40 protein-coding genes and 1 tRNA gene are annotated in these 54,006 nt (G+C 69.7%); 25 read left to right on the top strand and 16 right to left on the bottom strand.

Annotation, left to right across the window (positions count from 1 at the left end):
- Positions 1–62 precede the first annotated feature (62 nt).
- Positions 63–2,864: a pyruvate dehydrogenase (acetyl-transferring), homodimeric type gene (aceE, locus tag ABZZ22_RS17880; protein ID WP_354933732.1), complete on the bottom strand. Its 2,802-nt coding sequence runs from the start codon at positions 2,862–2,864 to the stop codon at positions 63–65.
- A 124-nt stretch (positions 2,865–2,988) separates the two neighbouring features.
- Between aceE and ABZZ22_RS17875 the strand changes: the two genes are divergently transcribed.
- Positions 2,989–3,879, top strand: a complete 891-nt coding sequence (locus ABZZ22_RS17875; RefSeq protein WP_354933730.1) for a carbohydrate kinase — start codon at positions 2,989–2,991, stop codon at positions 3,877–3,879.
- Here ABZZ22_RS17875 and ABZZ22_RS17870 read toward each other — a convergent pair.
- Entirely contained in the window at positions 3,876–4,850 is a 975-nt protein-coding gene (locus ABZZ22_RS17870) for an FAD-dependent oxidoreductase (RefSeq protein WP_354933728.1), read from the bottom strand. The genes ABZZ22_RS17875 and ABZZ22_RS17870 overlap by 4 nt on opposite strands.
- Positions 4,847–5,941: a glutamate-cysteine ligase family protein gene (locus tag ABZZ22_RS17865; protein WP_354933726.1), complete on the bottom strand. Its 1,095-nt coding sequence runs from the start codon at positions 5,939–5,941 to the stop codon at positions 4,847–4,849. Before ABZZ22_RS17865 ends, ABZZ22_RS17870 begins: the two co-directional genes overlap by 4 nt.
- Before the next feature lie 67 nt (positions 5,942–6,008).
- On the opposite strand from ABZZ22_RS17865, the gene ABZZ22_RS17860 reads away from it, so the two are divergent.
- Entirely contained in the window at positions 6,009–6,785 is a 777-nt protein-coding gene (locus ABZZ22_RS17860; protein WP_354933724.1) for a siderophore-interacting protein, read from the top strand.
- 2 nt (positions 6,786–6,787) lie between these two features.
- On the opposite strand, the gene ABZZ22_RS17855 is transcribed toward ABZZ22_RS17860, so the two are convergent.
- Both ABZZ22_RS17855 and ABZZ22_RS17850 read right to left on the bottom strand, forming a co-directional pair.
- A complete protein-coding gene (locus tag ABZZ22_RS17855; RefSeq protein ID WP_354933722.1) occupies positions 6,788–7,975 on the bottom strand; it encodes a glycosyl hydrolase in 1,188 nt (395 codons plus the stop codon).
- Between the two features lie 36 nt (positions 7,976–8,011).
- Positions 8,012–9,034: a LacI family DNA-binding transcriptional regulator gene (locus ABZZ22_RS17850; RefSeq protein WP_354933720.1), complete on the bottom strand. Its 1,023-nt coding sequence runs from the start codon at positions 9,032–9,034 to the stop codon at positions 8,012–8,014.
- A gap of 138 nt (positions 9,035–9,172) precedes the next feature.
- Here ABZZ22_RS17850 and ABZZ22_RS17845 point away from each other — a divergent pair, with 138 nt between their 5' ends.
- Genes ABZZ22_RS17845 through ABZZ22_RS17815 form a run of 7 tightly spaced genes read left to right on the top strand, consistent with a single transcriptional unit; the run spans position 9,173 to position 20,407 of the window.
- Complete coding sequence (locus ABZZ22_RS17845) at positions 9,173–10,444, top strand: sugar ABC transporter substrate-binding protein (RefSeq protein ID WP_354933718.1); 1,272 nt, start codon at positions 9,173–9,175, stop codon at positions 10,442–10,444.
- Entirely contained in the window at positions 10,441–11,358 is a 918-nt protein-coding gene (locus ABZZ22_RS17840; RefSeq protein ID WP_354933716.1) for a sugar ABC transporter permease, read from the top strand. Before ABZZ22_RS17845 ends, ABZZ22_RS17840 begins: the two co-directional genes overlap by 4 nt.
- Positions 11,359–11,362: 4 nt before the next feature.
- Entirely contained in the window at positions 11,363–12,226 is an 864-nt protein-coding gene (locus ABZZ22_RS17835) for a carbohydrate ABC transporter permease (RefSeq protein WP_354933714.1), read from the top strand.
- Entirely contained in the window at positions 12,223–13,464 is a 1,242-nt protein-coding gene (locus tag ABZZ22_RS17830) for an AGE family epimerase/isomerase (protein WP_354933712.1), read from the top strand. The genes ABZZ22_RS17835 and ABZZ22_RS17830 overlap by 4 nt, the downstream gene beginning before the upstream one ends.
- Positions 13,461–16,496, top strand: coding sequence for a GH92 family glycosyl hydrolase (locus tag ABZZ22_RS17825; RefSeq protein WP_354933710.1), 3,036 nt, complete (start codon positions 13,461–13,463; stop codon positions 16,494–16,496). Before ABZZ22_RS17830 ends, ABZZ22_RS17825 begins: the two co-directional genes overlap by 4 nt.
- Complete coding sequence (locus tag ABZZ22_RS17820; RefSeq protein WP_354933708.1) at positions 16,496–19,471, top strand: glycoside hydrolase family 38 C-terminal domain-containing protein; 2,976 nt, start codon at positions 16,496–16,498, stop codon at positions 19,469–19,471. Before ABZZ22_RS17825 ends, ABZZ22_RS17820 begins: the two co-directional genes overlap by 1 nt.
- 27 nt (positions 19,472–19,498) lie before the next feature.
- Complete coding sequence (locus tag ABZZ22_RS17815) at positions 19,499–20,407, top strand: endo-beta-N-acetylglucosaminidase H (RefSeq protein WP_354933706.1); 909 nt, start codon at positions 19,499–19,501, stop codon at positions 20,405–20,407.
- 126 nt (positions 20,408–20,533) lie between these two features.
- On the opposite strand, the gene ABZZ22_RS17810 is transcribed toward ABZZ22_RS17815, so the two are convergent.
- The 6 genes from ABZZ22_RS17810 to ABZZ22_RS17785 form a co-directional block, all read right to left on the bottom strand.
- Positions 20,534–24,160 carry a LamG-like jellyroll fold domain-containing protein gene (locus ABZZ22_RS17810; protein ID WP_354933704.1) on the bottom strand — a complete coding sequence of 1,209 codons (3,627 nt, stop codon included), beginning with the start codon at positions 24,158–24,160 and terminating at the stop codon, positions 20,534–20,536.
- Positions 24,161–24,183: 23 nt separating this feature from the next.
- Positions 24,184–25,902: a hypothetical protein gene (locus ABZZ22_RS17805; RefSeq protein WP_354933702.1), complete on the bottom strand. Its 1,719-nt coding sequence runs from the start codon at positions 25,900–25,902 to the stop codon at positions 24,184–24,186.
- Positions 25,903–25,914: 12 nt separating this feature from the next.
- Positions 25,915–26,751, bottom strand: a complete 837-nt coding sequence (locus tag ABZZ22_RS17800; protein ID WP_354933700.1) for a carbohydrate ABC transporter permease — start codon at positions 26,749–26,751, stop codon at positions 25,915–25,917.
- A gap of 1 nt (position 26,752) precedes the next feature.
- Positions 26,753–27,721: a sugar ABC transporter permease gene (locus ABZZ22_RS17795; RefSeq protein WP_354933698.1), complete on the bottom strand. Its 969-nt coding sequence runs from the start codon at positions 27,719–27,721 to the stop codon at positions 26,753–26,755.
- 32 nt (positions 27,722–27,753) lie between these two features.
- Positions 27,754–29,013, bottom strand: coding sequence for an extracellular solute-binding protein (locus ABZZ22_RS17790; RefSeq protein ID WP_354933696.1), 1,260 nt, complete (start codon positions 29,011–29,013; stop codon positions 27,754–27,756).
- 87 nt (positions 29,014–29,100) lie between these two features.
- Complete coding sequence (locus ABZZ22_RS17785) at positions 29,101–30,105, bottom strand: LacI family DNA-binding transcriptional regulator (protein ID WP_354933694.1); 1,005 nt, start codon at positions 30,103–30,105, stop codon at positions 29,101–29,103.
- Between the two features lie 213 nt (positions 30,106–30,318).
- Between ABZZ22_RS17785 and ABZZ22_RS17780 the strand changes: the two genes are divergently transcribed.
- The 5 genes from ABZZ22_RS17780 to ABZZ22_RS17760 all read left to right on the top strand — a co-directional run bounded on the left by ABZZ22_RS17780 (position 30,319) and on the right by ABZZ22_RS17760 (position 35,062).
- Positions 30,319–31,878 carry a TIGR03767 family metallophosphoesterase gene (locus tag ABZZ22_RS17780; protein ID WP_354933692.1) on the top strand — a complete coding sequence of 520 codons (1,560 nt, stop codon included), beginning with the start codon at positions 30,319–30,321 and terminating at the stop codon, positions 31,876–31,878.
- A gap of 132 nt (positions 31,879–32,010) precedes the next feature.
- Positions 32,011–32,424 carry a DUF3052 domain-containing protein gene (locus ABZZ22_RS17775; RefSeq protein WP_179658858.1) on the top strand — a complete coding sequence of 138 codons (414 nt, stop codon included), beginning with the start codon at positions 32,011–32,013 and terminating at the stop codon, positions 32,422–32,424.
- 151 nt (positions 32,425–32,575) lie between these two features.
- Positions 32,576–34,327, top strand: a complete 1,752-nt coding sequence (locus tag ABZZ22_RS17770; protein WP_354933690.1) for an AMP-binding protein — start codon at positions 32,576–32,578, stop codon at positions 34,325–34,327.
- Entirely contained in the window at positions 34,324–34,788 is a 465-nt protein-coding gene (locus ABZZ22_RS17765) for a peroxiredoxin (RefSeq protein ID WP_292648159.1), read from the top strand. The genes ABZZ22_RS17770 and ABZZ22_RS17765 overlap by 4 nt, the downstream gene beginning before the upstream one ends.
- A gap of 198 nt (positions 34,789–34,986) precedes the next feature.
- Positions 34,987–35,062: transfer RNA gene (locus ABZZ22_RS17760), tRNA-Val, on the top strand.
- A 65-nt stretch (positions 35,063–35,127) separates the two neighbouring features.
- Here the strand turns inward: ABZZ22_RS17760 and ABZZ22_RS17755 are convergent.
- Positions 35,128–36,168 (bottom strand): helix-turn-helix domain-containing protein, encoded by a 1,041-nt coding sequence (locus tag ABZZ22_RS17755; RefSeq protein ID WP_354933687.1) that lies wholly within the window; start codon positions 36,166–36,168, stop codon positions 35,128–35,130.
- A gap of 108 nt (positions 36,169–36,276) precedes the next feature.
- Here ABZZ22_RS17755 and ABZZ22_RS17750 point away from each other — a divergent pair, with 108 nt between their 5' ends.
- From ABZZ22_RS17750 to ABZZ22_RS17730, 5 genes are all read left to right on the top strand, one after another.
- On the top strand, positions 36,277–36,912 hold the full coding sequence (locus ABZZ22_RS17750; protein WP_354933685.1) for an isochorismatase family protein: 636 nt from the start codon (positions 36,277–36,279) through the stop codon (positions 36,910–36,912).
- A gap of 180 nt (positions 36,913–37,092) precedes the next feature.
- Positions 37,093–37,878, top strand: a complete 786-nt coding sequence (locus ABZZ22_RS17745) for an endonuclease/exonuclease/phosphatase family protein (RefSeq protein ID WP_354933683.1) — start codon at positions 37,093–37,095, stop codon at positions 37,876–37,878.
- An 85-nt stretch (positions 37,879–37,963) separates the two neighbouring features.
- Positions 37,964–40,039: an MMPL family transporter gene (locus ABZZ22_RS17740; RefSeq protein ID WP_354933681.1), complete on the top strand. Its 2,076-nt coding sequence runs from the start codon at positions 37,964–37,966 to the stop codon at positions 40,037–40,039.
- Positions 40,036–41,283: a sensor histidine kinase gene (locus tag ABZZ22_RS17735; RefSeq protein ID WP_354933679.1), complete on the top strand. Its 1,248-nt coding sequence runs from the start codon at positions 40,036–40,038 to the stop codon at positions 41,281–41,283. The genes ABZZ22_RS17740 and ABZZ22_RS17735 overlap by 4 nt, the downstream gene beginning before the upstream one ends.
- Complete coding sequence (locus ABZZ22_RS17730) at positions 41,280–41,900, top strand: response regulator transcription factor (protein ID WP_354933676.1); 621 nt, start codon at positions 41,280–41,282, stop codon at positions 41,898–41,900. Before ABZZ22_RS17735 ends, ABZZ22_RS17730 begins: the two co-directional genes overlap by 4 nt.
- 25 nt (positions 41,901–41,925) lie before the next feature.
- Here ABZZ22_RS17730 and ABZZ22_RS17725 read toward each other — a convergent pair whose 3' ends face one another.
- Together ABZZ22_RS17725 and ABZZ22_RS17720 are read right to left on the bottom strand one after the other, a co-directional pair.
- On the bottom strand, positions 41,926–42,585 hold the full coding sequence (locus ABZZ22_RS17725; RefSeq protein WP_354933674.1) for a response regulator transcription factor: 660 nt from the start codon (positions 42,583–42,585) through the stop codon (positions 41,926–41,928).
- Positions 42,582–43,832 carry a histidine kinase gene (locus ABZZ22_RS17720; RefSeq protein WP_354933672.1) on the bottom strand — a complete coding sequence of 417 codons (1,251 nt, stop codon included), beginning with the start codon at positions 43,830–43,832 and terminating at the stop codon, positions 42,582–42,584. The genes ABZZ22_RS17725 and ABZZ22_RS17720 overlap by 4 nt, the downstream gene beginning before the upstream one ends.
- A gap of 174 nt (positions 43,833–44,006) precedes the next feature.
- On the opposite strand from ABZZ22_RS17720, the gene ABZZ22_RS17715 reads away from it, so the two are divergent.
- Positions 44,007–44,879: a CPBP family intramembrane glutamic endopeptidase gene (locus ABZZ22_RS17715; protein WP_354933670.1), complete on the top strand. Its 873-nt coding sequence runs from the start codon at positions 44,007–44,009 to the stop codon at positions 44,877–44,879.
- On the opposite strand, the gene ABZZ22_RS17710 is transcribed toward ABZZ22_RS17715, so the two are convergent.
- Positions 44,876–46,129: an MFS transporter gene (locus ABZZ22_RS17710; protein ID WP_354933668.1), complete on the bottom strand. Its 1,254-nt coding sequence runs from the start codon at positions 46,127–46,129 to the stop codon at positions 44,876–44,878. The two genes, ABZZ22_RS17715 and ABZZ22_RS17710, sit on opposite strands and share 4 nt — an antisense overlap.
- A 104-nt stretch (positions 46,130–46,233) precedes the next feature.
- Here ABZZ22_RS17710 and ABZZ22_RS17705 point away from each other — a divergent pair, with 104 nt between their 5' ends.
- Genes ABZZ22_RS17705 through ABZZ22_RS17685 form a run of 5 tightly spaced genes read left to right on the top strand, consistent with a single transcriptional unit; the run spans position 46,234 to position 53,795 of the window.
- Positions 46,234–47,685, top strand: a complete 1,452-nt coding sequence (locus tag ABZZ22_RS17705; RefSeq protein WP_354933666.1) for an aspartate aminotransferase family protein — start codon at positions 46,234–46,236, stop codon at positions 47,683–47,685.
- Entirely contained in the window at positions 47,682–49,061 is a 1,380-nt protein-coding gene (locus tag ABZZ22_RS17700; RefSeq protein WP_354933664.1) for a SidA/IucD/PvdA family monooxygenase, read from the top strand. The genes ABZZ22_RS17705 and ABZZ22_RS17700 overlap by 4 nt, the downstream gene beginning before the upstream one ends.
- Positions 49,058–51,310 carry a GNAT family N-acetyltransferase gene (locus tag ABZZ22_RS17695; RefSeq protein WP_354933662.1) on the top strand — a complete coding sequence of 751 codons (2,253 nt, stop codon included), beginning with the start codon at positions 49,058–49,060 and terminating at the stop codon, positions 51,308–51,310. Before ABZZ22_RS17700 ends, ABZZ22_RS17695 begins: the two co-directional genes overlap by 4 nt.
- Positions 51,307–53,292: a penicillin acylase family protein gene (locus ABZZ22_RS17690; protein WP_354933660.1), complete on the top strand. Its 1,986-nt coding sequence runs from the start codon at positions 51,307–51,309 to the stop codon at positions 53,290–53,292. The genes ABZZ22_RS17695 and ABZZ22_RS17690 overlap by 4 nt, the downstream gene beginning before the upstream one ends.
- Entirely contained in the window at positions 53,283–53,795 is a 513-nt protein-coding gene (locus tag ABZZ22_RS17685) for a GNAT family N-acetyltransferase (protein WP_354933658.1), read from the top strand. The genes ABZZ22_RS17690 and ABZZ22_RS17685 overlap by 10 nt, the downstream gene beginning before the upstream one ends.
- Position 53,796: 1 nt before the next feature.
- Here the strand turns inward: ABZZ22_RS17685 and ABZZ22_RS17680 are convergent.
- A partial coding sequence (locus ABZZ22_RS17680) for a DUF1048 domain-containing protein (protein WP_354933656.1) occupies positions 53,797–54,006 on the bottom strand: 210 nt, incomplete at its 5' end.

Genomic DNA, 54,006 nt, shown 5'->3' with positions numbered 1-54,006 from the left:
GCTCTTCGTTGAGCCGGCCCTCGAGGAACGCACGCGCGTAGATGCCGGGGGAGGCGTGGGGCTCAGGCGTCGCCGCCCTCCTGCATGATGCCCTTCGCGGCGGTCGGGTCGTCGATGCGGTAGGTGTCGAAGGCCTTCTTCACCAGGGAGCCGTCGATCTCGCCGGCCTCGGCCAGGGCCTGGAGGGCCTGGACGACGACGGACTGGGCGTCGATCTGGAAGAAGCGACGCGCGGCCGGGCGGGTGTCGGCGAAGCCGAACCCGTCGGCGCCGAGAACGCGGTAGTCGTCAGGCACCCAGCGGGCGATCTGCAGCGGGACGGCCCGCATGTAGTCGGAGACCGCGATGACGGGGCCGTTGGACCCGGCCAGCTTCTCGGTGACGAACGGCGTACGCGGGGTCTCGCCCGGGTGGTTGAGGCTCCACTGCTCGGCTTCGATGGCGTCGCGAGCCAGCTCGTTCCAGGAAGTGACCGACCAGGTGTCGGCCTTGACGCCCCACTCCTCCTCGAGGAGACGGGCAGCCTCCTCGATCCACGGGTAGCCGACGCCGGAGGCCAGCAGGCGGACCCGCGGGCCCTCGCCCTCGGCGGTCGAGACCTGGTGGATGCCCTTCAGGATGCCCTCGGCGTCGACGTCCTCGGGCTCCTTGGGCTGGCTGACCGGCTCGTTGTAGACGGTCAGGTAGAAGATGACGTTCTCGCCGTGCGGGTGCTCCTCGGACGTGCCGTACATCCGCTCGAGACCGCTCTGCATGATGTGCGAGACCTCGTACGCGAACGCTGGGTCGTAGTGCACGACAGCCGGGTTGGTCGCGGCCAGCAACGGGGAGTGACCGTCTGCGTGCTGGAGACCCTCACCGGTCAGCGTGGTGCGGCCGGCGGTGGCGCCGATCAGGAAGCCGCGGCCCATCATGTCGGCCATCGCCCAGATCGAGTCGCCGGTGCGCTGGAACCCGAACATCGAGTAGAAGATGTAGAACGGGATCATCGGCTCGCCGTGGGTCGCGTACGCCGTTCCGGCAGCGGTCGCGGAAGCGACCGCGCCGGCCTCGGAGATGCCCTCGTGCAGCAGCTGGCCCTGTGCGGACTCCTTGTAGGAGAGCAACAACTTCCGGTCGACCGACTCGTACTGCTGGCCGCCCGGGTTGTAGACCTTCGCACTGGGGAACATCGCGTCCATGCCGAAGGTGCGGTACTCGTCCGGTGCGATCGGGACGATGCGCTTGCCGATCTCCGGGTCCCGCATCCAGTCCTTGAGGAGCCGGACGGTGGCCATGGTGGAGGCGATCTTGTTCTTGCCGGAGCCCTGCTTGAGCTCGGAGTAGATCTTGTCGCCCGGCAGGGTGAGCGGCTTGAACTCGACCCGGCGCTCGGGGAGCGGGCCGCCGAGCTGCTTGCGGCGCTCCATCATGTACTCGATCTCGGCCGACTCCGGGCCCGGGTTGAAGAACGGCGCCGCGCCGGTCTGCTCGTAGGTCGCCTCGAGCTCCTTGTCGGAGATGGGCAGCAGCAGCCGGTCGCGGAACTTCTTCAGGTCCGCCATCGTCAGCTTCTTCATCTGGTGGGTGGCGTTCTTGCCCTCCAGAGCGTCGATCGTCCAGCCCTTGATGGTGTGGGCGAGGATCACGGTCGGCTGTCCGGCGGTCTTGGTGGCCGCATCGAAGGCGGCGTAGACCTTGCGGTAGTCGTGGCCGCCGCGGGGGAGCTTGCGGATCTGCTCGTCGCTCATCTGCTCGACCATCTTGCGCAGGCGCGGGTCGGAGCCGAAGAAGTTCTCCCGGACGTAGGAACCGGTCTCGACCGAGTAGGTCTGGAACTGTCCGTCAGGGGTGGAGTTCATCTTGTTGACCAGGACGCCGTCGACGTCCTTGGCGAGCAGCTGGTCCCACTCGCGGCCCCAGATGACCTTGATGACGTTCCAGCCGGCACCACGGAAGTTGGACTCAAGCTCCTGGATGACCTTGCCGTTGCCGGTCACCGGGCCGTCGAGCTGCTGCAGGTTGCAGTTGATCACCCAGACCAGGTTGTCGAGCTCCTCGCGGGCGGCGACCCGGATGGCGCCGAGCGACTCGGGCTCACCCATCTCGCCGTCGCCGAGGAAGGCCCACACACGCTGGTCGGAGGTGTCCTTGATGCCGCGGTTCTGCATGTAGCGGTTGAATCGTGCCTGGTAGATCGAGTTGATCCCGGTCAGGCCCATGGAGACCGTCGGGAACTCCCAGAAGTCGGGCATCAGACGCGGGTGCGGGTAGGACGAGATGCCCTGGCCGACGCCGTGCTGCACCTCCTGGCGGAAGCGGAAGAGCTGCTCTTCGTTGAGCCGGCCCTCGAGGAACGCACGCGCGTAGATGCCGGGGGAGGCGTGGCCCTGGATGAAGACCTGGTCGCCACCGCCTGGGTGGTCCTTGCCGCGGAAGAAGTGGTTGAAGCCGACCTCGTAGAGGCTCGCGGAGGACTGGTAGGTGGCGATGTGGCCGCCCACCTCGAGGCCCTTGCGGTTGGCGGAGGAGACCATGACGGCGGCGTTCCAGCGGATGAAGGCGCGGATGCGTCGCTCGATGTCCTCATCGCCCGGGAACCACGGCTCGCGGTCGGAGGGGATGGTGTTGATGTAGTCGGTGCTTCGCAGGGCAGGGACGCCGACGGACTGCTCGCGGGCACGCTCCAGAAGACGCAGCATGACGTAGCGGGCCCGATCGCGCCCGCTCGTCTCGAGCATCGCGTCGAAGGAGCCGAGCCACTCACTGGTCTCTTCGGGATCAATGTCCGGAAGCTGGGTCGGTAGACCCTCATGGATTACGGTCGGCTGGGCGGGGGTCGGGCCCTGCGGACCACCAGTCGTCTCGGTGGATTCATCGGTCACATCCTCAATGGTCGCACGCGGTCTGGAGCGGTCGCCCATCCGCGGTGGGTTACTGGACAGTAGGCGGTTTCTGCTGGTCAACCCCGGAAAATTCGTTCCTACGCCGAGTTGCTAATCTGCCGCCGTGACCAGCCTGGATCGTGACAATGCCGCTGCTGACGTGTTGGTGCTAGGAGAGGCGCTGGTCGACGTCGTCACCACGGCTGACGGCGTGACCCGGGAACATCCCGGCGGGAGCGGTGCCAACGTCGCCGTCGCGCTGGGCCGGCTCGGCCGGCCGGTGCGCTACGCCGCCTCCTACGCCGATGACGCGCGTGGGCAGTCGCTGGCCACGCACCTGGCCGAGTCCGGGGTACGGATGGCGTGCGACCCGCACGTGCTGCCCCGGACCTCGACCGCGCAGGCCACCATCGCGGACGACGGGTCCGCGGCGTACGTCTTCGACCTGGAGTGGAAGCTCGGCGAGATCGCCGTGGGCACGCCGCGGTTCGTTCACATCGGCTCCCTCGCTCCGGTGCTCTCGCCCGGCGCCGAGACGGTCTTCGCGCTCCTCGACGGCCTCCCGGACGGCGTGCGCGTCCTCTACGACATCAACATGCGGCCCACGCTGACCGGAACCGGCCAGGAGGTCGTCTCGCGGATCGAGAGGGCCGCGGCGTACGCCGATGTGGTCAAGGCGAGCGACGAGGACCTGGAGACGCTCTACCCCGGGGTCGGGCTCGACGGCGCGGCGGCTCGGCTGCTCGAGCTCGGCGCCGGTGCGGTCGCGGTGACCCGTGGTGGCGACGGCGCCAGCTGGATCACCGAGTCCGAGCGGATCGACGTCGGCGCGAAGAAGGTGACGGTCGTGGACACCATCGGTGCCGGCGACACCTTCTCCGCGGGCCTGGTCGACGCGCTCTGGGACGATTTCGAGCGCGACCGTCGCGAGGTGCTCGCCCACGGCGTCCGGGCCGCGGCGGTCACCGTCTCGCGCGCCGGTGCCAACCCGCCGACCCGCGCCGAGCTCATCTAGGCGCCCAGGCGCTCGGCCAGCGTACGTCCCAGCCAGGCGGCGGAGCGGATGGCGCTGCCGCAGTTGGCGATGAGCAGGCCGGCGGCGGGTTCGTCGACCACGAGGGTCTTCTGTGCCGTGTCGACGCCCCAGAGGATCTCGTCGACGTGGGCCTCACGGAGCCAGGGGAGGGTCTCGCCGAGCCCACGGTCGAGGATGGTCGACCAGTGGTCGACAGGTCCTGAGGTGTCGTCGTCCTCGACGATGTCCTCCTGGCCGACCAGGACCCGCAGCCGGTCGTCGACCAGCTTGAGGAAGACGTAGCCGAAGCCGTCGCCGACAGGAACGATCGTGTGGGGCATCTGCTCGCGTTCGGGCGGCACCGGGAGGTCGAGCACGAAGAGCTGGCGCTTCTCGGGGGCCGCGCTGCTCTGCGGGAACACCGAGGCGTTGGCGGCACCCATCGCACCGAGGACCCGTCCGGCGCGGACGGTGCCACGGGTGGTCTCGACCATGTGCCCGGAGCCGTCCGGCCGGACCCCGGTGACGGCGACAGCGTCGATGAACTGCGCCCCCCGCTCCTCCGCCTGGTCCCGCAGCAGCTCGACCAGCCGCGTGGCGGAGACGTTGAGCGCCGGAATGAGCTCACCGGTGTGAAGCAGGTGGTAGGTGTTCTGGAGCATCGCCAGATCCACGTGTGGTGCCGCGCCGCGGATGAACTTCTCGGTCTCGGTCGTCATCTCGCGCTTGACCGGGTCCGGCCAGGTCCAGCGGAGGCTGCCCCCGGAGTAGCGGTAGGTCGCGAGGTTCGCCGGATCGCCCGGGGGGTCGTAGTTGAGCACCACCACACGGAGGCCCGGCCGGGCCAGGTAGTAGGCCGTCGCGGCGCCGATGGGCCCGGCTCCGCAGATCACCACATCGGCCTGCGCGGGCAGTGTCACGAGCGGGTCAGTGGTCGTGTCGGCGGGCAGGTCGGCGGGCAGATCGGTCAACGAAGTCCTTCCGAGAGGTACATCAGGCCTGTGCGTGAATATGCGTCTAGAAGGCTATCGGCAGGTGTACGTCCCGCGCGCAGCAACTGGTCCAGTCGGTCGAGGTGGCCGGCCTCCGCGCCCATGGTCGACCCCGCGGCGAGGACTCGGTGGGCTGCGGCGAGCACCTCGCGGGCGCCGGCGGCGATCTCTGGATCGGCGAAGGCGGCCGTGGCGGCGCGTTGGTGCAGGTCACGGCTGGGGGTGTCGGCGAGCCCGGGGAGGTCGTCGGCGAGGCAGACCCCGAGCGTCAGGGCGGCGCCGGCGAGCAGCAGGTCGTGGGAGAGGAAGGCGTCGAAGGCCTTGAACTCGATGCGTCCCTCCTCGCGGGGGATCCGCGGCGGGTGGACCATCGTGGGCTCAGCCCCTGTCGGCGGTGAGCCTACGAAGCAGCGCGCCGCCACGCGCCGCCAGGTGCGCTCGTAGGTGCGCTTGCTGGGGCCGCGCCACGGCCGGCCGGCGTGGAAGGGAGAGCTGAAGCTGAACGGCACCATGAACGGGCTGTAGTAGGTCAGCCGCCGGGTCACCTCGACGACGTCGGCCGCGGAGAGCTCGGGGAAGGAGAGGTTGATGTCGGGGCCGTAGCTCAGGTTGGAGACCTCGGCATGGTCGTACTCACGATGCTCGGCCCGCATCCTCTGCTCCCACTCGTTGAGTGGCGGGTCGAGGACGTACGCCTCGCGGACCGGGTTGAAGCCGACGATGCCCAGGCTCAGGCCGAGGGGATCGAGACGCACGGAGAGGTCGGTCTGCAGATCGATCAGCCGGTCGGCGGCCTCGGTGGTGTTCGAGCAGATCGGGGTGCGGATCTCCACCCCCTTGACCAGCATCGACGTGAAGACCCCGTTGGGGTCGAACCGCTCGTCCCCCTCGAGGTACCAGTAGCCGTTCTTGATGCCGAGGTCACCGCGCACCAGACCTTCGTCGGTGGTGCCGGAGCCGTCGGCGAGGGCGTGTTGGAGGGCGGCGAAGTCGAGGTCCCCGAAGTCACGGAAGGCCCCCGTCTCGCTCACCAGGGCATACTCGAACTCGAACCCGGCGGAGTAGAGCACGACGACACTCTAGGCCAGTCCGCGGGCCGCGACCTGCCTTTCTCAGAATTTAGGTTAGGCTCCCCTCATGTTTCGCGCGGTCAAGCCGGAGGCAAAGCCGGATACGCGGGTCGTGGTCACCGCGACCCGCCGTCTCAGTGCCGGGATGACCCGCGTCCACTTCCGCGCCGAGGACCTCTCCGCGTTCGACGGCAGCGTCTGCACCGACCGGTTCGTGCGACTGGCGATCCCGGTCGGTGACGGCTCGACGGTCTGCCGCACCTACACCGCGCTGGACCCCTCGGTCGCCGAGGGCGCCTTCGCCATCGACTTCGTGCACCACGGCGACGAGGGCGTCGCCGGCCGCTGGGCGGCGACGGCCGGCAAAGGAGAAGTGATCACCGTGCGCGGGCCCGGCGGGACGTACGCTCCTGACCCGGCTGCCGACTGGCACCTGCTGGTCGGCGACGAGTCCGGTCTGCCCGCGATCCGGGCCGCGCTGGCGGTGCTGCCGGCCGATGCCGTGGGCTACGCCGTGATCGAGGTGCCCTCCGCGGAGCATCTCCAGCAGGTCGACGCGCCGGCCGGGGTCGAGGTGCGCTGGCTGGACGCCACGGTCGATCGTCCCCTGGAGGTCGTCGTCCGCGAGCTGCCCTGGCTGCTCGGCCGGGTGCACGCCTTCGTGCACGGCGAGGCGGAGGTCACGATGCAGCGGATCCGTCCCTATCTGCTGCGCGAGCGCGGCGTCCCGCGCGGCGACCTGTCGATCTCCGGCTACTGGCGCCGTGGGAACACCGAGGAGAGCTTCCGTACGTGGAAGCGCAGCCAGGCTGCCGACCGCCAGGTGGCGTACACAGCTCGCTGAACTCAGGCCCTCCGCGCGACGATCTCGACCGGCCCTTCGACTCGGGCGTTCACCCAGGCGCGGTGGAAGTCGCTGCCGGGGGCGACCTCGGCGCGGCGCTCGGGCTCCCGGATCAGGTCGACGGGGCACTCGAGCCGCCGGCGTGGCGTGGGGGCGGGGCGTGGGCCGCAGTGCTCGGCGATCGCCGCAGCCAGCGCCTCGGCGACGGGCTTGCGCCGGTGGTCGACAGTGAAGAGACCGAGGTCGTACTCCCGCTCGGGGAAGTCGACCAGCGATCGGTCCAGGTCGTGGGAGCACCACCAGGTGATGCCGAACAGCGCCGGGTTCTGGACGACGTGGTCGACGGTTCCGGTGACGAACTCGCGCACGCTGTCCGGGCCGATCTCCGGCAGGGGCGCCCCGATCTCTTGGAGCCAGACCGGGCGTCCCGGCTCGGCACCGTACGCAGCGGCCAGCTCGACGAGGTAGTCGGCATGCGTGAGCGTGGCCGGGCCCAGGGGCGCGTCGATCGCGCCGACGCCGTTGAAGACCCAGGAGTGCACGGTGCTGAGGTCGCCGAGCGTGGTGACGTCGGCGGGCCCGAAGGGGTGGTCGGGCGCGTAGAAGGCGTCGTCGAAGAGCGAGTGGAGGCAGAGCAGGCCGGGGGCGGCCTTGCGGGCGGTCTCGAGGAGCTCCTGGGCCCAGGACCGGGACTCGGCGATGGTGGTCGGGTTTGACGGCCACAGGTTGTTGACCTCGTTGCCGAGGGTCAGCGCGAAGACGTTGTCCCGGGCGGCGACCGCGCCGGCGAGGGTGTCGACGTAGGTGCGCAGGCCGTCGCGCACCTCCGGGTGGCTGAAGAGCGATCGCTGGTGGTGGGTGAGCACCCAGGAGGGGAGGAAGTCGAAGCTCGACAGGTGGCCCTGGACCAGGTCGACGCAGACGTCGAGACCGCGGGCGGCGGCCAGGTCGATGGTGGTGAGCACGTCGTCGACCGCCGAGGACCGGATCAGCGAGCGGTTGGGCTGGATCCACGGCCAGACCGGGAAGATGCGTACGTGGTCGAGACCGAGCCCGGCGAGGTCGTCGAAGTCGCGGGCGATCTGGTCGGCGTCGAAGTCGAGCCAGGAGTAGAACCAGCCGGATGAGGGCACGTGGTTGGCGCCGAAGCGCAGCGGGGCGGTGGCTGGGGGCGTCGGGAGAGCTGGCACCCGCGCAATATAAACCGATTAAGTAAACCGAGGCAATCAGTGTCCGGCGGGTGGAGCCGTGCTCTCCCGTGGGACGAGCACCGGGGTGCTCGACTGATGGCGGACGGTGAGGGTCGGGTCGGCGATCAGCCGGAGCAGCCCGCGGGCGGCCTCGGTGGCCCAGGCCTGGGTGTCGCGGGTCAGGGCGGTCAGCGAGGGGTGGGTCAGCCGGGCCAGCAGCGAGTCGTCGAAGGAGAGGATCGAGAGGTCCTGCGGCACCCGCACCCCCATCTCGAGGGCGACGCCCAGGCCCGCCACAGCCATCACGTCGCTGTCGTAGACGATCGCGGTCGGGCGCTCGCGCCGAGACAGGATCCGGCGGGTGATGACCGCACCTTCGGAGTCGCTGTAGTCGGTCGGGATCGAGACCACCTCGGCGAGCTCGTGGCGCGCCTTGGCCTCGGTGAGCACGTCCATCCGGCGCTTGGTGTGCAGGAACTGCGGCATGCCGGCGACGTGGACGACGTGGCGGTGGCCGAGCGCGGCGAGGTAGTCGACCGCCTCGTGCATGGCCTCGCTGTCGTCGGCCCAGGTGAAGCTCAGTGACGTGTCGGGAAGGGGGCCGCCGAGCACCATCACCGGCACCTCGAGCGCCTCGAGCGCCGCGAACCGGGGGTCGTCGATGAGTGGGTCGAGGAGTACGAAGCCGTCGACCCGCTGCTCGGCGGTCCAGGTGCGGTAGGCGGCCATCTCGGCCTCGGGGTCCTCGACCACGAGCAGCTGCAGCGCCGTTCCGTCCTCGGCCAGGCCGGCCTGCAGGCCGGAGACGATCTGGCCGAAGAACGGTTCGAGCCCGAGCGTACGTGCGGGGCGGGACAGAATCAGACCGACGGCGCCGGCGCGCGAGTTGCCGAGGGACCGGGCGGCGCGGTGAGGGCGCCAGTTCATCTCGTCGGCGACCGCGAGGATGCGATGCCGGGTCTCCTCACTGACTCCGGGCCGTCCGTTCAGCGCGAACGAGACCGCGCCCTTGGAGACGCCGGCGCGCTCTGCGATGTCGGCGATCGTGGGTCGTGCCATCGACAAGTCCTTCCTGGGACGAGGTCGGGGGCGATTGTGGCGTCCCTCACACGGATGCCTTGACGGCACACCTCGTTCGGTGAATAGTACGGCCCGAACTTAACCGCTTTATCAAAAGCTTTCAGCAAGGAGCCAGAAATGAGCGTACGCCGGTTGGTGGGGGTTGCCGCTGGGTTGGCCATGGGCCTCGCCGCGATGACGGGTTGCGGAGCCGGTGACGAGCCGTCCGCCGGTGACCTCGAGGGCAAGATCGAGGGCAAGGTCTCGATCCAGACCTGGGCGCTGAAGCCCAAGTTCACCGACTACGTCGAAGGCGTCATCGCCGACTTCGAGACGGAGAACCCGGGCGTCGAGGTCACCTGGCTCGACCAGCCCGGCGACGGCTACGACCAGAAGGTGCTCACCCAGGCGTCCTCCGGTGACCTCCCCGACGTCACCAACCTGCCGCCCGACTTCGCTCTACCGCTCGCCGAGGAGGACCAGCTCCTCGACCTCGAGGCGGCCGGCGTCGACCTGGAGGGGACCTTTGTCGAGGGCGGCCTGCAGGGCTACCAGTACGACGGCCTCGACGGCACCTACGGCTACCCGTGGTACCTCGGCACCGACGTCAATTACTGGAACAAGGACATGCTCGCCGAGAACGGGCTCGACCCGGCTGACCTGCCCACCGACCTCGACTCGCTGATCGAGCAGGCCGGGACGCTCGAGGAGAAGTCCGGCGGCAAGGTCTACCTGATGACCCGCAAGCCCGGGCTCAACGACCTGCAGCAGGCCGACGTACCGATCTTCAACGAGGACGGTACCGAGCTCACTTTCAACACCCCCGAGGCCGTCGAGCTCGTGCAGAAGTACGCCGATGCCTATGCGGACGGGCTGTTGCCGAAGGACATCCTCACCGACACCTTCCAGGGCAACGCCGAGCTCTACAACCAGGAGAAGGCCGCCTGGACGACGGGCAGCTCCAACATCTCCGGTCTCGAGGAGGCCAACCCGGCGCTCGCGAAGGGCACCGAGATCTCGCCGGCGTTCGGCGACGGACCGCTCTACGTACAGGGCCTCTCGGTCAACGCCAACAGCAAGAACCTCGCCGCCGCGAACGCTCTGGCCCAGTTCGTGACCAACCCCGACAACCAGCGCGAGTTCGCCAAGCTGGCCCCGGGTGTCTACCCGAGCACCATCGCCTCGCAGGAGGACCCGTACTTCACCGAGGACGACGGGACCGTCGCCGCCAAGGCCAAGGTCACCGGTCTGAAGACCCTGACCACCGCCATCCCGAACAACCCGAAGGTGTCACCGGCGATGTCGACCATCATCGACCAGCAGATCGGCCTCGCCATCAGCGGTGACGCGACCCCACAGGAAGCCCTCGACAAGGCCGTCGAGGAGTGCAACAAGCTGCTGACGCAGTGACGGACTCCACCGTGACCGACTCCACCCAGATGAGCGGCCGGGTGCGCGAACACAAGTGGTTCACGCCCTGGTTGCTCGTCGCGCCCGCGACCCTGTGGCTGTGCGTGTTCAACCTCTATCCGGCGTTGAACACGGTCTACATGGCCTTCACGAACAAGAAGCCGCTCGGCGGAGGAGACTTCGTCGGGCTCGCCAACTTCGAGCGGATGCTCGATGACGACCAGCTCGTCTACGCCCTGACCAACTCGGTGCTCTACATGCTGGTCTGCGTACCTCTGCTCACCATGCTGCCGCTGCTGCTGGCGGTCCTGGTGGAGAAGAAGCTGCCCGGTCTGACCTTCTTCCGGGTGGCGTTCTACACCCCGGTCGTCGCCTCGGCGGTGGTCGTCGCGCTGATCTGGAACTGGATGCTCGACGACCGCGGCGCCATCAACGCGATCCTGCAGGCGCTCAAGGTGGTCCAGGAGCCGCTGCCGTTCCTCACCGACCGCTGGCTGCTGCTCTTCAGCGCGATCAGCCTGACCGTCTGGAAGGGCTTGGGCTACTACATGATCATCTACCTCTCCGCGCTCGGGAACGTCGGCAAGGAGCTGCACGAGGCCGCCGCCGTCGACGGCGCCGGTCCGGCCCGCCGGTTCTGGAGCATCACGGTGCCCGGCGTACGCGGCACGATGCTGTTGATCACCATCCTGATCACCGTCTCCTCGTTGCGGGTCTTCTCCGAGCTCTACGTGATGACCGGCGGCACCGGCGGACCAGGAGGCCGGGTCAGCTCGGTGGTGATGCTGATCCAGATGTACTCCACCGGCTTCACCGGCCACCTCGGTTACGCGTCCGCGCTGAGCCTGCTGCTCTTCGTCCTCACGCTGGTGCCGATGGTGCTGCTGGTCCGCCTCAACAGGAAGGACGGCTGAGTCGATGGCGCGAGAGAAGAGGCGGAGGGCGTACGCCTTCCACCGGATGTCCGTGGGCGAGGTCGTGGTGCGCTACGCGCTGCTGGCGGTGGTGCTCGTGATCACGATCCTGCCGTTCCTCTGGCAGCTGTCGACGTCGCTGAAGGGGATCGACGAGAACATCTACACCGCGACACCCCGGTTCATCCCGGAGGACCCGACGTTCGCCAACTACACCACGGTCGCCGAGGTCGTTCCGGTCGTCGACTACGCGATGAACTCGATCATCGTCGCGGTCCTGGTCGTGGGCGGCAACGTCATCGGGGCAACCATGGCGGGCTATGCACTGGCGAAGCTGCGCTTCCGCGGCTCGAGGTTGGTGATGGGGGCGCTGCTGGCCACCCTGATCCTGCCGGGCGAGGCGACGATCATCGCCCAGTACGTCACCGTCCGCTCGCTCGGGCTCACCGACACCCTGCTGGGCGTCGCGCTGCCGGGCATGATCGGGATGATCAACGTCCTGCTGATGCGGGCGGCGTTCACCGCGATCCCCGACGAGCTCGAGATGGCCGCCAAGGTCGACGGTGCCAACGCGTGGCAGCGGCTGATCCACGTCAACCTCCCCGGCCTGCGCGGCATGCTCAGCGTCATCTCGATCTTCGCGTTCATCGGCGCCTGGGACGACTTCCTGTGGCCGCTGATCGTGCTCACCGACCCGGAGAACCTCACGCTGACCGTCGGTCTGCAGTATCTGTCCGGCACATTCACCAACAACCCCCGCCTGATCGCGGCAGGCACGATGATCTCGTTCGTCCCGATCGTGATCGTCTTCGCAGTGCTGCAGCGTTACTTCTTCCGCGGGGTCGAGGAAGGGGCCATCAAGGGATGACCGACCTGCAACTGACCGCCGCCGAGATCGCCCGCTTCGAGGAGGAGGCGTCGCGCCTGGTGTCGTTCGCCCGTGCCTCCCGTCACGAGGGCGGTGGCTTTGGCTGGCTCGACGAGCACGGCCGGCTCTCTCCCGACCGGCCCGTCGAGACCTGGATCACCTGCCGGATAACGCACGTCTTCGGGCTCGCGCAGCTGCGCGGTGACGCCTGGGCCGCTGCGTACGTCGACCACGGGGTCGCCGCGCTGACCGGGCTGCTCCGCGACGACGACAACGGCGGCTGGCACTCCGCGGTCTCCCCGGAGACCGGCGAGGTGACGAGCACCGTGAAGGAGGGCTATGCCCACGCCTTCGTCGTGCTCGCCGCCACCACCGCGTACGCCGCCGGCCACCCGACCGCGGAGGCTCTGCTCGACGATGCACTGAGCGTGATGGAGGAGCAGTTCTGGCGCGAGGACGACGGCATGATCCTCGACGTCTGGAGCGCCGACTGGGCGTCCTTGGACGGGTATCGCGGGGTGAACGCCAACATGCACGCGGTCGAGGCGTTCCTCGCGGTCGCCGAGGTCACCGGGCGTCGAGTCTGGCTCGAGCGTGCGCTGCGGATCCTGGAGCGGGTCGTGCACGGCTTCGCGCGCGAGCACGACTGGCGGCTGCCGGAGCACTTCTCCTCGGCTTGGACCGTGGACCTGGACTACAACGTCGACGATCCGGGGCACCCGTTCCGGCCGTACGGGGTCACCATCGGGCACCTCTTCGAGTGGGCGCGCCTGGCGCTGCACGCGCGCACCCTGCTCGGCGCGGAGGCTCCTTCGTGGCTGCTCGAGGACGCGCAGTCGCTCCTCGTCGCGGCGACCTCGCGCGGGTGGTCGGTCGACGGCGCTCCCGGCTTCGTCTACACCACCGACTTCGCCGACAAGCCCGTCGTACGTGAGCGGATGCACTGGGTCGCCGCCGAGGCGGTCGCTGCGGCCTGGACCCTCTTCCGCGACACCGGCTCCGACGCCGCGCTCTCGGACGTACGCCGCTGGTGGGCCTACTGCGAGGAGCATCTGGTCGACCGGGAGAGTGGTTCGTGGCATCACGAGCTCGATCCGTCCAACCGGCCCTCCGCGACGGTCTGGCCCGGCAAGCCGGATGCCTACCACGCTTACCAGATGGCGCTCCTGCCCCTGCTCCCCGCGAGTGCCAGCTTCGCCGGCGCAGCCCGTGCGACCAGCGGTGGGGGAGCGGCGTGAAGGGTCCTCAAGATCCCGTCGCCGCCCGGGCCGGGGTCGGCTACTCGTCGGAGGACGCCTGGCTTCTCGAGGTGGCGCCCGGAGTTGGCGATGTCGAGGCTGCGTTTCCGCTGGAGGCGGCCATCGAGGTGGCCGACGGGGATGAGCTGCGCTTCGTGGTCTTCCCGGAGTCGGCATCGGCTGACCAGCGGCGATGGGACTCGACGTACGTCTGTGTGGACGCGGTCCTCGACGACGGGCGGCGGCTCAGCGAGATCGGGCTGGTCGACCAGTACGGGCAGGCGCTGACTCCGGCTGCGCAGGGGGAGGGGAAGCGGGCGTGGGTGGACCAGTGGAACCTGCGGCGGGTGGCGCTGGCCGGGCTGGCCGGGCGACGGATCGAGCGGCTCCTGGTCGTGGTCCGCGCCGCTGAGGTGCCGCTGCGGGTGTGGGTCGACGACGTCGGCGTACTCCCCGTCCGCCCGCTCCCGGCGGCGCCTCTCGATCAGGTCGACATCCGGCGCGGGACGCATTCCAGCGACCGGTTCTCGCGCGGGAACAACGCACCACTGGTCGGCCTGCCGCACGGGGGCGTCTTCGGGCTGCCGATGACCGATGCCTCGGCGGGCAACTGGCCCTACGCCTGGCACGCGCACAACCGAGACACGGCCGGCGGACCGAATCGGCCCGCCATCGAGGCGTTCGCGACCTCGCACCTCCCGAGTCCGTGGATGGGCGATCACGGGGTCTTCGGAGTGATGCCGAGCCCGCTCGCCGAGGCCGTCGAGGACCGCCGTGCCCGGGCGCTCGGGTTCGACCATGCCGAGGAGGAAGCCGGGCCCCACCGCTACGCGGTCGCGCTCGACGGCGGCGTCACCGCCGAGCTCGTCCCCGGCGACTTCGCGCTCGGCATGCGGTTCACCGGGGCCCGCTCGCTGGTGCTCGACCACCACAGCGAGATCAAGTCGCTGACCTGCGAAGACAGTGCGGGAGAGGTGGTCGTCAGGGCGCTCCTGGGCGACCGCGAGGGCAAGCCTGCCCAGTACATCCACCTTCGGGTCGCCGGGACCTCCGACCTGCGGCTCGCCGACGGCCGACTCCGCGGCCACATCGTGCTCGGTGGGGCAGGGGAATGCGACGTACGGCTGGGGATCTCGACCGTCAGCGACGAGCAAGCGGCGGCGAACCTCGAGACCGCAGGGAGCTTCGACGAGATGGCGGCGACGGCCCGTGCCGCGTGGGAGCAGGCGATGGCGGCCGTTGAGGTCGAGGGGGCGAGCGAGGACCAGCTGGTCTCGATCCGCTCCGGGCTCTACCGGCTCTTCCTCTACCCGAACCGTTACGGCGAGGGGCCCGCGCACGCGCACACCTCGCCCTATGACCTGACCACGGTCCGGCACGCGCCGATGACGGTCACCCACGGCTTCTGGGACACCTACCGCACCGCCTGGCCGCTGCTCGCGCTGCTCGACCCGGCCGGAGCCGGCGAGCTGGCAGAGGGCTTCGTCGAGCACTTCCGCGACCGCGGCTGGACACCGCGCTGGAGCGCCCCGGCCGCTGAGGACTGCATGACCGGCACCACCTTCGACACGGTCCTCGCCGACCTGGCGCTCCGGCGCGTCCCGGGGATCGACCTGGAGACCGCCTACGCCTCGGCGCTGAAGAACGCGACCGTACCGGCCGATGACGTACGGGTCGGGCGCAAGGGGCTGCGGCGCGCGATCTTCCGTGGGTACGTCGACACCGAGACCCACGAGGGCATGTCCTGGACGCTCGACAACGCGATCAACGACTGGGGCATCTCCCGTCTGGCCGGTGTCCTGCGGGAGAACCGGGCGGATGAGGACCTGGCCGCCGAGGAGACCTACTTCGCGCGCCGGGCGCTGGGCTACCGCAGCGTCTTCGACACGTCGCGCGGCTTCTTCATCGGGCGGACCTCGGAGGGCGCATGGCGCGAGGCCTTCGAACCCGACGAGTGGGGGCACGACTACACCGAGACCAACGCCTGGGGGACCGCGTTCACCGCGCCCCACGACGGCGCCGGGCTGGCCGCCCTCCACGGTGGCGAGGACGCGCTCGGCGCCAAGCTGGACGAGCTCTTCGCGCGTCCCGAGACCGGTGCCGCGTCGCTGTCGGGTCACTACGGGTTCGCGATCCACGAGATGACCGAGGCCCGAGACGTACGCATGGGAATGCTCGGCCTCTCCAACCAGCCCGCCCACCACATCCCGTTCATGTACATGTTCGCCGGGCGCCACGACGACGCCCACCGGATCGTCCGCGAGTGCCTCGGCCGGCTCTTCGTCGGCTCCGATCTCGGCCAGGGGTATCCCGGTGACGAGGACAACGGCGAGATGTCGGCCTGGTACATCTTCGCCACCATCGGCCTCTACCCGCTGGTCCCCGGCTCTGCCTCGTATGTGATCGTGCCGCCGTCGGTGCGGCGGACCGTGCTGCGGCCACACGACGGCAAGGAGATCGTGATCGAGGCCGTCGGGAGCGGTGGCCACATCCGCTCGGTGACCCTCGACGGCGCGCCCTGGGACGAGATCTCGATCCCGCACGCCTGTCTGGTCGACGGCGCGCACCTGGTCATCGAGCTCTCCGAGGTGCCGTGCGGCTGGGCCCAGGAGTCCCGACCGCCGTCGGCCTCGCGGATCGCGCCCGGGCTGCCGGTGACCGACGCGGCGGTCGTGGTCCCCGGATCGCTGACCGACGACACCGGCGAGACCACGATCGCGCTGAGGGCGGGGGAGCAGGTGGAGGTCCCGCTCGTCGGCGAGCGGCGGCTCTCCCTCTACACCGTGACCTCGGCCGAGCCGGGCGACCTGGCCTGGGCGCTGGACTACCTCGATGCCGGCGGCGCGACGGTGGCCCGCGAGGAGCGGGCTGCGGAGGCGTACGTCTGGGCTGGTCAGACCCGGGTTTTCCGGGTCAGGCGCGGAGCCCCGGTCGTGGCGGGCGCCGTACGGTTCACCGCGTTGTCCGACTGCGTGCTCACGCAGCTGGAGCTCATCGAAGACGACCTCGAGAACAGACAGGACGAGCACTGATGCACGACGACGTACACCTCACCGAAGGCCGCGTGAGCCGGGTCCTCAAGGAGCGCCTGTGGCCGGCGGTCCACACCATTGCGGCGCCCGTGAGCGTCGAGTGGCACGAGCTCCCGGGGGAGCCGATCGCTCCCGCGGAGGGGCTGGCGCTGGCGTACGAGCCCATCGGGGTCGGCGCCGACTGGGGTCCCGCCTGGGGGACGACCTGGTTCCGGATCACCGGGACCGTGCCCGCGGAGTGGGCCGGCAGGCGGGTGGAGCTGGTCTGCGACCTCGGCTTCGACGTCAACATGCCCGGCTTCCAGTGCGAGGGGCTCGTCTACACTCCCGACGCCCTCACCGGCGAACCCAGCCCGGTCAAGAGCCTCAACCCGCGCAACCAGTGGGTGCTGGTGGCTTCGGAGGCGGTCGGTGGTGAAGAGATCGAGCTCTTCCTGGAGGCCGCGGCCAACCCGGTGCTGCTCGACTACCACCCCTTCCTGCCCACCCAGGAAGGGGACATCCGGACCTCCTCGCCCAAGAAGCTCTACACGACGCGTCGGATCGAGCTGGCCGTCTTCGAGCAGGACGTCTTCGAGCTCTGCCTCGACCTGGAGACGCTCCACGAGCTGCAGGTCGAGCTGCCCGAGGGGCCGCGCAGGTTCCGCATCCTGCAGGCCATCGACGACGCCCTCGACCGGGTCGACCTGCAGCGGATCGTTGAGACGGCGGCTTCGGCCCGCTCGGCTCTCACTGGGGTCCTCGAGGCGACCTCCCACGACTCCGCCCACCAGATCGCCGCGATCGGCCACGCCCACATCGACTCGGCCTGGCTGTGGCCGGTGCGCGAGACGATCCGCAAGGTCGCCCGCACCACCTCCTCGATGACCGAGCTGCTCGGCGAGGATCCCGACTTCCGCTACGGGATGTCATCGGCCCAGCAGTATGCGTGGCTCAAGGAGCACCGCCCCGAGGTCTACGCCAAGGTCAAGGCCGCGGTCGCCGAGGGCCGGTTCATCCCGCTCGGCGGCATGTGGGTCGAGTCCGACACCACGATGCCGTCGGGGGAGTCGCTGGTGCGGCAGTTCCTCTACGGCCAGCGCTTCTTCGAGACCGAGTTCGGGATCCGCTGCCGTGGCGTCTGGCTACCGGACTCCTTCGGCTATTCGCCGGCCCTCCCGCAGCTCATGAAGCGGGCCGGGTTCGAGTGGTTCTTCACCCAGAAGATCTCCTGGAACCAGGTCAACAAGTTCCCTCACCACACCTTCGAGTGGGAGGGCATCGACGGCTCCCGCATCCTGAGCCACTTCCCGCCGATGGACACCTACAACTCCAGGCTCTCCGGCGAGGAGGTCGCCAAGGCCTCGCGCCAGTTCCGCGAGAACCGGCTCGCCACGGGCTCGATCGCGCCGGTCGGCTGGGGCGACGGCGGTGGCGGTACGACTCGCGAGATGGCGGGCAAGGCCCGCCGCCTCGCCGACCTCGAGGGGTCGGCCCAGGTCTCCTGGCGTCATCCCGACGACTTCTTCGAGGAAGCGCGCGCCGAGCTGCCCGAGCCGCCGGTGTGGGTCGGCGAGCTCTACCTCGAGCTCCACCGCGCCACCCTGACCTCCCAGCACCTGACCAAGCAGGGCAACCGGCGCTGCGAGCACCTGCTGGTAGAGGCCGAGCTGTGGTCGGCCACCGCCGCTCTGCGAGGCCTGGCGGACTACCCCTACGACGAGCTGGACGCGCTGTGGCAGCAGATCCTGCTGCAGCAGTTCCACGACATCCTGCCCGGGACCTCCATCGCCTGGGTCCACCGTGAGGCAGCCGCCCAGTACGCCCGGGTCGCCGAGGCCGCGACGGCGCTCATCGACCGGGCCCTGGCCGCGCTCGCCGGCGAGGGCACGGTCGTGCTGCGTGCCGACGGGCGCTCGGGCGCGGTCACTGCGGCCGAGCCTGTGGCGGCGGTCTCCGTGGTCGAGCAGGACGGGACGTACGTGTTGGGCAACGGCGTCGTCGAGGTCACCGTCTCCGCCGAGGGCCTGATCACCTCGGCGCTCGATCTGGCGACCGGGCGCGACGCGGTTCCGGCCGGTGCGGAGGCCAACCTGCTGCAGATCCACCAGGACTTCCCGAACATGTGGGACGCCTGGGACGTGGACCGGTTCTACCGCAACCGGGTCACGGACCTGCGTGAGGTCACCTCGATCTCGGTGACGTCCGATGGGCTGGTCATCGAGCGGCCCATCTCGGCCGACTCGTCGACCACGCAGGTGCTCTCGCTCGCGCCCGGCTCACGGGTGCTCGACATCTCCCAGAGCACCGAGTGGCACGAGACCGAGAAGTTCCTCAAGGTCGCATTCCCGCTCGACGTCAAGGCCGAGCAGACGCTCGCCGAGACCCAGTTCGGCTACCACCGCCGTCCGACCCACACCAACACTTCCTGGGAGGCGGCGAAGTTCGAGACCTCGATGCACCGCTGGGTGCTGGCCGAGGAGCCCGGCTTCGGGGTCGCGCTGGTCAACGACTCGACCTACGGCTTCGACGTCACCCGCCCCACGGCGATGACCACCGAGGTGCGGCTCTCGCTGCTGCGGGCGCCTCGTTTCCCCGACCCGGAGACCGACCAGGGCGTGCAGACCCACCGTTACGGCCTGGTCATCGGCGCTGACGTCGCGGCCGCGACCGAGGCCGGTGCGGTCCTCAACACACCGCCGCGCCAGATCACCGGCGCCCAGGCGGTTGAGCCGCTGGTGACCGTCTCGGGTGAGGGTCTGGTGGTCTCGAGCGTGAAGCTCGCCGCCGACCGCTCCGGCGACCTGGTCGTGCGGGTCTATGAGTCCAATGGCGCGCGTACGCAGGGGGAGCTGCGCCTCGGAGAGAGGTTCGAGCGGGTCGACGAGGTCTCGCTCGTGGAGGACCCGATCGCCGAGGTGAGTGCGGACGACGGCGTCGTCGCGCTCAGCCTCGGCGCCTTCGAGGTCCGCACCCTGAGGTTCCACTGCAACTGAAGGCCCAACCAAAGGAGATCAGTCACCATGTCAGTTCCCCACATCTCACGTAGACGCATCCTGCTCGGTGCCGGCGCGGCCGCCATCGGTGCGACGACCGGCCTTGGCCTGGCCACCTCCGCGAACGCGGCTCGGCCGTCGAGATCCCGGACGCTGATGACCGGATATGTCGAGGTCAACAACCACAGCATCGGCAACGTCGCCAAGTACGAGCTGGCCGGAGGCGGCAACGTCTTCGACATCGGCCTGATCTTCGCGGCCAACATCAACTACGACGGCCAGCAGGCCTACCTCTACAACAACCCGCAGGTGCAGGCGCAGCTCGACGCCGCCGACTTGCACATCCGTCCGGCTCAGGCCAAGGGCATCAAGATCCTGCTCTCGGTGCTCGGCAATCACCAGGGGGCGGGCTTCGCCAACTTCCCCGACCGAGCCGCGGCAGAGGCGTTCGCCGACCAGCTCGCCGACGTGGTGACCCGCTACGGCCTGGACGGGATCGACTTCGATGACGAGTGGTCGAACTACGGAGCCAACGGCACCGGCCAGCCCAACGACTTCTCCTTCGTATACCTGGTCCAGGCGCTGCGCGAGCGGCTTCCCGACAAGCTGATCACGCTCTACTTCATCGGCCCGACCTCCGAGCGGCTCTCCTACGGCGGCGTCAACGCCGGAGACCTGCTCGACTACGCCTGGAACCCCTACTACGGCACCTGGGGCGTCCCCGACGTCCCCGGTCTCGGCAAAGCCGAGCTCGCCCCCGCCGCGATCGACATGCAGGCGACCTCGTCCTCCACCGCGGCCAACCTCGCCTCCCGCACCGTGGCCCAGGGCTACGGCGTCTTCAACACCTACAACCTGGGTGACGCCGACGCGAGCGCCTATCTCTCCGTCGTCACCCAAAACCTGCGCGGCAAGGCGACCGCCTACACCGGCTGACCAGCGGCCGGGCGCAGGGCCTGCGGCTGCCCACGGTGGGCAGCCGCAGGGCCCGCCTCTAGACGATCGATGCACCGGCTGGCCTGCTACGCGACGGTCGCGACAGCCACCCCGCGCATCAATCGTCTAGCCAGCGGCCAGCGGCGTCACCGTCATCCGGTCGAGGTTCGGGGCCCACGGCGACCGAAGGCCCAGCTCCGGATGGCGGTCGGAGACGTAGGTCTCACCGTTCCAGTCCGGCAGCTCCTCGGAGCGGAAGGACAGCGTGTTCTCGCCTGCCTTCAGCTCTGCGTAGAACGTCAACGTCCAGAAGCCGTTGTCGTGGAAGCTGTGCGGGAACCAGATCTGACGGGCCTCGTCGCCGTTGACACTGACGTCGGCGTGCCGGGCCAGCGGGTCCGGGTTGTAGTGCGAGGCGGGTGACTGCTCGCCGTTGGAGTAGCGCACCGTGATCGCGTACGTCCCGGCTCGAGGTGCCGTCGTGGCCAGCGTCAGCGCGTTGCCGTTGCCCGGGTCGCCACCGACACCGGTGACCGCCTTGCCGCCGTCGGCGAGCGGGTAGGACGCGATCTTCGCCGAGCCCGCGAGCGCCCCGTCCTCGGCCTGGGTGGTCACGGACTTCAGCGCGCCCGCCGACGGACCGACACGGAGCCGGTCGACCATCAGCCTGCCCTGCTCCGCGGTCAGGGTGATCTTGTTGATACCGCCGGAGAGGAACAGGTCACGCGACACCGACCGAGCGACGACCCCGAGGTTCTGACCGTTCAGCGCCAGCCGGATGCGCCCGGACCCGAGGGTGTCGAACCGGACGCGGTGCTCACCGTCGTCGGGGGAGTAGACCCAGAACGTCGCGGTACCCCGAGCGAGGTCTGCGGCGCCGGAGCCGGACACCCCGGTCTTCGAGTAGTCGGCCCGCGCTCCGTCGCTGAGCGTCGCGTCCTCACCTTCGTAGGTGCGTTGCGTGGCGGCCGGGTTCGACAAGGAGAGGTCGATCTTGTCGATGATCGCGTCCCCTCGGGTGCGTTCGCTGCCGTCGAGGCTCCGGGCCGCGATCGAGATCGTGTGCTTCCCGGCGGTCAGATCGACCGTCGTGTCGGCGTGGTCCCACACCACCCACTTGTAGCCGAGCGGCAGGTGAATCTCCTGCTCCTGCTTGCCGTCGACCGTGATGAAGGCGTTGGTCGGACCCTGTTCCTTGACCAGGTTGTAGGTGTTCAGAGAGTTCGCGAACACGCTCAGGTCGTAGGTCCCGTCCTTCGGCACGTCCACGGCGAAGTCGAGCTTCACGTTCGAGTCGGTGCGGATGCCGCCGACGTTGTAGGAGCCGGAGGTGTAGAAGCCGCCCAGGTTGGAGGGGCTTCCCTCGGGGCCGTTGCGGGAGTAACCCGAGCCCGAGTGCGCGGCGTCCTCGGCCTCGTATGTCGCCCGCCACTGCTGCGGCGGCGCGGCCTCCGCGGTCGCGTTGGCGCCGGGGGTCACGATGATCTGGTAGGCGGACTCCGCCGAGAGGGCGGGGATGCTGTCCTTACCGAACCAGAACCCGACACCGCCGTCACGAACCGGGAGGTTCATCTCGGCGACCTCGGCCGGTCCGCTGTTGTCGCCGAGCTGGCCGGACCAGCCGATCTCCTTGACGGCGACGTGCACACTCGACCCGAACGTCGCGGGGTCGACACCGGAGAAATCGACGTACGACTCTCCGCCGGCACCCCCGATGATCGCCTCCGCCCGTCGTCGATCGCGATCGAGGGCCGCGACTCCCTGCAGCGTGTAGCTCTCGTTGGGCCGGGGCGGGGTGAGCTTGACCGTCTGGCCGGTCATCTGGCTGTAGGCGTTCAGCAGCCACCACTGCCCGTTGGCCTTGTTCGCCTCGACGGCAGAGTCGGACAGGTTGCCGTCGATGTTCCAGTAGGCGATGTCGCCGTCGACCTTGCTGTCCTCGAGCGCCGAGACCCACTGGATCATCTGACCCGGGACGGAGGTGTGGTAGTTGAACGCGTACTCGTTGATGTTGATCGGCAGATGCTTGCCTGCGTACGGGGTGCCCTGGTAGATCGTGTCCTCCCAGCCGCGGAACCTGGCCACGTTCGTCCGGATCGAGGCCGGGTTGCTCAGCTCGTGCCAGGTGATCACGTCGGGCATCGTGTCGTTGGCCAGCGCGTGCTTCATGAAGCCCTGCACCTGGTCGTAGAGGATGCTCGTGTTCGGGCCGGCGATCCGGGCGTCGGGGAGCTCGCTCCTGATGAGGGCGTGGACCTCGTCCCAGGCCTTGAAGTAGTGCTGCGGGTCGTTGAGCCAGCTGACCTTGTTGTAGCTCCACTCGCCGGTGCCGAACATGTTGCCCTCGGGCTCGTTGAACGGCACGAAGACGACGTGGCTGCGGTACTTCTCCGGCAGTGCCTTGACCTGCTCGACCTGGGTCCTGATCTTGGCCTTGAAGTCGTCCAGCTTGGCCTGTGGGGTGTCACCCGGCCACTGGTAGGGGAAACCGCGGTAGATGTCGGTCATGTAGATGTAGACGTCGCCGCCGGAGCTGTCCACCAGCGGCTCGAGCACCTCGAGGGCGTCCGCACCCGGGTGCTGCGGACCGTCCTGGGCCTTGGTCGACACCGTACGCAGGTTGATCCCGTCGATCAGGTTGCTCGAGGGGAGGTCCTTGCCGTAGACCCCGTAGAGCGTCCCGGACGCGCCTCCCATGACGTCGCCGGTGGGCGTGGCCAGGTCGATGTCGACCTGGTTCTCGTAGCGGACGGTCACCTCGGCCGAGACCGGCCTCCCGGCGGCGGTCCCGGTCACCGTGAACCTGCCACGGTCCGCGTACTTCGCCGGATCCACCTCGTCCCAGGTGATCGGTACGTCGCGGTCGTAGCCGTCGCTGAACGTGGCCCGTACCGAGGCCGGCAGGTCCGGCTCGGTTCCGACGGCGGTGTGGACGTCGAAGGAGCTCCTCGTCGGCTCGACGACCGTGGGAGGGGTGGCTCCGGTGGCCTGGACGAGCTGCTCCGGGGTGAGCGCGGCGCCGTAGACCGTCACGTCATCGAGCGAGCCGCCGAACAGGTTGTCGGCGGGGAACATCGACCTGCCGAGGAATCCGCTCGTGGACGCGCCCTCGACGAGGTCGGAGGCGGTGATCTTCGTGGTTGCGGCCGCGACGGCAGCGCCGTCGAGGTAGGTGGTGAGCCGGTCCGACTCGGTGTCCAGGGTGACCGCGACGGTGTGCCAGGACTTCTCCGGGAGCGGGGCATAGCCCGAGTTGGTCGCCTCGGCGCTGTTCCCCGTCCGGGTCGCCGTCCGCAGCACCGATCCGTTCGACGGCGTGAGGAACAGGTAGCGGCTGGTGTCCTTGCCCAGGTCGAGGATCCGTTGCCAGGAGCCGCCACCGCCGTCCCAGCTCACCCGCGCGGTGACGGTGAGGTCGGTGCGTCCCTCCAGGACGCCCTTGGGGAGAGTGACGTAGGCGCCGCTCGACGAGGACGGACCGCCGGGCAGGTGCAGCGCCTGGCTGCCGCCGGCTCCGGGGACGGTGTCGGCGGTGCCGCCGTTCACCAAGGAGCCGTGGAGGCCGTTGCCGGAGTCGTCGGTGACCTTTCCGGTGACCGGGTCGTCGTCGAAGGCGTAGTGGACGACCGGGTCGGGGACGGTGACCTCGGCGGCACCGGCGCGTGGGACCGCCCCGGGTGCTGCCAGCGCGACCGCGGCGACCGCGGCGGCAACGGCCGTCCTGGTGGGTGGGGATGTGAAGGGTGATCTCATCAGTAGCTCCTTCTGTTGTGGGGTCAAGACCGCCGAACGTGATCGGCGGCGAAGAGGAGGTAGACCGCGGCGGTCCAGGTGTAGGCGCGGTCGCGCAGCCCGGTGCCGGTGCGGGCGTCGAAGTTCTCGGCGAATCCGGACTTCTCGCACAGCGCCCGGAACCGCTCGCTGACGACGTCGGCGACGGCCGTGAAGCCACTTCGGCGCAGGCCGTCCTCGATGAGCGCGGTCGACGGCGCCCAGATCGGGCCCCGCCAGTAGCCGTCGTCCTGGTAATGGGGCGAGGAGACCGGCTCGGTGGCCGGCCCGTAGTCGGTCAGGTGATCGCTGAGCCGGTCGGCCATCGCCGCACGGATGTCGGGCGGCAGCCGGTCGCCGAGCACCAGCGGCAGCAGGTTCAGCAGGCTGGTTCCGGTGCTCCGGCGACCTGAGAGGGCGCCGACGGCGACGAACTCCGTGCCGGTCCAGAGCTGGTCGACCAGCGTACGGAGGAGCTCGTCGCCGACCTTGCGCCATCCCGCCGAAGGGTGGCCGAGCTCGTCGGCCAGGTCGGCGAGGACGTCGAGCTGGACCGCGAGGAAGGCGGCGAGGTCGGGCGACTCGATGACCCGGTCGAGGTCGAAGGTGGTGGCGTTGTCCCACCCGCTGTCGTTGCCGTGCTGGTAGTACGGCAGGACGTGGCCGGGCCGACGCCTGGAGTCGAGCCAGAACCGGCTCCAACGGGCCAGACCGTCATGGATGCGCTCGAGCTCGGCGGCGCCGAGGGCGCGGGCGGAGGTGGCGCGCAGCCGGTGCAGCGCCCACCCATGGATCGGCGGCTTCACGTAGTTGTAGAGGACCTCGGTGTGCGTCACCGAGTCGGGTAGGGCGCCACGGTCGTCCTGGTGGTCGAACGGGGCGAGGAGCTGGTCGATGGCCGCATCCGGACGTCCAGGCGCCAGCGCCATCGCGTTGAAGCAGTGGTCCCAGCTCCACAGCTTGTCCATCCAGTGCTTCGACATCAGCACCGACTCGCGGCCCAGCAGGCCGCTCGGCGCGACGGTGGCCGACCACAGGACGTACGCAGCCAGCGCAGCGGCCGGGGTGCGCTCGTCACGCCACGGGGCGAGGTCGTCGAGATAGCTCCCGAAGTCTTCTGCCGAGTCCGCCACGACGTCCTCGAAGGTGGCTGTGGCCGGGGACGCCGACTGCTGCGAGGTCGCCTCGCGGACCTCGGCCTCCCAGTCTCCGCCGTCGCTGCCGAGCAGGATCGATCTCGTCGCCTCGCCGAGCGCCTCGGAGCCCTCGACCGAGTGCTCCCCGCGGAGCATGGTGACGCGGTAGCGGTGGCCCGTCTCGTAGCTGGTGAAGACGACGGCGCCGTCGCTCGGGTCCGTGAACAGGTAGGTCCCGGTGAACGGGGTGAGCCCGGCAGCGGCGTCGCCGAGCCGCAGGGCGAGGCCGGAGCCGCGGAAGCGGACGGCGTCCGGGCCGGCGAAGGCGGCCTCGACCCGGCCACGCTCCGCGGTCCAGGTCAGGACTGCGGGACCGGCGGACCAGACCGTCTCGACCGGGCGGCCGTCGTCCTCGGGCCGCAGCGTGAGCACGCCGTGGAATCCGTTGCGGTGGGAGACGAGGTGGATCGTGTCGGTGCGGGTGTGCAGGGCGATCACGGGGGAGAGGTCGAGCCAGGAGCCGCGCCGGGAGAACGGGATCTCCCGGACGTCGAAGGCGGCCTCGGTCGAGGTGTCGTGCAGCGGCATGCGTGGTGTCCTTCAGTCCTTGACGGCGCCCGCCGTCACACCGGCGGCGACGTACCGCTGGGCGACGACGAGCAGGATGGCGGTGGGGATCGAGGCGACGACGGCGGTCGCCATCAGCGGGCCCCACTCCTGGTTCTGGGAGCCGATGTAGTCGTAGAGCCCCATCGTGATCGGGCGCAGCGCGCCACCCTCACGGTTGAGGGTGGAGGCGAAGATGAAGTCCGACCACGCCCACAGGAAGGCGAACAGCGAGACGGTCACCGCCGAGTTGCGCGAGATCGGCAGGACGACCTGCGTGAAGGTCTTCCACGGCGTCGCCCCGTCGATGGCCGCGGCATGGAGGAGGTCGCGCGGGATGCTCGCCATGAACGCGGAGAACAGCATGACGCCGAACGGGATCGCGATCGTGGAGTCGGCGACGATCAGGCCGGGGATGGTGTTCAGGATCCCGAGGTCGGTGTAGACGGTGTAGAAGCCCAGTGCCATGACGACGCCCGGGACCATCTGCGCCACGATGAGGCAGAAGTTGAGCACCCGTCGGCCAGGGACGAAGAGCGACGACATCGCATATCCGGCCGGTGCCGAGACGAGCAACGTGAGCGCGACGGTCCCGATCCCGATGACCAGGCTCGTCCCGAGATAGGGGAGCTGGTCCTGCAGCACCACCCGGTAGTGGTCGAGGGTGAACGCCGTCGGGAACAGGCCGCCGCTGCGGATGGCGTCGCGCTGGGTCAGCGAGACGTTGACCATCCAGTAGAGCGGGAACAGCATCAGTGCGGTGAGGACGAGACCGATGCCGGTCCTCGCCCAGGCCGAGGCGCTCCGTGCGGTACGAGTCGAGGTGTGCATGTCAGGCCTCCTGCTCCTTGCGCTGGACGGCGAGATAGACGAATCCCATGAGCAGGGCGACGAGCAGCAGGATCGTCCCGACGACAGACGCCTGGGAGTACTCGATGACTGCCGAGGTGCCCTTGCCGAAGGCCATCCCGTACGCCCAGGTCGCCAGCGTCTGCGAAGAGCCCGCGCCGGCGGTCATGATCCAGATGACGTCGACGACCTTGAGGGTGTAGACGAAGCCGAGCAGCAGCGTGATCGCGCTGACGGGACGCAGCAGCGGGAAGGTGATCGACCAGAACCGCCGCCACGGGCCGGCGCCGTCGAGCGCAGCCGCCTCGTAGAGCTCCGTCGAGATGTTCTGCAGCCCTGAGTACAGGATGACCAGGTTGAACGGGACCCCGAGCCAGATGTTCGCGATCATCACGGCCCACAGCGAGTTGTCGGCGCTCAGCCACCAGACCGCATCGATGCCGAGCACGCCGAGGAATCGGTTCACGATCCCCGAGTCCGCGTCCATCATCCACTGCCACGTCGTCGCCGAGACGATGATCGGGAGCAGCCACGGGACCAGGAAGAGCCCGCGCAGGACCACCGACAACGGGAAGTGGCGGTGGAAGTACGTCGCGAGCGCCAGCCCGATCACGTACTGGAAGAAGAGCGAGCCGACCACGAAGATCGCGGTCTGCTGCACGATCGGCCAGAACTGCGGTGACGCGAGCACGTCGCGGTAGATGTCGGCCCCGGCGAAGGGTGCCTCGCCGGTGACGTACGTCGCCCGCGTGAACCGGTGCAGGCTCATCGACACGTTCTCGACGAGCGGATAGGCGTAGAAGACGACGAGGTACGTCACCAGCGGCGCGACGAAAGCCACGCCGGCCCAACGACGGCGGTGATGCCGGCGCCGGGGCCGGGACGCCGCGGGCGGCACCGTCTCCGGTGCCGTCCGGGGCTCCAGCGTCGAGACTGCGGGATTCCTGCTCACTGTTCCATCCGTTCCGTCGGGCCGGGCGCGGGTCAGTTGCCCGTGGCTTCCTGCGCAGCGGTCTCGAACGCTTCCTTGACCTGATCGGCGTCGCCGGCGGCGTTGAGCGCGGCCTGCTCGGCCTTCGACAGCGCGGCCGAGGCCGCGAGGTAGTCGGTGCCGAGGTCGGTGGTGCGGCCCTGCGCACTGGAGATGGCATCCGCCCACGGCTGGTAGTGCTCCGTGGAGGCGATCTGCTGCTCGCGGGTGGACTCGGAAGCGGTGAAGTAGCCGAGCATGTCGTCGGTCTCGACCTGCTTCTTCGAGCCGAGCAGGCAGTCGAGCACCTCCTTGGCAGCGGCGTAGTGGGCGTCGCTGTTCTCCTTGTGCAGCGGCACCACGCCGAACTCGCCGCCGGTCGGGACCGGAGCCGCGCCGCCGTCCTGGCTCGGGATCGGCATCATCTTGATGGGGAACTTCTGCTCGGTCGCCGCCTGGGCGAACCACGAGCCGTTCTCGGCGAACGCGTAGTCGCCGGTGAGGAACAGGTCCCAGGAGGCGGACTGGTTGTCGGTGACGGCCGACTTGGGGGCGTACCCGTTGCCGATCCAGTCCGAGACGAGCTGGCCCGCCTCGACGGCATCGGCCGAGCCGAGGTCGGACAGGTCGGCGCCGGATCCCCAGAACCAGGGCAGGAACTGGAAGGTGCCCTCCTCGCCGGGGACACCCGCGAACGTGATGCCCTGGTGGCCGGCTCCGGTCACCTTCTTCAGGGCGGCGTTCAGGCTCGCCCAGTCGGTGATGCTCGCCGGGTCGACACCGGCGTCGGTGAGGACCTGCTCGTTGTAGTAGAGGCCGAGGGTGTTGGCGCCGACGGGGACCCCGTACGTCTCGCCGTCGACGGTCCCCGGGCCGGCGATGTTGGCGTCGGCGTCGGTCGCCTCGAGGCCGACCTCGTCGATGGGGACGAGCAGGCCGGAGGCGGAGGCCTCGGGCATCGCCGGGTTGTCGAGGAACACCACGTTGGGTGCGTTGTCCTCGCGGACGGCCGTGGTGAGGTTGTTGATCAGGTCGGTGTTCGGGGCAGCGGTGCGCTTGATGGTGGTGCCCTCCGGCGCGCAGGACTGGACGTACTTGGCCCAGTCCGAGCTGTCGTCGTACTGGGGGTAGGGGTCCCAGAACCCGATCTCGGTGACCTCGCCCGACTCGCCTGAGGAGGAGCCGCAGGCCGCCAGAGACACGGTCAGCGCGGCCGCGGTGAGGAGGGCGAACGTACGACCGTGGGGGCGGCCTGGGGTGGGGATGCTGTTCATCTCGGGTCCTTTCACATCATTGTGTGGGGTTGTTGAACCGGTTCGACAGTGGGCCTGACGAGGCTCTCCGTACGACCCGGCGGTGGTTCAGCTGGTGCTGCCGCGGTCGCGGAGCACCGGGGTGACGAACCGGACGATCGGTGGTCCGGCCTCGACCGGCGTGGTGATCCGGCTGATCAGCCGCGACACCGCCTGCCGTCCGAGCTCGTCCGCGGCCGAGTCCACGGCGGTATAGGGAAGGGAGAACTCCTCGCCGAAGTCGCGCGAGTAGAGGCTGACCACGCTGAGGTCCTCAGGGACCCGCACGCCGCGCTCCCTCAGGATCGATGGCAGCGCCGCGACCGTCGCGTCGTTGTGGACGATCAGGCCGGTGGCGGTCGGGTGTGTGTCGAGGATCCGGTTGACGGACTCTGCGATCGCGGGCTGGCGGGACTCGCCGTGGTAGCAGTGGATCTGGATCCCGTACCGCGCTGACCGCTCGACGGCCGCGTCCCGGAAGCGCCAGGCGTACGTTCCGCCGCGCTCGACCACATGCTGTGGGGGAGCGATCAGGACCAGCTCACGGTGACCACGTTCGTGGAGATGGTCGACGAGCATCCTGGCCGCCTCGCCGAAGTCGAGGTCGACGAAGTCCAGGCCGGCGGTGTCGCTGGCCAGGCCGAGCAGCACGCCGGGCTTTCCGACCGACCGCAGCGAATCGAGCCGCGGGTCCTCGGCGGTGACGTCGAGGAGGACGATCCCGTCGACCATGTGGGAGTCGGCGATGCGGTGGATCGCCGAGGGGCCGTCGGGGTCGGTCACCATCAGGATGTCGTAGCCGAGCTCGCGGGCTCTCATCGAGATCGGCAGGACGTACTGCAGCATCGCCGGTGCGAACTCGTCCTCGTGGAACTGCAGCAGCAGCCCGAGCACCATCGTCTGCGACGTGGCCAGCGCACGTGCGCCGGCGTTGGGCGTGAAGCCGAGCTCACGGATGGCTCGCTCGATCCGCTCCCGCGTCTCGGTCGAGATCGTGCGCTTCCCGGAGAGGGCGTAGGAGACGGTGCTGCGCGAGACGCCCGCGTGGCGCGCCACGTCCTGGATGGTGGTCAACTGGCTACCTTGCTTTCGAACCGGTTCGACATGGCAAGAGTGTGATGAGAGTCACTGCTGGTTGTCAAGGGGTGCGCATCCATCAGCCGCCGCGCGCAGCAGGCCCGGAGCCCGTGATCCGTGCGCCGAGGTTCCGCCCAAGAGGTGTGGGCGAGGGGAGTAGGGTTCGCGCACCGGACGGTGTTGGCCGGGCATCAGGAGAGGGCGGCGTAGATGGGTGTCACGAGCGAGAGCGGTCGGATCGTCGCGGGTGGCCGGAAGGGCCCCTACGTACGTCTGGCCGAAGGCCCGCAGGAGCGCCACGTCTCGCGCACCGACCTCACCCGGCGCCCCGAGAACCTCGGTGATCCCGTGCTCACTGTCGCGCACCTGTCCGACATGCACATCTGCGACCACCAGTCGCCGGCCCGGGTCGAGGTCCTGGACCGGCTCATGGATCCCGACAGCACGACCTGCGACCTGATCGACCAGGTCGGGACCTACCGGGCGCAGGAGCTGCTGACCGCCCACGTCGGCGCCGCGATGGTCGAGGCGGTCAACGAGATCACCGAAGGCCCCGTCGGCGGCGGCCCGCTCGACCTCGCGATCGCGACCGGCGACAACACCGACAACGGGCAGTTCAACGAGCTCGACTGGTATCTGACGCTGCTCGACGGAGGCCGGCTGACGCCCGACTCCGGCGACATGTTGCACTACGAGGGCGTCGCCAACCTGCCCGACAAGCGCTTCTGGCATCCGCAGGGCGAGACGTACGACATGCGCCGTGGTGACCATGGCTTCCCGCTCGTCCCCGGGCTGCTCAAGGCCGTGCGCAAGGCGATCGACTCGCCCGGGCTGGAGGTGCCGTGGCTGGCCGTCAACGGCAACCATGACGGGCTCCTCCAGGGGACCGTGCCGGGCACCGCCGCCATCGGCGAGGTCGCGGTCGGCGATCTGAAGGCGATCGCGATGCCCGAGCACTGGACCGACGAGGCCAAGGCGAAACTCATCTCCGGCCTGGTCTCCGGTGACCCGGTGGCATTCGGCATGCTGGCCGAGCTGGAGCCCTACGAGGTGACCGCCGACCGGCGCCGCCGGCAGACCACGCTGCAGGAGTTCGTCGACTCCCACGTGCACGACGAGGCGCAGCCGCCCGGACACGGGTTCAAGGCCGGAGGCGAGCCCTACTACCGCTACGACGTCAACGACCAGGTCACCTTCGTCGTCCTCGACACGGTCAACCCGGCCGGCGGCTTCCAGGGGTCGATCGACGCCGAGCAGCTGGACTGGCTCGATGCCGTGCTCGCGTCCACCGACTACGACGAGCGGCTCACGGTGATCGCCAGCCACCACGACGTGGCCTCGCTGCACAACGACATGAGTGCTCCCGACGGCAAGCGGCGGGTGCTCGGCGACGAGATCGTGCAGACCGTCTCGAAGCATGAGAGCGCGGTCCTCTGGCTCAACGGGCACACCCACCGTGCGTCGGTGAAGCCTCACGGGTCCTGGTGGGAGGTCACCGCGCCGTCGCTGATCGACTGGCCGCAGCAGGGCCGGGTCGTCGAGCTCATCTCCGACGGAGACGTGCTCACCATCGCCACCACGATGCTCGACCACGCCGGCCCCGCCCGGTGGAGCGGTTCGATCGAGGAGGTCGGCCACCTCGCCTCGCTCTCCCGCGAGCTGTCCGCGAACGACTGGCAGGGGCCGCGGGTGCGCCTCGCCGAGCACCCTTCGGCCGGGACGGCGCAGGACCGCAACGTACTGCTGCACCTGCTCGATCCGAGGGCATGAAAGGCTTGCGACACGCCGTTAACTAGCGCCTGACAGGCGGTTGGGGTTGCATGGACTCGCGTTCTCCGCTGGACTACCACCAACCAAGTCCATGCAAGCGGCGTGGACAACAAGCTTTGGAGGAAACGACACGTGAGCTCGACCGCAGCCACAGGGCCTGCGGACCGGCTGGGCCTCAAGTCCGGCATGGTCATCCAGGAACTGGGCTGGGACAACGACACTGATGACGAGCTTCGGGTCGCCATCGAAGACTCCGTCGACGCAGATCTGGTCGACGGCGACTACGGGAACGTGGTCGACGCCGTGCTGCTGTGGTGGCGCGTCGATGACGGCGACCTCGTCGACGGACTCGTCGACGCGCTGACCGACCTCGTCGGCGGCGGTGTCATCTGGCTGCTGACGCCGAAGGTTGGCCGCCCTGGTGCGGTCGACGCGGCCGACATCGCCGAGGCGGCACCCATCGCCGGACTGTCCCAGACCACCACCGCATCTGTGAGCAAGGACTGGGCCGCGACGCGTCTGCTGGCGCCGAAGACCCCTGCGTGATGTCCGCGATTCTCGGGATCGCCGGACACCCGCCAGAGGCCTCGCGTGAGTGAGCGCGGACGGGCGATCCGCTGGGTTACTGCGACGCCGTGTCCGTATTGTGGTTCGATTTCCACGGAGGCGACGCCACGAGGTGGCTAGACTCCCGACGGTGTTCTCGACTACGGCTGCCAAGGCACGCACCGCCGGATCCGCGGCGAAGATCCTGGCCGGCTCCGGCATCGTCCGGCCGGTCAACCCGATCGGGCTCGCCCAGACCGGTCTGGCGCTGGCGCGCTGGGGCACCGGCCCGGCCGGTGGGTTCATCGGTCTCGCTCGTCGTTATCCACGCCGCACCGCTCTCATCGACGAGCTCGGGTCGCTGACCTACGCCGACCTCGACCGTCGCTCCAACGCCATCGCCCGGGCCCTGGCTGCCCGGGGGGTCGGGGAGGGTGACGGGGTCGCGATCATGTGTCGCAACCACCGTGGGTTCGTCGACGCCACCTTGGCGGTCGCGAAGCTGGGCGCCGACGCGCTCTACCTCAACACCGCCTTCGCGGGCCCGCAGCTCGTCGGGGTGCTGGAGCGGGACAAGCCCGCCCTGATCATCCACGACGAGGAGTTCACCGGGCTGCTGTCCGCGGCGAGCTCGGCTCAGCGGCTGGTTGCGTGGGTGGACTCCGAGGACCCCGAGGAGACGACCGGAGCGAGGTCGAGCGGCGAGCTTGCTCGTCCGCTCGCGCCGAGCGAGGGAGTAACCGCGCGAAGCGCGGAGACGCTCGAGTCGCTGGTCTCCGGTGACGCGCGGCCGGTGCCGCCGCCGAAGCGGCACGGACGGATCGTGATCCTGACCTCCGGCACGACCGGGGCGCCCAAGTCGGCGCCGCGTCAGGAGGCGGGGATCGACGCGGCCGTCGCGCTGATGTCGCGGATGCCGATGAAGGACGGGTGGCGCTGCTTCATCGCCGCCCCGCTCTTCCACACCTGGGGGATCGCCCACCTGCTCTTCGCCGAGCTGCTCGGCACCACCATGATCCTGCGCCGCCGGTTCGACCCGGAGGACGCGTTGGCGACCCTCGCGGCGAGCGAAGCCGACTCGTTCGTGGTCATCCCGGTCATGATGCAGCGGATCCTGTCGCTGCCGGAGGAGAAGCTGGCTGCGCACGACCTGGAGGCGATCGCCTCCAGGCTCAAGGCCGTCGCGTCCTCCGGCTCGGCGCTGCCCGGCGACCTGGCGCTGGAGTGGATGGACCGCTTCGGTGACAGCCTCTACAACGTCTACGGCTCGACCGAGGTCTCCTACGCCTCGATCGCCGACCCCGTCGACCTGCGGGAGGCGCCGACCTCGGCCGGCAAGGTGCCGTGGGGCACCCAGATGCGGATCCTCGACGGTGACGGTGCGCCTGTCCCCGATGGGGAGGCCGGCCGGATCTTCGTCGGCAACGGTCTTCTCTTCGAGGGCTACACCAGCGGTGGCGGCAAGGAGGTCGTCGACGGACTGATGGCCACCGGCGACGTCGGCCGGTTCGGGCCCGACGGTCGGCTCTACGTCGAGGGCCGCGACGACGACATGATCGTCTCCGGTGGCGAGAACGTCTTCCCGCAGGAGGTCGAGGACTGCCTGATGCGGCATCCACTCGTCGCCGACGCAGCCTGTGTCGGCGTCGACGACGCCGACTTCGGCAAGCGGTTGCGCGGGTTCGTGGTGCTGGTTCCTGGCGGCGAGGCCGAGGGGGGCGACGTCGATGTGACTCTGAAGGACTGGGTCAAGGAGAATCTGGCTCGCTTCAAGGTTCCGCGCGAGATCCTCGTGATCGACGCGCTTCCGCGCAACGCGACCGGCAAGGTGCTCCGGCGTGAGCTCGCGACCTGGGACGACGAGGCGGCAGGACCGAACGGCGAGAGGGTGGCAGGGCAGTGAGTGGACTTCAGACCGGTGGGCCGGCCCCGGACTTCACCCTTCGTGACCAGTTCGGTGCCGACATCACGCTGTCGGACTTCCACGGCAAGAAGGCGGTGGCGATCTTCTTCTTCCCGTTCGCCTTCTCCGGTGTGTGCACCGGCGAGATGAGCGGGCTGCGCGACCGGCTCGACGAGTTCGTCACCTTCGACACCGAGGTCCTGGCGATCTCGTGCGACCCGATGTACGCCATGCGGCAGTTCGCCGACACCGACCGACTCAACTTCCCAGTGCTCTCCGACTTTTGGCCGCACGGTGAGGTGACCAAGGCCTACGACGTCTTCAACGACCGCACCGGCGCCCCGCTGCGCTCCTCCTACATCATCGACAAGTCGGGCGTGCTGCGGTGGGCCGTGCACAACGCCAACGCCGACGGCCGCGACCTCGACGAGCACCTGCGGGAGCTCCACGCTGTGGTTTGAGTGAATGGTTTACCAAGCATCCAAGTTGTGTTAACAGGGTGGTTACATCGCTTTTCATATGCCCTGGGCGGGATCTAGTCTATTAACTGTTGAGCCGCTGATGACCCGAGACGTCAGCGGCTCAACTTCCATTTGAGGGTAGGTGCGTCGGCCCGGTTCGTCGGGCTCGCCCCTGATCGCGTACTCTTGGGGCGCTTCGGACGCATAGCTCAGTTGGTAGAGCGCCTCCCTTACAAGGAGGATGTCAGGGGTTCGAGTCCCTTTGCGTCCACCACCTTGTTCTGCCAGGTCAGGAACTTATTTTGTCATCGCCTTCCTGGGGTCGGCGTCGGCATTCAGTCAGAACTCAGGCCCGCGCCGCATGGTCCGGCTTTGAGGAACCCCTTCGGGCGTGAAAGAAAACTTTCTTTCACGCTGAGCAGATCGGTTTAGGTCCCCGGGAGCGAACCTGCGCCGGTACGAGGTGGGGGTCGTCGAGAAGGCGGCGGCGAAGTTCTGCCGGAAGGTCACAACGCTGCTGAAGCCGCACGCGCCGGCGATGTGGCTGATCGACCAGGTCGTCGTCTCGAGCAGGCGGCGGGCTTCGTCGAGGCGGCGGGTGAGGATCCACCGCGCGGGAGTGCTGCCGGTGACCTCGGCGAATTGTCGGGTGAAGTTGCGTCGGCTCATCCCGGCGTGATTCGCCAGGTCGTCGACGGAGAGTCGCGCGTCGAGGTGTGCCTGGGCCCAGTCGATGGTCGGTCCGAGGTCTCCGACGCCGCCGGCTTCGGGGACGGGACGGTCGACGTACTGGGCCTGGTCGCCGTCGCGGTGGGGCGCGACGACGAGGTGGCGTGCGACGGTGGCAGCCGCGGCCGAGCCGAGTTGGGAGCGCACGATCGACAGGCAGGCGTCGATCGCGGACGCCGTGCCCGCTGAGGTGAGGACGTCGCCGTGGTCGCGGTAGAGCGCTGCCGGGGTGACGGTCACGTCCGGGCGTCGGTGGGCGAGCTGCTCGACCGCGCCCCAGTGGGTGACGACGTCTCTGCCGTCGAGGATCCCGCTGTCCACGACCGGGAACGCGCCGAGGCACAGGCCCGCGACGCGACTGCCTCGTGCCCGTGCGGCGCGGATCCTGTCGGTGAGAGCCGCGTCGGTCGGCGGGAGGTCGCTCGGCCATGACGGCAGGACCACGAGATCAGCTTCCTCGACGATCTCGGGTCCTGCGACGTCATCGACCCAGAGCCCTTCGGCAGTTCGTACGCCGCGTCCGTCCTCGGTCCACACGACCGGGTCCCAGCCGTCGGCCAGGCCCAGGCGGCCGACCTCGCCGAAGACCATCAACGGTGTGGCGAGATGGAACATGGTGACGCCGTCGAAGGCGTGTACGACGATCCGCATTCTGGCCCAATCTCATCGAAAGATGTCATTCGTGCCACTCACGATACCCCCTCGCGGCGAGCCAGAGTGGAGGGGAACGACCACACCATCGAACCGAGGAGACCCTCTGTGAACACGCCCCGCCGCGCCCTGATCGTCGTCGATGTCCAGCAGGAGTACTTCGACGGGATCCTGCAGATCCAGTCGCCGTCCCGTGAGCAGTCGCTCGCCAACGTCCTGACCGCGATGGATGTCGCCGAGCGCGAGGACCTGCCTGTGGTCGTCGTCCAGCACGAGCTGCCCGAGGGTGCTCCGGTCTTCGCCAGTGGAAGCCACAGCTGGACCGTCCACCCGGAGATCGAGGGACGCCTGAAGCCGTCCTGGAAGCGTGTGACCAAGGACAAGAGCAGCGTCTTCGCGGGCACCGACGTCGCCGCCTGGCTGGGTGAGCAGGGCGTCGACACCGTCACGATCGTCGGCTTCATGACCAACAACTGCGACATCGCCACCGCGGTCGGGGCCGAGGAGCTCGGCCTGGCCGCCGAGATCCTCTCGGATGCGACCGGTGCCGTCCACCTGGCCAACGAGGCGGGCAAGGTCTCCGCCGACCAGCTGCACCAGACCCTGCTCGTGCTCCTGCACTCCAACTTCGCAGCCGTCGCCAGCACCGAGACCTGGGCAGAGGCGGTCGCGGCCGGGACGGCACTGCCCAAGAGCGACCTCGGCACCTCCGCCATGCAGGGTCGAGCGGCGTACGCAGGCTGAGGCCGCATTGCCATCCTGACGACATGAGCTGCGCCGGGTGAACTGATGTTCTCGAGGCGTTCGTCTCGGTGCCGTCGAGGTGACCGGTCGCGGCCGTAGCGTGCGGGTTTCGGCCTCTATCGGAAGTGAGTAACCCCCATGTCACACCGTCTGCTGTCAGCCTTTCTACTCCTGGGATCCGTGTTGTTGGCGGCGCCGACACCGGCCGCCGCCGATGACGCGAAGGGGGCTCGGGTCGTCGACGTGATGACGTTCAACATCCATCACGCCCAGGGCACCGACGGCGTGCTCGACCTCCAGCGGATCGCGGACGTCATCGAGGCCAGCGGCGCCGACGTGGTCGGGCTGCAGGAGGTCGACCGGCACTACTCCGCACGCAGCGGCTGGGTCGACCAGCCGGCGGCGCTGGCGCAGCTGCTGGGCTGGCACTCGGCGTACGGCGCGAACATCGACTCCCCGCCGCCTGCCGGGCAGACCGAACGCAGCCAGTACGGCACCGCCGTGCTCTCCCGCTACCCGATCGTGGCGAGCGAGAACACCCATCTCCACAACGCAGACGGCAAGGAGCAGCGCGGGCTGCTCCACGCGACCATCGACGTACGCGGCCAGCGGCTCGACTTCTACTCGACCCACCTCGAGCACAGCTCACAGGCCATCCGGAGCCGTCAGGCCGCCGAGATCGTCGACCTCGTCGACAAGGACCCGGCGGTCGTGGTCGGTGACTTCAACGCCTACCCGGACGCTCCTGAGATCGCTACGCTGACCGCGGCTTTCGACGACGCGTGGGAGGTCGCCGGCCGCGGGGACGGTTTCACCTACCCCGCCGAGGCCCCGCGTGGCCGCATCGACAACCTCTACGTCACCGACCGCGTGCGTCCGGTCACCGCCGAGGTCGTCCTGACCGATCCCGTCGCTTCCGACCACCTGCCGGTCGTCAGCCGCGTCGTGATCGGGCCGAAGGGGTGACCCAGCGGTATCAGCCATTTGGCTGATATCTGATTCATTCTTGCTCGCGATGATCTGAGACGCCGCGACTGGTGGAGTTTCAGGCATGGCAGATTCTCTGGTCCGGGCGCACTCGACTGCTCGCCCGCATCTCGCAGACAGGTTGACCTCGCGGCGTGGAGCGTGGCTTGCGCTCGGGCTCGCGGTGATCATCATGGGTTCGCTGTTCGGTCTTCTCGGTGGCATCGAGGCGCCGGACCGAGCCGGGCAGGCGCCGGCGGGCTCGGAGGCGACGCAGGTGAGCAACCTGCTCGAGGACTTCCCGGACGCGGATCGGCAGACCGCGCTGGTGGTGGCCTCTCGGCAGGACGGTGGCCTGCTGGCCACGGCTGACATCGAAGGCCTCGCGCGGCTCGGTCCGGTGATCGGCGGGGACGGTGCCACCGCGCCGATGGTCAGCGAGGACGGGAGAGCTGCGGTCCTGGCTGCTCCGATCACGGTCGGCGCCGACGACGCCGAGACGGCAGGGGTGATCAAGGCGCTGCGTACCGACATCGCGGCGTCGGCTCCGGACGGGCTCACCCTGCAGGTGACGGGCGGGCCGGCGTTCGGAGCCGACGTGGCCGCCGCGTTCGAGGGCGCTGACGTCACCCTGCTGCTGGTGACGGTGCTGATCGTGGCGGTGCTGCTGATCATCACCTACCGCTCACCGGTGCTGTGGCTGGTCCCGCTGATCGTGGTCGCTCTTGCCGACGCTCTCGCTGGGCGGGTCACCGCGGCGGCGGGAGCGCTGTGGGACTTCGGGTTCGACGCCGGGGTCGTCAGCGTCCTCGTCTTCGGCGCAGGGACAAACTACGCGCTTCTGTTGATCTCGCGATACCGGGAGGAGCTGCAGCGGACCGAGGATGACCGGCTGGCGCTGAGCACCGCTTGGCGGAGGACGGCGCTCGCGATCCTCGCTTCCAACCTGACGGTGGTGCTCGCGCTGCTGACGCTGGTCCTGGCCACGATCCCGATGACCCGCGGGTTGGGTGTCCCGGCGGCGATCGGTCTGATCATCGCCCTCGTCGCGGTGCTGTTCGTGCTGCCTCCGGCCTTGGCGGTGTGCGGGCGGCGACTGTTCTGGCCGTTCGTCCCTCGCCCGGGTGAGTCAGGTGAGCAGGGCCGGGTCTGGCGCGGGATCGCGTCGCGGGTGGTGAAGCGTCCGATGGCCAGCCTGGCGGGTGGGCTCGCGTTGCTCGCGGTGATGGCCTCCGGCCTCTCCGGTACGTCGGTCGGGCTCGATCAGCTCGAGAAGTTCCGGGTGCAGTCAGAGTCGGCTGCGGGTCTCGAGACGCTCTCGGCGCACTTCCCGCCCGGTGAGGCCCAGCCGGTCTACATCGTCGCCGACAGCGGGGCCGCCACCGAGGTGGCCACGGTCGCCGGTGACGTGGAAGGCGTGGTGCGCGCTCAGCCGGCCGGGGTCACCGACGACGGGTCCTTGACGAAGATCATGGTGACCAGCGACTACTCGCCCGGCACCGAGCGGAGTCTTGACCAGATCACCGCCCTGCGGGAGGCGGTCCACCCGATCGAGGGCGCGGACGCTCTGGTCGGTGGTGCGGTCGCGACCGAGCGGGACGCCGCCGCGGGGAGTGAGCACGACCTGCTGCTGATCGCGCCGCTGGTGCTCGCGGTGAGCTTCCTCGTGCTCCTGGTCCTGTTGCGTTCGCTGATCGCACCCGGTCTGCTGCTCCTGGTGAATCTCGCCAGCGCGGTCGCCGCGATCGGTGCCGGGGCCTGGCTGAGCCGCGTCCTCTTCGATCAGCAGGCGCTCGACCTGCAGGTGCCGATCCTGGCGTTCCTGTTCCTGGTCGCGCTGGGGATCGACTACACGATCTTCCTCGTCCACCGGGCGCGCGCCGAGGCGGCCCAACTCGGCACCCGAAAGGGCGTGGTCGAGGCGGTCGCCCACACCGGCGGCGTGATCACCAGTGCCGGCATCGTCCTCGCCGGGGTCTTCGCCGCACTCGGTGTGCTGCCGCTGGTCACTCTCGGACAGCTCGGTCTGATCGTGGGCGTGGGTGTGCTCGTGGACACCCTGGTGGTGCGTACGGTGATCGTGCCGGCGATCTTCGCGCTGGTGGGCGACTGCATCTGGTGGCCGGGACGACTGCGGACCGGGGGAGAATCGAGCACATGAATGTCGTACACGTGCCGCTGAGGCGTCCCGGCGCCTCGCAGCCGGCCCCCGCCGCCTCGACGGTGTGGGCGATGGAGGTCGGGCAGCACGTCATCGCGGTCGTGCTGACGGCGATCGGGGTCAGCAGAGCGATCGGCGACGGGGTGGCGTTCCCGGTCGCGATCGTCTCGGGGCTGGCGATCCTCGGCTGGCACACCGCCGGCACGGTCCTGGCGGCCAAGACAGACTCGCGGCGTCTCCCGGTGTGGTGGCTGCTCGGCTTCGCGCTGATCTGGGTCGCCGCGGTCGCGGTCTCGGACGAGTTCGTCTGGCTCGCGTTCCTGCTGTGGCTGCTCGCCGGCCACCTGCTGCCGCTGCGCTGGGGCCTGGTCTTCTCGGCGGCGATCCTCATGGTGGTGGTCCTCGCTCCGATCCTGCACCGGGGCACGACCAGCTACGCGGATGTCTTCGGACCGCTCATCGGCGGCGTCTTCGCGTTCGGCATCTCGCGCGGATACCTGCAGCTCCTCAGTGACGCCGCCGAGCGCGAACGGCTGGTCGCCTCGCTGCGGAAGGCCCAGCAGGAGATGGCCGAGCTGCAGGACGAGCTCCTGCTCGCCCAGCGGCACTCCGGAGCGATCGCCGAACGCACCCGGATCTCGCGAGACATCCACGACACCATCGCGCAGGCGCTCTCCTCGATCCGGCTGCTCACCCATGCCGGAGGCAGCCGCACCACGGACCCGGAGTCGTCCCGCACGTTCGCGCAGGTCGAGGCGCTGGCGGGCGACAGTCTCGCGGACGTACGCCGGATCGTCGAGGCCCTGGCGCCGGCCGAGCTCGAGGACGCCGCCCTCGCCTCGGCACTTCGGCGCATGCTCGACCGCACGCACGAGGAGGCCGGGCTGCACGTCGAGCTCCATGTCGACGACACGCTCCCGCTGCTGCGGACCGAGGTCGAGGTCGCGCTGCTCCGCACCGCGCAGTCAGCGCTCGCCAACGTACGTCTCCACGCCGGCGCGACCCGGGCCGTCGTCACGCTGACCGACGACCACGACTCGGTGCGCCTGGACATCAGCGACGACGGTGCCGGCTTCGACGTCGCCGCCTGGGAGCGGGACGCCGGCGCCGGATCGTCCAGCTACGGCCTACGCTTCATGCGGGCGCGTCTCCGGGAGCTCGGTGGTGGCCTCGACGTGGAGAGCACGCTCGGGGAAGGCACCGCGGTCTCGGCCCACCTGCCGATCCATGGGGAGAAGTCATGACGACCACCGTGCTCCTCGTCGACGACCACCCGGTCGTACGCAGCGGCCTGCGCGCCGTGATCGAGGCAGGCGACGCTCTCCAGGTCGTCGGGGAGGCCGCCACCGGCGAAGAGGCAATCACCCTCGCCGGTCATCTTCGTCCCGACGTCGTGCTGTGCGACCTGCGTCTGGGAAGCGGGATCGACGGCATCCGGACCACGGTCGCGCTGCGCGCCCTCGATCCGGCGCCGGCCGTGCTGATCCTGACCACCTTCGACCGCGACGCCGAGGTGCTCGGTGCGATCGAGGCGGGAGCCGCCGGCTATCTGCTCAAGGACGTCGACCCCGAGGTCATCGTCCAGGGCATCCGCCGTGCCGCCACCGGCGACATGGTGCTGGCTCCGGACCTGGCCACCCGGGTGCTCAAGGGCATGCGCAGCCCGTTGCCGAAGCTCACCGATCGCGAGATCGAGGTGCTTCGGCACCTCGCCAGGGGTGCGACCAACAAGGAGATCGCGCGCACGCTCTTCGTCACCGAGGCCACCGTGAAGAGCCACCTCGCGCACATCTTCACCAAGCTCGACGTCGACAGCCGCTCCCGGGCCATCCACGTCGCGCAGGAGACCGGCCTGATCTGATCGGCCCGGTCACAGGTCCAGCGTCTCAGTGCTCGACGAGTCCCGACTGGTAGGCCCACACTGCGGCCTGGAGGCGGGACTTGACGCCGAGCTTGGGCATCATCCGGGCCAGGTGGGACTTGACCGTGGAGACCTCGAGCACGAGCGCCTGGGCGATCTCCTCGTTGGACATGCCCTCGGCGAGGTGGAGCAGGATGTCGAGCTCGCGGGTGGTGAGGACCTCGCTGGCGCGCGCTGCGGTCACCGGCTGCGTACGCCTGCGGGTGACGACCTCGCGAAGGACCCGTCGGGTGAGGGAGGTGTCGAGGGTGCCGTGGCCGGCGGCGACGGAGCGGACCGCGGCGACGATGGCGTCGGGTTCGGCGTCCTTGAGGAGGAAACCGGAGGCGCCGGCCTCGAGGGCGCCGAAGACGTAGTCGTCGATGTCGAAGGTGGTCAGGACGAGCACCGGGATCGGGTCGGTGACCTCTGGACCGCAGAGCTCGCGGGTGGCACTGATGCCGTCGCGGCCGGGCATGCGGATGTCCATGCAGACCATGTCGGGCCGCAGCGTGAGTGCCTGCTCGACCGCGGCAGCGCCGTCCTCGGCCACCGCGACGACCTCGATGTCGGGCTCGGTCTCCAGCAGCGTACGCAGGCCGGCACGCACCAGCGGCTGGTCGTCGGCGACCACGACCCGGATCATCCGGCCACCTCCGCGGTCGCGGTGGCGGGGATCCGCAGCCGCGTCTGCCAGCCGCCCTCGGCGGTCGGTCCGGCCTCGAGGGTCGAGTCGGTCAGGTCGGCACGCTCCTGCATGCCGACCAGGCCCAGGCCGCGCCGACGCGGCATCCCGACCGGAATCGTGGGCGGCGGCCCGTTGCGCACCGTCACCACCACGGCAGCCGGATCCCGGGCGTCCAGGACCACCTCGCACCGCGCGCCCGGCGCGTGCCGCACGGCGTTGGCGAGGCACTCCTGCACGGTGCGGTAGGCGGAGAGCTGTGCGAGCGGTCCGACGCTCTCGGTGACGGAGGTGGCACCCAGGGTGGAGAGAGACACCTCGAGCCCGGCGCGACGGGCCTCGTCGACGAGCGGGGCCAGCTGGGACAGGCGCTCCTGCCCGCTCGCCTCCTCGGTCTGCTCCGGACTCCGCAGCAGCGTGACCAGTCCACGCAGCTCGCGCAGCATCGCGGTGCTCTGGGTGCGCACCTGGCGGACGGACTCCTTCGCGCCCGCCGGGTCGGTGTCGATCTGCCTCTCGACCGCGCCGGTCATCACCGCGATACCGGTCAGATGGTGGGCGGCGATGTCGTGGAGCTCGCGGGCCATCGCCGTACGTTCCTGTGCGATCGCCGCGGCGATCTGGGCCGACTGCTCGCGGTCGACGGCGTCCGCGAGGTCGGTCCGGGCCACCCGCGCGTCGCGGCGGGCGTGCACGGTGGCGGCGAGCAGCGCGGGAGCGACGATCACGCCCGCCCCCTGGGCGAGACCGGCGAGGACCGCGGTGCCGACCGGCAGCCCGATGCTCGTCTGGCTCAGGCAGGTGCCGAGCGCGACCAGCAGGCCGGCACCGGTCAGCGCCCCGGCGAGAGCCTCGGCCCGGCGGTGGAGCGACGTCGAGGTCACCGCCGACCACACCGCGACCAGCACGGCCGCCGAAGCGAGGCTGGTCGCGTCGCCCGCTCCGCTGACCGCCAGCACGACCGAGACGCCCGCCACGGCCAGCAGCACCGCCAACGGCCGCGCGCGCCGCTCGAGGAGAACCACCGCCTGGGCGGTGAGCACCACCAGCGCGACCCACCAGCTGACGCTGCCGAGCGCCGGGCTGCCGCTCATCTCGGCGTCGGCGGAGTCGAGGCCGGGCGCGGCCACCAGCAGCGCCACGGTGACCAGCCAGACCACCATGGGTGGGATCAGTCGCGGCACCGTCGGGGTCGTCTTGTCGCTCACGCCTTCATCCTTTCCGCAACCGGTCCCGGTCGCCAGCATCTTTCGATGCAAGTGCGAAGGTTCGCTCTTTTGCCCGGCGCGACGGGACCGGCCCCGTTCCTAGGTTCAGGTCAGCAAAGCGACCCATGCCGAAAGGGAACGACCATGACCACGACCCAACCAGCGACCCAACCGATGACGGAACCGGATCAGGGCCTACGAGCATTCGTACGCCGCCATCAGCTCTCCACGTTCTTCGTGCTCGCCCTCGCGGCGAGCTGGCTGGCCTGGACTCCGTACATCCTCTCCAACAGCGGTCTCGGCGTCTGGGACCTCACCTTCCCTGGCGGCATGATCGGCGGCCAGCTCCTGGGGATGCTCCCGGGCGCCTACCTCGGCCCGATCGGCAGCGCCGCCCTGGTCACCTGGCTCGTCGGTGGCCGGGCCGGCCTGCGTGCCTGGGTCGTCGGGATGTGGCGCTGGCGGGCGAGCTGGCGCTGGTACGCCGGCATCCTGATCGGCGTGCCGGCCGCGATCATCGTCGCGACCCAGGTCACCGGCGGGCAGATGGCGGCGCCGTCGCAGGCGTGGCTGTTCGTGCTGGTGGCGTACGTCCCCGGCCTCATCCTGCAGATGATCACCACCGGCCTCGCCGAGGAGCCGGGCTGGCGCGACTTCGCCCTGCCCCGGCTGCAGCGGAAGGTCGGACCGCTCGGGTCCGCCTTCGTGCTCGGGCCGATCTGGGCGCTGTGGCACATGCCGCTCTTCCTGACAGACTGGGCCGGCTGGCCGGAGGTGAGCTGGTACGCCCCGCTCGTCTTCACGGCCTTCTGCGTCACCTTCGGCATCGTGATGACCTGGGTCTTCAACCGTACCGGGGCGAGCCTGCCGCTGGCGATGCTCCTGCACACCAGCGTCAACAACTACGCCTCCGTGGCCTCCGCCGAGCTCTTCCCCGGCGTCGACGCCGACCAGTTCCAGCTCGCGGTGCTCCTCGCCGCGGGGATCGGTGCGGCCATCATCATCCTCGCCACGCGTGGGCGGCTCGGCTACGACGCGCAGCGCTAGTCGGCGGCCACCTCGACCGGCTCCCGGAGGATCTCGGCCTCCGGGGCGCCGTCCTCAGCCGCGGTGAGCAGGAACCGGAGCCTGGTCAGCACCAGACCCGCGGTGAGGGTGCCGCCGATCACGACGAACGCCCACAGGTGGCCGAGCCCGCTGCCGATGAGGGTGCCGGCCAGCGCCGGGCCGAGGATCTGGCCGAGGGTGAGGGTGAGGCCGAGGGAGGCGTTGTAGCGGCCGCGCAGGTGGTCGGGGGCGATGGTGTTCGCCAGGCCGGTCACGATCGGCGCCCACAGCGTCTCGCCGAGGCCGAAGATCGCGAGACCGATCACCACCGCGGCGATCGCGCCGGCGGTCGGCATCAGGTCAGCGGCGGCCAGCACGGTCCAGGCCAGCGACCAGGTCAGGACGGCGCAGGCCAGCGCGGACGTACGCCGCCATCCGGAGGTGAGCCGCAGCAGGATCACCTGCCCGCAGACGATCACGGCTGCGTTCGCGGCGAAGGCCCAGCCGAGGGCGGTCGCCGGCACCCCGGCCACCTCCACGGCGTAGGCGGTCGCGCCGGCCTCGAGCTGTCCGTAGCCGAAGGTCACCGCGAGCACGCCGCACCCGACCAGCGCCACCGCACGACGGTCCCGCAGCACCTCGCCCCAGGTCCCACCGGTCTCTTCCCGAGCCGTGCCCTCCTCGGCGGGGGAGCGGACGAGGAGCGCCAGGACCGCGGCGTAGGCCAGGTAGGCGAGCGCGTCGCACAGGTAGAGCACCTGGAAGGTCTCGGGGCGGTCGATGTCGACGAGGAACGCACTGACCAGGCCACCCACGCCGATGCCCACGTTCAGCCCCAGGAAGGCGAAGCCGTACGCACGCTCGCGGCCCTCGGCGGAGACCAACCCGGCCAGCAGCGTCGTGGTCCCGGGCCAGAGGGGAGAGGCGCCCACCACCACTCCGGCGAGCACCGCCATCGTCGGCACGGTGCCGTCGACGAATCCGAGCGAGCCGATGGCGGCTGCCTCGATGACCAGCGCGCCGAGCAGCACCGCCCGCGGTCCGAAGCGGTCGAGGAGCGCTCCCACCCCGGGGGCGGCGGCCAGCCCGACCAGTCCCATCCAGGCGAACATCCAGCCCGCGGTCGATGACCCGAGGTCCTGCACCTGAGCCAGGTAGACGTAGAGGAACGGCAGGGTGAGGCCGTTGCCGAGGGAGGCGAAGGCGAAGCCGGCGAGCACTCGACGGGCCTGCGTGGGGGAGTGGTGCACGGGTGTGATCGTCCTCTCTTTGACCCGCTCATCTGGCGGCGGTGCGTTTAGGGTAGCCTCACTTAGGCTTGCCTAACCTAATCACCCCGCGATGAAGGAGACCAGTGAGCGCACCGCACTTGGAGCATCTGTTCCACCCAGACAATGCTCGTGAGTACACCAGCGGCATCACCGAAGCGATCAGGCTGCTCGTGGACCAGCTCGCCACGCTCGATGGCCCCACCACCGGAATCTCGCCCGAGCTGGCCGCCAAGCCGGTCGCCGAGGTCGATCTCGACGATCCCCTTCTGGACGGCGGCGCCGCGTTGGCCGAGGTCAGTCGGCTCTGGCTCGAGGACGCGGTCTGGTTCCACGACCCGTCCTACGCGGCTCACCTCAACTGCCCGGTCGTCATCCCCTCCCTCGTCGGTGAGCTGCTGATCGCGGCGGTCAACACTTCTATGGACACCTTCGACCAGTCCGTGGGTGGAACGTTCATGGAACGTCGTCTCATCGACTGGACCGCGGCCCGCGCCGGCTACCCCGAGGCGACCCGGGACGGCATCTTCACCAGCGGCGGCAGCCAGTCCAACCTGCAGGCGCTGCTCCTGGCCCGCGGTGAGGCGGAGCGCCGCGGCGTACCTCTGGACCGGCTGCGCTTTCTGACCTCCGCGGACAGCCACTTCTCCATCGCGAAGTCGGCGCGTCTGCTCGGCATGGGCGATGCGGCCGCGATCGCGATCCCGACCGACGCCGATCGCCGGATGGACGTCGTCGCTCTCCGGGCCGCACTCGACGACTGCGTCGTGGACGGTCTCGTCCCCGCGGCCGTCGTCGCCACCGCGGGCACCACCGACTTCGGGGTCATCGACCCGCTGCACGCGATCGCCGACGCCTGCCAGGACTTCAACGTCTGGTTCCATGTCGACGCGGCGTACGGCGGTGGGCTGCTCGCCTCGCCGAGGTATAGGGGCCTGCTCGACGGCATCGAGAGGTCGAACTCGATCACGATCGACTACCACAAGACCTGGTTCCAGCCGGTCTCCTCCAGCGCTCTCCTGGTGCGCGACCTGGCGACGATGCAGCACGCCTCCTGGTATGCCGACTACCTCAACCCGCGGGAGTCCACGAGCCCCAACCAGGTCGACAAGTCCCTGCAGACCACCCGCCGCTTCGACGCGCTCAAGCTGTGGCTGACGCTGCGTACGATGGGCGCCGACCAGATCGGTGCCTATCTCGAGTCCGTGATCGACCTGGCGCGCGAGGTCTACGACATCCTCGATGCGCAGCCCGACATCGAGGTCGTCGCGCCCTCCCAGCTCTCCACCGTCGTCTTCCGCTACCGCGATCCTCACCTGGACGAGGAGGCACTCGGCGACCTCAACCGCCGGATCCGCGCCGAGATGTGGAGCGGTGGCCGCGGTGTCGTCGCCGCGACCAAGGTCGACGGCCGCCAGTTCCTCAAGCTCACTCTGCTCAATCCCAAGGCCTCCGTGCAGGACGTCCTCGAGCTCATCGAGCAGGTCCGTGCGCTGGGTCTCTCTCTCGGCCCCGTCATTCCGGAGGTCGCCCGATGAACGCACCCACGACTCCCGCAACTGTGTTCACCATCTCTGATGGTTCGGCTCACGTCCACGACCTGATCGGCATCGGGCTCGGCCCGTTCAACCTCGGCCTGGCCGCCTTGGCCGACCCGATCAGCGAGCTCGACTGCCTCTTCCTCGAGGGCCGCGACCGGTTCGACTGGCACCCCGGCATGATGCTCGACGACGCCACCTTGCAGGTGCCGTTCATGGCCGACCTGGTGACGATGGCCGACCCGACCTCGCGCTTCAGCTTCCTCAACTTCCTCAAGCAGAACGGCCGGATCTACCCGTTCTACATCCGGGAGAGCTTCCTGCCCCACCGGCGTGAGTACAACCAGTACTGCCAGTGGGTCGCCGAGCGTCTCGACTCCGTCAGGTTCGGGCAGCAGGTCACGTCCGTGGAGCACGACGGCGAGACGTACGTCGTCACCACCGCCACCGGCGAGAGGCATCTGACCAGGCGGCTGGTGCTCGGGACCGGCACGAGCCCGCGTGTGCCCGAGTGCGCCGCGTCGGCGGTGGCGGAGGACGGGCCGGCGCTCCACAGCGCGGAGTATCTGGCCCGCAAGGACGAGCTCGTCGCCCGACGCAGCATCACCGTGGTCGGCAGCGGCCAGTCGGCGGCGGAGGTCTACCTCGACCTGCTGACCGACCAGCCCGACCACGACTACCAGCTGGCCTGGCTGACCCGCAGCCCGCGGTTCTTCTCGATGGAGTACACCAAGCTCACCCTCGAGCTGACCTCGCCGGAGTACTCCGCCTACTTCCAGGCGCTGCCCGCCGACAAGCGCGACCGGCTGCTGAAGTCGCAGCAGAGCCTCTACAAGGGCATCTCGGGTGACACCATCGACGCGATCCACGAGGCGCTCTACACCCGCTCGGTCGGCCAGGGGGCTGGCGGTGTCGCCGGGACCACACTGCTGACCAACACCGAGGTGCGCGGCGTGACCCGCACCGACGAGGGCTACCACCTCGCGCTGCGTCATGTGGAGCAGGAGGAGGACTACGAGATGGACACCGAGGCGCTCGTCCTCGCCACCGGCTACCGCGCCGGCATCCCGGCCTTCCTCGAGCCCGTCCGCGACCGGCTCCGCCTGGACGAGCAGGGCCGCTACGCCGCCAGCTCGACCTTCTCCGTCGACCAAGCCGACCGCGAGGTCTGGGTGCAGAACGGCGAGGAGCACACCCACGGCTTCGTCGCGCCCGACCTCGGCATGGGCGCCTACCGCAGCTCGGTGATCCTCGCCGCCATCCTCGGCCGGGAGCCGTACCCGGTCGAGAAGCGCGTCGCGTTCCAGGAGTTCGGCGTGCCTGACCGGTTCCGGATCTTGCCCAAGCACAGCCAGCCTACGGAGGAGAACCGATGAGGATCACGATCGAGCCGCTCGAGATCGAGACCCACCTCGCGACCGTCCACTCGTGGGTGACCCACCCACGCTCGGCGTACTGGATGATGCTGGACGCCTCCCTGGAGGATGTCGCCGGCGAGTACGCACGCATCGACCGGCACCCGCACCACGACGCCTGGCTCGGCCGGGTCGACGGCGTACCCGCGTTCCTGGTCGAGACCTACGACCCCGCCCGCAGCGAGCTCGGCGGCATCGTCGGCCTGCCGGATCTGGCTGTCGGCGACCTGGGTATGCACGTCCTCGTCGCGCCGGCCGCCGGCGAGCAGGTCTCAGGGTTCACGACCCGGGTCTTCCGAGCGGTCATGCGGCACTGCTTCGCCGATCCGGGGGTCCGTCGCGTGGTGGTCGAGCCGGACGTACGCAACGAGGCGATCCGCCGCAAGAACACCGAGGCCGGCTTCGTCGAGCTGCGCCAGATCAAGATCGGCGAGAAGACCGCGATGTTCTCGGTCTGCACCCGGGAGATGTACGCCGCCGCCCACCTCCGCCCGGAGAACCTGCGGGTCGCCCACCGGCATCTGGTCGCGAAGGCGATCGCGGAGTTCAGCCACGAGCGGCTGATCTCCCCGGTCGCCACCGACGTGGGTTGGGAGCTGAGCGGCCCGTCCTCGACGTACTCCTTCTCGGCCCGGCGCTTCCTGCTCGACCACTGGGTGGTGGACCCCTCCTCGATCGTGCGGCGGACGGCTAATGCCGAGGCCGATGTCGACGCCCAGGCGTTCGTCGCCGAGTTCGCGCCCGAGCTGGGCATCCCCGAGAAGCTGCTGCCGACCTACCTGGAGGAGCTGGCGGCCACCATCGCCTCGTCCTGCTGGAAGCTCGAGCACCAGACGCTGACCGCCGCCGACCTGGTCGACGCCGACCACCAGAGCGTCGAGGGCGCGATGAGCGAGGGCCACCCCGCTTTCGTCGCCAACAACGGTCGGATCGGCTTCGACATCGACGACCATGCCCGCTGGGCGCCGGAGACGAGCAACGACCTGAGCCTGCTGTGGGTGGCCGTCTCGCGTGACCAGTCCCACCTGGCCCTGGGCCGTGGACAGGACGAGCAGGGGCTCTACGAGGCCGAGCTCGGCGAGGCGACGCTGGCCCGGTTCGCGGCGAGGCTGAGGGGGCTCGGGCTCGACCCGGACGGTTTCCGCTACCTGCCCGTCCACCCGTGGCAGTGGCGCCACAAGCTGGCGGTCACCTTCGCGGCCGACGTCGCCGCGCGCCGGTTGGTGCTGGTCGGCGAGGGTGAGGACGTCCACCGTCCGCAGCAGTCGATCCGGACGTACTTCAACACCAGTCGGCCGGAGCGGCACTACGTCAAGACCGCGCTGTCGATCCAGAACATGGGGTTCATGCGGGGTCTCTCGCCGGCGTACATGGCTGCGACCCCGGTCATCAACGACTGGGTCGCCGACCTGGTCGAGGGCGACGCGGAGCTGAAGGAGCGCGGCTTCGGGGTGCTGCGCGAGCTGGCCTCGATCGGCTGGACCGGCGACGTCTTCCACGCCCTGTCGAGCCCGTCGCCCTACCGGAAGATGGTCGCCGCGCTGTGGCGGGAGTCGCCCGTGCCGCGGCTGGCCGAGGGCGAGCGGTGCGCGACGATGGCGGCGCTGCTCCACCGCGACGCCGCGGGCGCTTCGTACGCGGCCGAGCTGGTCCGCGCCTCCGGGCTGCCTGCGCGGGAGTGGGTGCGCAGCTACCTCGACGCCTACCTGCGCCCGCTGGTGCACTGCCTGCTGGCCTACGACCTGGCCTTCATGCCGCACGGCGAGAACCTCGTCATGGTGCTGCGTGACCACGTCCCGGTGCGGATGTTCATGAAGGACATCGGCGAGGAGGTGGCGGTGATGGGCGACCTGCCGCTGCCCGAGGAGGTCTCCCGGATCCGCGGGGAGTTCCCCGACGACGTCAAGGCGCTGGCCGTCCACACCGACATCTTCGACGGAGTGCTGCGCTACGTCGCCGCCATCCTCGATGATGAGGGCGTGCTTCCGGAGAGCGAGTTCTGGGCCGAGACGCGGGCCTGCATCGTCGACCATGCCGCCGACCACCCCGAGCTGGCCGACGCGGTCGCGCGCTACGACTTCCTCCGCCCGCGGTTCCGGCACTCGTGCCTCAACCGGCTCCAGCTGCGCAACACGCTGCAGATGGTCGACATCACCGACCAGGCCGAGTCGCTCATGTTCGCCGGCACGCTGGCCAACCCGATCGCATGAGTCTCTCGAGGGACGAGTGGGGCATCCCGCATGTGCGGGGTGCCTCGCTGACCGAGGTGGCCCGGCTGCAGGGCTGGGCCACCGCACGGGACCGCGCCTGGCAGCTGGAGATCGAGCGGCTTCGCGGCGAGGGCCGCACCGCCGAGCTGCTCGGCCCGGCCGGGCTCGAGTGGGACACTTTCGCCCGCCGTGCCCGGCTGGCGGCGGTGGCTCAGGACGCGTTCGAGCGGCTCGACGAGGAGACGCAGGGGTTCCTGACCGCGTACGTCGAGGGCGTCCGCTCCGGTCTGGAGGGCGCGTCCTGCCCGGAGCTCGACGGGCCCGATGGACTCGGCCCGGCGCCGGGGGCCTGGCAGCCGTGGACCCCCCTGGCGGTCTTCTGGGTGCAGCAGATCCTGTTCGGGTCGTTCCCCTCGAAGCTCTTCGGTGCCCGGGCGGCCCGGGTGCTGGCAGCCGACGCCGAGCTGTTCCGCACCGAGGGCCTGTCCGGAGGGTCCAACGCGTACGCAGTGGGTGGCGGCCGCACGCGGTCCGGGCTTCCGCTCATCGCCGGTGATCCGCACCGGGTCTTCGAGGCGCCCAACGTCTACCTCCAGGTACGCCTGGCGTGCACCGACCCCGACGACACCTTCGACGTGGTCGGGATGACCTTCCCCGGTGTGCCCGGAGTCCAGCACTTCGCGCACGCCGGTCAGGTCGCGTGGGGGATCACCAACGCGATGGCCGACTACCAGGATCTCTACCGTGTGGACCTGCGCTCGCGCGGCGGTGTGGTGAGTCGGAGCGTCGAGACGGTGCTCGTCCGCGACCAGGAGCCGGTCGAGGTCGAGGTGCTGGAGACCGACCGTGGGCCGGTCGTCCTCGGCGGGCCAGACGAAGGCTGGGGACAGGTGCTGCGTTCGCCGGGCCACGAGCTCGGTGACCTCGGCTTCGGGGCGCTGCTGCCGCTGCTGCGGTCACGCTCGGTGGCCGACGTGGAGGCCGCGGTCGCCCACTGGGTCGAGCCGGTCAACAACTGGGTGATCGCCGATGTGGCCGGCAACGTCGTCCACACGGTCGGCGGCCGGGTGCCGCGGCGTGACGCGGCAGGGGAGTGGACCGGCTGGGTCGACCCGCTGCCGCGGCGTACGGCTGCTCCGGACCGTGCCGTGGTGACCGCCAACGACCGGTGCATGCCGGAGTTCGACGTGCTGGCCACGAGCTTCGCCCCGCCGTTCCGGGCGGGCCGGATCCGGGACCTTCTCGACGGCGCCGGGCCGCTCGATGCGGAGGGCGCGGTCGGGGTGCTCGCCGACACCACCCAGACCGCGGGCGCGCCGCTGCTCGCGCTGGTCCCGGCCGATCTGCGGCCCCAGGCACTGGCCGAGTGGGACGGCGCGATGGACGGTTCGCCGGGCGCGGCCTGGTACGCCGCGCTGCGTGCCGAGGTCGTCGACCGGATCTGCGCGGCACCGGTGCTCGCGCCGCTGCGGGAGCCGTCGGAGCACGGCCCGCTCTATGAGCCGTGGTTCAGCCTGGCCGCGCGGGTGGCCGGCGCGCTGCACATCATCCTGGCCGCGGAGAAGCCCTTCGGTCTGGATCCGCGAGCGCTCGTGGCGGAGGCTGTGAAGGCCGTACGCGACGCCGGCAGCGAGCCGACGTCCTGGCCGGAGGGCCACCGCTTCTGGCCGCTGCACGCGCTGGAGCAGTTCGAGCTCCCACACACCCGGACCGCGCCCGCAACGCCACTTCCCGGAGACACCGACACAGTCCGTTGCAACGCCTGGATCCCAGGTGCCACCGTGACCGTCCGGGGCTCGGTGGCGCGCTACGCCTGGGACCTGGCCGACCGGGACAACAGCCGATGGGTCGTACCCCTCGGCGCCAGCGGATCCCCCGACAGCCCCCACCACACCGACCAGCACGACGCCTGGGCCCACGGAGGCGCCGTCCGCGTCGTCACCGACTGGTCCCTGCTCACCGAGGAGAAGACATGGCTCTGACAACCCCAGCCCTGACCATCCGCGACCTGGCACCGTCGGCCGACATCGACCTGCTGTGCGGCTGGCTGCAAGATGATCGGGCCCGGTTCTGGGGCATGGCCGAGAAGCCGCGCGAGGAGATCGAGGAGATCTACACCTGGCTGCAGGAGCAGCCGCACCTCGCCGCGTACATCATCGAGATCGACGGCGATCCGGTCGCCCTGTTCCAGACCTGGGACCCCGAGGTCGACGAGCTCGGCACCTTCTACGACCGCCGCCCCGGCGACCTCGGCATGCACCTCTTCCTGGCCGACTCCCCGGCCCGGAAGGGCCAGACGAAGTCCATCATCGACTTCTTCTTCGAGACCGTCGTCGCCAAGCACGGTGCCCGCCGGGTAGTCGTCGAGCCAGACGCCTCGAACGAAGCATCCATCGTCCGGCTCGGCGACTACGGTTTCCATCTCGGCCCGGTGGTCCAGCTCCCGCACAAGGTCGCCCAGTACGCCTTCATCGACCTCTCCTGAGTCATGACAGCTTCCGTGCGACCTCGTTGAGGCTGGCGCGAAGCTTCTCCCGGTAGGTGTCAGGCTGCTCGGGCAGTCGGGCGTCGCAGAAGGCGGCCAGGTCGGTCCCGGTGACGTCGATGACGGGCCGTCCGGCGGCGGCTTCGGTCTCGAAGAGGTCGAGGACGTCGCGGAGGATGGCGACGATGTCCATCCCGTCGCCGGCGGTGAA

Origin of the sequence: Nocardioides sp. NPDC006273 (genome assembly GCF_040613495.1) — a bacterium.
Classification (GTDB): domain Bacteria; phylum Actinomycetota; class Actinomycetes; order Propionibacteriales; family Nocardioidaceae; genus Nocardioides.
The sequence above is the reverse complement of the archived record's forward strand: the minus strand, read 5'-3'. Positions and strand labels throughout refer to the sequence as shown.

Coding starts and splice junctions, on each gene's coding strand:
- ABZZ22_RS17860 (WP_354933724.1), top strand. CDS start 6,009: ATGTTTCGCGCGGTCAAGCCGGAGGCAAAGCCGGATACGCGGGTCGTG.
- ABZZ22_RS17850 (WP_354933720.1), bottom strand. CDS start 9,034: ATGGCACGACCCACGATCGCCGACATCGCAGAGCGCGCCGGCGTCTCC.
- ABZZ22_RS17845 (WP_354933718.1), top strand. CDS start 9,173: ATGAGCGTACGCCGGTTGGTGGGGGTTGCCGCTGGGTTGGCCATGGGC.
- ABZZ22_RS17835 (WP_354933714.1), top strand. CDS start 11,363: ATGGCGCGAGAGAAGAGGCGGAGGGCGTACGCCTTCCACCGGATGTCC.
- ABZZ22_RS17830 (WP_354933712.1), top strand. CDS start 12,223: ATGACCGACCTGCAACTGACCGCCGCCGAGATCGCCCGCTTCGAGGAG.
- ABZZ22_RS17820 (WP_354933708.1), top strand. CDS start 16,496: ATGCACGACGACGTACACCTCACCGAAGGCCGCGTGAGCCGGGTCCTC.
- ABZZ22_RS17815 (WP_354933706.1), top strand. CDS start 19,499: ATGTCAGTTCCCCACATCTCACGTAGACGCATCCTGCTCGGTGCCGGC.
- ABZZ22_RS17810 (WP_354933704.1), bottom strand. CDS start 24,160: ATGAGATCACCCTTCACATCCCCACCCACCAGGACGGCCGTTGCCGCC.
- ABZZ22_RS17805 (WP_354933702.1), bottom strand. CDS start 25,902: ATGCCGCTGCACGACACCTCGACCGAGGCCGCCTTCGACGTCCGGGAG.
- ABZZ22_RS17800 (WP_354933700.1), bottom strand. CDS start 26,751: ATGCACACCTCGACTCGTACCGCACGGAGCGCCTCGGCCTGGGCGAGG.
- ABZZ22_RS17790 (WP_354933696.1), bottom strand. CDS start 29,013: ATGAACAGCATCCCCACCCCAGGCCGCCCCCACGGTCGTACGTTCGCC.
- ABZZ22_RS17780 (WP_354933692.1), top strand. CDS start 30,319: ATGGGTGTCACGAGCGAGAGCGGTCGGATCGTCGCGGGTGGCCGGAAG.
- ABZZ22_RS17755 (WP_354933687.1), bottom strand. CDS start 36,168: ATGCGGATCGTCGTACACGCCTTCGACGGCGTCACCATGTTCCATCTC.
- ABZZ22_RS17740 (WP_354933681.1), top strand. CDS start 37,964: ATGGCAGATTCTCTGGTCCGGGCGCACTCGACTGCTCGCCCGCATCTC.
- ABZZ22_RS17735 (WP_354933679.1), top strand. CDS start 40,036: ATGAATGTCGTACACGTGCCGCTGAGGCGTCCCGGCGCCTCGCAGCCG.
- ABZZ22_RS17730 (WP_354933676.1), top strand. CDS start 41,280: ATGACGACCACCGTGCTCCTCGTCGACGACCACCCGGTCGTACGCAGC.
- ABZZ22_RS17725 (WP_354933674.1), bottom strand. CDS start 42,585: ATGATCCGGGTCGTGGTCGCCGACGACCAGCCGCTGGTGCGTGCCGGC.
- ABZZ22_RS17715 (WP_354933670.1), top strand. CDS start 44,007: ATGACGGAACCGGATCAGGGCCTACGAGCATTCGTACGCCGCCATCAG.
- ABZZ22_RS17700 (WP_354933664.1), top strand. CDS start 47,682: ATGAACGCACCCACGACTCCCGCAACTGTGTTCACCATCTCTGATGGT.
- ABZZ22_RS17695 (WP_354933662.1), top strand. CDS start 49,058: ATGAGGATCACGATCGAGCCGCTCGAGATCGAGACCCACCTCGCGACC.
- ABZZ22_RS17690 (WP_354933660.1), top strand. CDS start 51,307: ATGAGTCTCTCGAGGGACGAGTGGGGCATCCCGCATGTGCGGGGTGCC.
- ABZZ22_RS17685 (WP_354933658.1), top strand. CDS start 53,283: ATGGCTCTGACAACCCCAGCCCTGACCATCCGCGACCTGGCACCGTCG.